This window comes from Butyrivibrio sp. VCB2001, assembly GCF_000423965.1.
GTDB lineage: Bacteria > Bacillota > Clostridia > Lachnospirales > Lachnospiraceae > Butyrivibrio.
Window position 1 is genome coordinate 1 of the sequence record NZ_AUIZ01000002.1, and the last position, 57671, is coordinate 57671.

Here is a 57671-nt window from a genome sequence, read left to right on the forward strand (position 1 = left end):
CAAACTTTACAGTAGCAGTCCATATGTGCAGACTATATTACCGCAGAAAAACAACGCTACAAGTTTTGGAAGCCGTTATTTCGAAGAACCTCTTGCCAATTCGGCCAGATAGGAACTGGGAGCGAAATTTCGCGCCAAGAGTTTTCCGTGGCTTCTTATATAGAGTAGCATAACTGTGCTTGAATTCATAATTATGATTAGGCAGATTAGCGTCTGCCTATTAGGCATACCATAAAAAGCAAAAGAGAGACTGAAATAATGCTATCAGTCTCTCTTTATTATATCTTTGATTGATTCGCGACCCTTAACTTAATGACATTGCCATCAGGCCAGACCCAAAATAATCATGAATTTGTATTTACTTATCTTCTCTTTCTGAGAGATGTAAGTGCTCCAAGAGCTACTGTAGCAGCACTTAAGATTATCATAGAAGCTACAAGCGGATTCTGAGCCATATCGCCGGTTCTTGCTCTTCTTGCTCCAAGAACCTGTGGCAGATCTCTTGTTGCTCCAAGTACCTGAGGATCTTCCGCGCGTACAATTACGGTGTTATCTACAGGAGAATCAACAGGTGGATTTTCTTCAAGTGTTGGAGGTGTAGGAGGAGTGGGTGGAACCACGATTACTGATGGTGGAGTATCAGGAATATCCACGGTCTTTGTCTCTGTCCAGGTTCCTTTTCTGCTCTCCTTGGTGTACTTACTGAATTTAACCTCATAAAGGCTGTCAATCATAGTAAGACTTCTTGTATACTCCGTCTTATCAAGAAGTACGGAATCAGTCTTAATTCCGGAAACAACGTAATTCTTAACCTGCTTATTACCGGCAAGTGTGTAATATTTTCTGCCGGCTGCTCCGACAACCTTGCTATCTACAAGGAAGCCCTTAGATCCAAATGTACTCCAGTGTCCTTCTGCTGCACCATTAATCTCATTGCAGATAATTGTTCCACTGAAGTTTCCGCTGTTAAGAGTAACTTTAGAGTTAGGAGCCAGGATATTTCCTACGTTATTCTCGCACTGAACGTTGATCTCTTTTGCCCCTGTCACAAATGTAATGTCAGGGCTGATACCACCAAAATCATTCTGATGATTGCCGGTCTGGTTGGACTGGTAGTTTGACTTAGTGGTCACGATAGGCATTGTAACCTTATCACCGGTAAGAATAACTGTTACCTTCTCCGATGTTGCAATGCGAATAAAAGTATCACCTACTGTTCCGTCAACGTAGTAGGTTCCGCCTTTTGTGATGTCAATCTTATTCTTCTCTGATCTCTCACCGACGCCCGTGTACCAGTTCAATGTATTGTCAGCTGTCTTTTTAGTTGAGAGAATCTTGTTCATCTCGTTAACATAGGTTGATGTATCAATTCCATAAGAAGTACTGGACCTGATATTATTATGCTCGTCGTAGTAATAGTATCTTCCGCCTACGATGTAGCTGCACTCCTGATGCTGAGTCATTGTGCCGTTAACCGCAAGAATGGTAAAAGACTCCTCGACTGAATTTACTTTATAGTAAACAGTAGTGCCGTCAGACTTGGTCTCTTTATAGATTGTCTCGCCGTCCACAACCTCTTTATCATTAAGAGCAATGATCCTGTTATATTCAGCTTCAGATGTAACCTTATAGCCGCTGAAGTTAGTGATGATGCCGGTTTCCTTCTCTTCAGGTAAAGGATGGGTTACTATTACAATATTATAACCGTCTGCTTCAAGGGCTGCTTTTGCTGCCTTTGCTTCATCCCATGTTTCATAGATTATATCGCTGGCATAAGCTTCACTGTGGGTTTCGGTTCCATATCCGACAGTAACCAGAGCGTAGCCGTTCTTTCTTGCCTCTTCCATTTCTGATTCTGCTGCTTCTGCTGTCACATACTCTTTCTGAGGCTCGTATTTCTTTACCTTCTCTTCGATGTTTTCTATAGAGCCAAGGATAAGCTCTTTTAACTCTTTATCAGTTACTGTCTTTGTGATGCCATCTTCAACATAGGTAACATCGTACATTTCTCCGCATGAAACAGATGGAGCTATGATAAATGTTGTGTCTTTGGCAATAGAATTCTTTGTTAAAAGACCTGACTGCTCGCTTGTAAGTGTTGTACCGCCAAGAGAATACTCGATCCTGTTATCCAAAGCATAACTTGTATTCTTGTTTTCAAGCGCTTTCTTTATCTCATCAGGCGCATCAATAAGAGGAACTTCCTCATCTCCTATCACAGCTATCACCTTTGACTCAGAAGAACCTTCTTTTGTCTCAAGAATGAACTTATCAGCGCCGCCAAGTGCCTCAGGATCCTCAATTTCTGATACACGATTTCCCTGATTATCAGTGATGTAGTATTTCTTTGTTATGCTGTCAAACTCAATACCACTGTTTTCTGTATTACTCTTTGACTGCTCTTCAACCTGGCTCTTTATCTCTTCCGCGAGCTTCTCATCAGGTGTCGTAACAACGGTAGTTGATGTAGTCTCTTTAGTATAAACGTCCTCTACGTATTCACCGGTCGTTGTAACTGTGTTTCCTTCTTCAACGACTGTTACGTTCTCTGTATCTTTTGTCAGCTCCTCAGGGCTCTTTGTAGTCTCGACAACCTTCACTTCAGTCTTTACGTTCTCAAGACTATCATCAGTGTTTTCTATAATTGCAGCAGCCTGATCCGCAACAGAATTCTGAACAGCTTCAGCTGCATTGTTTTCTGATGAATCATCTTCAGGAATTCCATCACTTGCTTCTGCAGTAATTCCGTTTGCTGCAAAGACCAGAGTTCCGGTCATCAAGCAAAAGATTCCTTCCCTTATAGCCTGAGGAACATTGTTGTACAGTTTCATTTTAACGCCTCCATACCACACACATTATTTGCTAAACAACACGTTTCGAAATACATCCTAGGACATATACTATCATAAAAATAATCATATTTAGCATATATTTTGTTGTTTATGATTCTTTTAAGTTTTACTTTATTTTTTATTTATTTTTTAATATTTATTCGTAAATAATAAGAGCGGATCTTTCGATCCGCCCTTACCATTTTGGTGTTTGATTAAATATGTTTAGAAGTGGTAATATCTGTTTCTTATTGATTATCCCTGAGCATTTGCTTTTGCATTTCTTCTTCTTACGTATTCTTCAATTGAGATTGCTGTAATAGCTGCGAGGATAATAAGTACCCACCAAGGGAATGGAGTCTTTGTAGAAATAGGAGCTGCTGCCCTTGCTGTATCTTCATCTTTGATTACTACTGCAGGCTTTGTCTCTTCTTTCTTCTCTTCCGGCTTCTTCTCTACTGCAGGAGCTGCCTTGATCTCTTCTTCACCTTCTCCAGCTTCTACTGCTGCTTCAGCTGCGCCTGATCTTGTTCTTGTTGCTCCAAGAACTGCCTGCTGAGGTGCAGGTGCTGCAGGAGCCGGTGTTACTGCTACAGGTGCTACAGGAATGTAATCTGTTGTGTCGCTAGGTGTTGTATCGCCTGTAGGCTCGCCTGAAGGTCCGGGTGTCGGTGTAGGAGTAGGAATACGATAATCGAATCCCTCATCAAGTGCTGCAAGAGCTCTGTCTGCCTCATACTGTGCTATGCCTGCATTGAATGCTGCCCATCTGTATGCGAATTCTGCTCCCTCGAGCTGTAATACTGCGTTGTAATAATTCTTTTTAACTTCTGTAAGCGCTACGTAAGATGCCTTCTCAATTGCCTCGAGATTCTTAAGTGCCTTAGCTGCTACTATAACTGCTTTATGAGCTTCCTTAACAGCATCAAGCTTATTTGCTGCATTTGTATATGCGCTCTCAGCAGCTTCTGCATCCTGGAATTTCTGCGCCAGATCATCTTCAAGTTTTCCGGGCTTATCGATTGCCTCATTGAGTCCGTTTACAACAGTCTGTGCAGCATCTTTTGAAATAAAGCCCTTTGTATCAAGATAATATGTACGCTCTTTGTAATAATCAGCTGTCTTTGTTACCAGTCTTGTTGCTTCATATTCCACTCTAGTCTTTGTTGCATATACATAAACCCATTGGTTGCCTTGGCGAACTATCTTGTAATAGGTATTTCCATACCATTTTTTATATCCGGTACCGTCTACCTCTTCTCCGGTATTTGCATCATGGAACACATCTTTGTAAGCTGTATAAGACTCTTCCTTCAACTCATTTATAGCAAGCCAGTGTACTGAATCATGTTCATTCCAGCCGTGTCCAACTGTATATGTTTCCGGATCAATTGAGTAGCCAAAGAACTTAGTTACTGTCTCACCGTTTAGTTCGTAAGTTACCTTGTATCCACCCTCTACTGCCTCAAGAGCATAATTCTTAATACCTTCATCAAAAAGCTTATATCCTATGAGTGACTGTGCAAGCTGATCATCAGCTGCATTGATCAAATTCTGGTGATAGTCATCGTGATGGCCATTATTATCGTTAAATGTAGTAATTTCTACAGCTCTTACGGCATTTACTGCCTCAATAAGTCCTGCCCTATCGAGATCTGCAATAGCATCATCGAGTTTTTTCTCTGCTTCTTCTTTATCTGTTACTGCCTGATCATAAATGTCCTTTGCATCATCATATTCTTTTTTCTTGCCGTCGTAGTCGTCCTTAGCATCTTCTTCTGCATCTTTTGCACTTTCAAGAGCTGCCTTAGCTTCTACTATAGCTGTTCTTACATCGCTCTTTCCATAACTGCCCCAGAGTTCAAATGGCATATCCGGATTATAAAACCAGCTATCAAGTCCATACTTTCTTACGATCCTGTCGTACTCTTCCTCAGCTTCCTGTCTGGCCTGTACTGCATCTGCATAAGCTTCTGCTGCTGCCTGGAAGTCTGCATCAGCCTGATCCTTAGCATCTTCTGCTGCTTCTACTTTTCCTTTAAGCTCTTCTACAACTGCTGCTGCATCATCTGCTGCTGCCTGAGCCTGTGCTGCAATACCGGTTGCCTGCGCCTTAGCCTGCTCAGCCTCTGCCTGAGTCTCGTAAGGCTCTTCTGACATCTGCACAACCTGGTTTGCATCCTGATGTGCTTCGTATGCATCCATTCCGGTTTCAATTATTGCCGGTAATGAATCTGCTGCTGCATCTGCTGCTGCCTGCTCGAAAGCTCCTTCGCTTTCCTTAGCTGTCTCAACTGCAGCCTTATAATTTGCATCTGCTTCTGCAATAGCAGGGTCGTTTAATGTTTCATTATAAGCAGTTATTGTATCGTCAATCTTTTCAAGTGCTTTTTCTGTATTCTCAAGATGTGTATCTGTAGGCTCCTGAGCTATAATAACAGGCTCATCTGCTACAGGTTCTTCAGAAGGTAATGCGGCTTCAACCTTCTCTTCTGCATTTTCAACTGCTGCAACAACCGGTTCATTGTAATTATCTTCAGCAAAAACTGCTATTGGCTGAAGTAATAATGTTGCGCTTACACCAAGTGCTAATAATTTTACCATCCTTGTGTTCTTCATATGCATCCCTCACTTTTCATTCAAACCAAACACCGCTACCTCTAAATTGTGTTCATTCTGTGAACTCTGTATGCATATAATATCAAGGTGGTAATCATAGCACTTATCATAAACTGCCTGAATTTTGTTGTTTAAGTCTTTGTTTATGAGTTGTTTATATTCAGTTTATATTTATACATTTCCTCCCGCATAAAACATAACTTTCATTATCCAGACAAGTAAAACAAACACAAGCACAGGAACAATGCAGGCTGTGACGATCATAACCGCCAAAGACTCCGTCAGATCACTGATAAAGTTTGTCACCTTGTCGATGGTGTTAGTCGTAATGGTTGTTATCTCTCCGATGATTCCACTGTCTGAATCCCCCGAAATATCCAGGTTGTTATACTCCTCGATAGTCTGAGCCACAGTATCCTCCTGGGTCTGATAAATCTTGTCAGAGAGCATCGTGCTGGCCGGAACAATGAGGTAAATTATAACCCCGATAATGGCAAGCTTACCTGCCAGGGATAAGAATCTCTTATTGCCACTTATGATCACCGCCGCAACAATGATAAGTGCCAGAGGTATCAGCACCGAGAACGTGATATAACCGGAGATGGTAATAAGAAACTTCTCCAGATACAGTGCACTTAGTATTATAAGAAAATACTTGGCAAGCTCTGCCAGCTCAGTTGCAAGAGGCGTACATAAATCTCCGGGCAGTACCGAAAGCGTAGCTGATGCGCCTGCTGCTCCGCCTGAAAGAGTCATTACCGCGCTGATCTTATTCTCTGTCTTTTCTATAGAAGAGACATGATTTACAGGATCAGCTGCCCAGGGTGCTATTATGGTAAAAGAAATTACGGCTGCCAAAAGAACTACTGCCACAAGCGCTATTTTTTTAAGACTCATAGGGGTTACTCCTTTGCTCAAACTCTATAGTATAGTTTTCAGTCCCGGGCATATTTACGATGAAATTCCTTATCAGCTCTTTTGCCTGTTCATTGGATCTCTCAAGTATTCCGCTATCTAAGGCTTTTCTCTCTGCAGTCTCTTCAAACTCTGCCATAGACATATTGTAATCTTCTAAATTAAGTGGATTCCATAAAGACTCTTTTTCCGAGTATATCCTGAAGCTGTCCATATCAATATCGGTTGACTCAAGCTCTGAATAGGGAATCTCGACAGTGAGTGTCTTAGTCTCTTCGTCCTTGGAGACGGTGACCTTTCCAAAATCGATTCCCGCTGTAACCTTGCCGTCATAGCTATAGGTAAATCCGGATTCAGAATTGATGAAATTAAGAATTTTCTTTTCCTTGGTGTAGGTTTCAACCTGAGTAAAATAATACTCCTGTGTAACCAGAACACCCATGTTCTCAAGACCATCTTCAATGGTCTCTACGTTTACGGTAACAATGACCTTCTCCTCTTTGGGAGCAAGAGCCGGAGTCTTATAGTCGACTGACTGTTTGCCCGCCATATCGCTTCTAAACTTAATGCAGAGGATGATGGCTGCGATAAATGCAAGTGCAATAACTGAAATATAAAACATATCTTTTGGATTCTTTATATTTTTCATGATCATGCTCCCGTATATTTAAATATATCCCCGTAGAGCCAAGCTCTGCGGGGATATTATTATTATATCTCATCCAATATTAAAATGCTGAAATTCTTCCTGTTGCCCTTTAGAAATCTGCATTGCTTCGTCCATGAGCCTTATCAGTTCGAGTGTACTTCTGAATTTCTCTTTTCTGTTCTCCTCAGCCCATACAACCTCTCCCTGCCAGGTCTCGTTACAACAGTGCTCTATTTTAACTACAAAGGTTCCATTACTGTAGCCATTATTTTGTGATTTCGGATTCATAAACCCCCCTCGCATAGTTATACTATCATCTCTTATTGTATGAATCTTCCCATCATAAGAACCATCATAATATTAAGAATTTTTGAAGAATTTTCAAAAAAATTATAAAAAAGCAAAAATTATAGAGCTTTTATAGCCTTCTTTGGACATTTTTCCACACATGTTCCGCAATGTGTACACTTCTCCTGATCTATATGAGCTACATTGTTCTCAACAGTGATAGCTCCTGCAGGACAGTTCTTTTCACAGATGTGACATGCGATACATCCGATACCACAATACTGGTTAACCAGCTTGCCCATGTCCTGAGATTTGCAGGATACAGCGCAGGTAGCATCATACGGAATAAGATCAATAAGGTGACGAGGGCAAATATCAATACACTTGCCACAAGCCTTACATTCATCCTTATCAACAACTGCTACACCGTTTACTACATGGATGGCATCAAACTGACATACAGATACGCAGCTTCCGCCACCAAGGCATCCATAGGTACAAGTCTTGGATCCGCCACCTGGAAGCTGGGTCTGAAGTCTGCAATCAGCTTCTCCGTTGTACTCGTACTGGCTCTTTGCCTTTTCACAGTCACCCTGACAGTGAACATACGCAACCATCTTAGTGGAATCTCCGGCCTCAACGCCCATAATTCCTGAAATTATCTCAGCAACCGGAGCGCCACCAACCGGACACTGATTAACTGCTGCTTCTCCCTTGGCTATTGCTGCTGCACATCCGGAACATCCCGGAAATCCACAGCCACCACAGTTATTACCCGGAAGTGCTTCAAGTATTGCAGCTTCTTTTTCATCTACATCAACATGCAGCTTAAGGTCTGCCACGCCCAGGATCAATCCGATTATGATTCCGGCACCGGCAACTACCAAAGTTGCTATGATTATTCCTGTTACCATAGTCTCATCTCCTTGTTTTATTTAAGAGCACTGAATCCTGTAAACGCTATTGCCATAAGTCCTGATGTAAGAAGAACAAGGGGCATTCCCTTGAAAGGAGCAGGAATGTCGTTGTACTCCATCTTCTCACGAAGGCCTGCAAGAATAACGATTGCGATCGTGAATCCTACTGCAGTTGCAAAACCGCAAACCACACTCTGAAGGATTGTGTATCCATCAGTTACGTTATTGAGTGCCACACCGAGAACTGCGCAGTTGGTTGTAATAAGAGGAAGGTATACACCAAGTGCCTGATACAAAGAAACTACGTATTTCTTGAGGATCATCTCAACAAACTGAACGAGCATCGCAATAACAAGGATGAATACGATGGTCTTAAGGTATGAAATATCCAGTGGTGCAAGTATGAACTTATAGATAATGCTGCAAACCAGTGAAGCCATGGTGATTACGAAAATACACGCTGCTCCCATTCCAAGAGCTGTGTCTGTTTTCTTGGAAACACCAAGGAAAGGACAAAGTCCGAGGAACTGGCTAAGTACTACGTTATTAACAAGTGAAGCTGTGATCATGAGCCCCACAAGACTTAAGATAGATTCTGCCATTATCCTTTAGCCTCCTTTCCAGCTGACTTTTCGGCCATTATCTTGTCTGCTGCAGCTTCTTCAGCTGATGAGCAGCACCCCTGGCCAAACTTCGATGTGTCTTTTCCCTTAGCAGCCATATTCATCTTGATCTTGTTCATAATAGCAATGAGGAATGCAAGAACAAAGAATGCTCCGGCCTGCTGGATAAAGATACTTACAGGCTGATACTGTGAAAGGAAAGCTCCTACTGCTCCGGGAACCACTGTTCCCTCGCCAAGGATCTGAACATCAAATGCTGTTCCGGCACCGATGAACTCTCTCACAAGACCGATACAGGTGATGGCACAGGTAAATCCGATACCCATACCGATTCCATCAAAGAATGCAGGAATAATACCGTTCTTGCTGGCGTATGCTTCCGCTCTACCAAAGATGATACAGTTAACAACGATAAGAGGGATATAAACTCCAAGCGCTGCGTTAAGAGCAGGAACATAAGCTTTCATAAGAAGCTCAACCAGTGTTACGAAGGAAGCTATAACAACGATGAAGGAAGGAATTCTTACTGTTGAAGGAATTGTCTTCCTCAGTGCTGAAATAACCGCGTTACTGAGTGCAAGTACAAAAGTAGTTGCAAGTCCCATACCAATACCGTTTATGGCTGATGATGTAACAGCCAGTGTGGGACACATACCAATCATAAGGACCAGTGTAGGGTTCTCGACAACAAGTCCGTTAAAAAATCTCTCGGCAGGAGTGTTCTGTTTAAAGCCTAAAGCGCCTTTTTTTGCTTCCATGCTTATCACTGTCCTCCTTTCAATACATTTTCAAAATATGAAACTGCCGCATTTACACCGTTTGTAACAGCTCTTGATGTAATTGTGGCACCTGAGATAGCCTCAATCTGCGAATTTGCATCAGTTACCTGACCATTCTTGGCAACTGTAAGAGCACTTGCTGCCTTGTCTACAAACTGCGGAACAAGAACTTTCTCAGCATTCATTCCAAGTCCGGGTGTCTCAGCGATCTTGATAATAGAGATACCGTTTATAGAGGACTCATTTGTAATACCAACTGTATAGGTGATGAAATCACCATAGCCCTTTGACTTAACCTGGATAACATATCCAAGACCGTTTCCGGAAGCATCCTTAGCCTCTTTTACACTCTCAATTGTTACTCCCGCAAAGTCTGTAGCAACCCGCGCTGCTGCAGCTTCATCAAGAGCTACATCCTCGAAGGTCTGAGCAGAAGCAAATACCGACTGATTAGCCTTATCCTGCGCAAGCTTCTCCTGGTAAGCGATAGGGTCTTTTGTAACCTGATATACAAGGCCAAGAAGAACGCCGGCAACTAATGTGATAGCAAAAAGGATAAGCGCATTTTTGATCATTGATTTTGTATCATTCATGCTTTTTTCGCCTCCTTCTTTGCTGTTTTCTTAATACCGAAGGCTCTCGGAATTGTGTACTTCTCGATAAGCGGAACTAAGAGGTTAGAGATAACGATTGCAAAAGAAACGCCCTCTGCGTTAGCTCCGAGTATACGGAATATACCTGTAAGAAGTCCTAAGATCACACCGTAGATAACCTTTCCCTTAGGAGTGATAGGACATGTTACATAGTCGGTTGCCATGAAGAATGCACCGAGCATAAGACCGCCACCTGCAAGGTGTGCAGCCAGATATGAGAAGTTAAAGCCATATCCGCCAAAAAGAACTACGAACAGTGAAAATGTAATGATATAGGTAAATGGAATCACATAATCAATGACACCGACTGCAAAAAGGATCATGGCACCGATCACGATGCAGAGCATTGATGTCTCGCCGATGGTTCCTGCTGTCTTACCGATGATCATATCCATAACAACGGGCTCAACACCGTTCTTAAGATTCTGAAGAGGTGTTGCTCCTGTGTATGTATCTGTGATGAAATTGGTCATTATAGCCGGGAAGGATATAACAAGGAAGCACCTTCCGCCAAGAGCCGGGTTCATGAAGTTCTGTCCGAGTCCGCCGAAGATCTGCTTAACCATAATGATGGCAAAAGCACTTCCGAGGATTGGGATCCACCACGGCACAGTGGATGGAAGATTAAGGCCCAGCAAAAGACCTGTTACAACAGCTGAAAAGTCTCCGACAGTGATGGGCTTTTTCAGCGCTTTCTCATATAGGAATTCCGCAAGTACAGCGGATCCAACCGATAACAAAATGATAATAAGTGCATTCAGTCCGAAGTTATAAATACCAAAGCCGGTAGTAGGAAGAAGTGCTATAACTACCCACATCATGATATTGGATGTGGTTGTCTTACTTCTAACATGCGGATTGGATGACACTCTTCTTAAATCGCTCATTCAAATGTCCCCCTTACTTCTTTCTCTTGCCGAGCTGGATCTTTCTCATACCCTTGATCAGCTGAGTGAGCTGACGTCTAGCAGGACAGATATATGAGCAGCATCCGCACTCGCAGCATTCCATTCCGTACATATCAAGGAATGCCTTCTCATTGTTATGTTCTACCGCATCCGCAAGATTCTTGGGAACAAGACGCTCAGGACATACTTCTACGCAGCGTGCGCAGTTGATACATGCTGAAGGCTCCATTGCTGCGACCTCATCCTTGGTAAGGCAGGTCAGAGCTGAAGCTGTCTTGGTGGTAGGAACATCAAGATCAAAGATGGCAAATCCCATCATGGGACCACCGGAGATGATCTTGGCAGGCTCAGTCTTAAAGCCGCCTGCGTCCTCTAAGAGTTCGCGATAGTTTGTTCCAATCCTTACTTTATAGTTCTGGGGCTCTGCAACAGCATCACCTGTGATGGTTACAATCCTCTCCATGAGAGGTCTGCCCTCTTTAACCGCTCTGCATACTGCGCAGAGAGTATCAACGTTATCAACGATACATCCGGCATCGGCGGGAAGCATCGAAGAATTGATCTCTCTTCCTGTGCAGGCATAAATAAGCATACGTTCAGCACCTTCAGGATACTTGGTCCTGACAGCCTTAACGCTTATCTTATCCTCATCTTTAGTTAATTCTTTGAATTTGGCGATTGCATCGGGTTTGTTATCCTCAATTGCAAGAATACCTCTTGCATTAGGGAAGATACTTACAGCAATCTTAAGACCCTCTAAAAGAAGCTCGGGCTCCTCGATCATCCTTCTGTAGTCAGATGTAAGATAAGGCTCACACTCTGAACAGTTAGCGATGACATAGTCGATCTTGTCCGGCTCTTTTGGAGCAAATTTGACAGCAGTTGGGAATCCGGCTCCTCCCATTCCGACAACGCCTGCTGCTCTAACAGCATCGATCTTGTCCTGGGGAGTCATCTCCTCGTAGGGTTTTGCCGGTTTAAACTCCACTTCTTCGTATTTACCATCGTTCTCGACGATGATACTGTTGCACATAGCACCGGTTGCCAGTCTTCTTGGTTCGATTGCCTTAACAGTTCCGGATACGGTTGCAAAGATCGGTGCAGAAACAAAACCACCGGCCTCGGCAATCATCTGACCTGTAAGGACATGGTCGCCAACAGCAACAACGGGCTTAGCAGGTGCGCCAATGTGCTGGGATACAGGATATACCAGATCCCCTTTTGGCATTACTGATTTGATGGGTTTGTCCTTAGAAAGCTCTTTACCTTCATAAGGGTGGATTCCCCCCGTAAAAGTACCTCTTGCCATTTCCTACCTTCCTCCGATTTTAGAAATCTTATCTCAAAGAATTTGAGATGATATACACTTATTTATTATACTCGCTTTTGTCTAAAAAATTATGATTAATCTCAACTTTTTTAGTTATTCTTTTGTCAATAAATGCCCAATATATAAGCAATTACATGGCATGCGTAAAGACTCATCGCGAATCTGCTCTTCTTCATATTTTCATTCAGATCAAAGAAAAAACTCTTATCCTCATAGTCCCTCTTAAAGAACGGGGCAAAGACAAGATCCCACTCCATAAGATACTGTCCCTGTTTTTTGGTGTAGCAGTTTTCAGGCTTTGCCTTTTCCCTGAAATCCTTATCAACAAAGGTTGCCAGACTCTTATGGATTGCCATGTCCTCCTGTGGCAGATAATAGTAATCCTTGTAATTCGAATAGAAGTACTTAAGCTCCATCTCATAAAGAGGGACTCTTAAAGTCGCTTCTCTCCCCGATGTCTTAAAAAAGCAGCCTTCCACATTTCCGGAAATGGATGTCGGAAGTTCAATCGGAAGCACAAGCTTCATAAATACTTCCATCTTCTCCGTTCTGTCCAGATCTTTGTACTTATTGGCCTGGACCTTAACAGCCTTAACAGGAAGCTCTTCAGTTATGTAGTCCTGCTCATTTATCTCCTCGTCGGTCCTTACCGATACCTTGGGAAGATTATCAAACATCTTGAAGAACCTGCCATATAGAAGGATGGGCGCCATCCTCATCATTCCCTTTACGTCTTCAAAATTATGGAGAAGAAGGAGCTGCAGAAGCTCAGAGTTCTTACTCTCCTCATAGTCCTTGTATACTGCGATGAGTTTTCCTCCGTCGAACTCATCCTCTCTTTCAATCTTAAGGAACCTCTCAATTGTCTTTTGCTTGCAATCGGGAAGTCCAAGCTGCTTTTTATAGGGCTTTACCCATTTGTACAGATCAAAGGATTCAAGCCGCCCAAAGGGATCCGTCAGCTTATGTTCCTCGTACTTGCTCTGCAGGAACGGAATATCAAATCTGTCTCCGTTGAAGTGCACTACTTTGGTAAAAGACCTTGAGAAGTCCGAAAACTCTGATAAGACCTTTTCTTCCTCCTGTGCATTCTCGCCAAAGAACTGCCTTATTACCCACTTTCCGTTTTCCCAAAAACCGGTACCTATCATGTAAAGATCCGAATTTCTTGGTGAAAGACCTGTCGTCTCAATGTCAATAAAAAGAATGCCCTCTTTGCTGCATCCTACAATTTCAGGCAGCATCTCAAGAGCATCACTACTTATTCCCTCAATTATTTCACTGGTTTTCTTCATATACTCTCCCGCTTTCTAAATCCCCTACAGTATCTATGATACCACAAAAAAGACACCTCTTTGTGCTAAAAGAGGTGTCTAAGTATCATGTTTTCTTAACTTATGTCATTGGTTTCTCGTAGTAGAAGGAGTTCTTCCTTACAAATCCGATATCCTTGTAGTTAACGATCTGCTCGGTGCTTCCGATAAAGAGAATTCCACCGGGCTTAAGGTTTGCAAAGTACTTTCTGAAGATATCATCCTTAGCTTCCTCAGTGAAGTAGATAAGAACGTTTCTGCAAACGATCAGGTGGCAGTCCTTCGGATAAGGATCACGGAGAAGGTCAGCCTGTTTAAAGGTTACCCTTGATGTGATCTCACTTGAAACCTTCATCTTGCCATCAGGTGTCTCTGTGAAGTATTTCTTTTTAAACTCCTCAGGAACTCCCGCAATTTCTTTCTTGTCATAGATGGCTGCCTTAGCCTTGGCAAGTACTACTGCATCAAGATCAGTTGCATATACATTGATCTGATTAAGTGGTAAGTGCTTAGAGAGCATCATAACGATGGTGTAAGGCTCATCACCTGTTGAGCATGCAGCACTCCAGATCTTTAAGTTCTTACCGAACTTCTTCATAAGCTCGGGAACCATTTCCTTGTCCATAAGCTCCCACTGCTCTTTGTTTCTGAAGAACTCAGATACATTGATGGTCAGATAAGTAACAAAGGAATCCAGTGCTTCTCTATCTTTCTTGATCAGATTAAAAAATCCTTCATAACCATTAACTTCATACTTACCGATCAGAGTATCAATTCTTCTCTTCATCTGCTTCTCTTTGTAAGCGTTGAGGTCAATCTTGGTCAGATCGTAAACATTTTTCTTGAACCACTCGTAATCAGCTGCCATAAAGCTCAATACCCTCCTAAACAAAAATTTAGTAGTTGTCACTACTTCAATTTTATATTAGTTCGAATTGTATGTAAAATTAAATAAGTATAAATAAAATTTCGTCAATTTTTGCATAAAAATAAGGAGTGGAATAATATTCCACTCCTTAAAAATTTCAGTATGATCAGTTCTCTTCGTTCTGCTCTGCGATAACCTTGTCGATGTCAACTGATACTACATCGCCCTCTTCCTCAGCAGGAGCTTCCTCTTCCTTCTCAGGAGCGAACATAGCCTTGATTGAAAGGCTGATCTTCTTGTCTGCTTCGTTGAAGTCTACGATCTTAGCTTCTACTTCCTGACCTACCTTGAGGACATCTGCAGGCTTCTCAACATGCTCTTTTGCAATCTGAGATACATGAAGGAGTGCGTCGATACCGGGCTCAAGCTCTACGAATGCACCAAAGTCTGTCATTCTGGCAACCTTACCCTTAACGATGTTTCCAACTGCATACTTCTCAGTAGCATCCTTCCAAGGGTTCTCATTATCGAACTTTCTTGAAAGAGCGATCTTGCTTCCGTCGATTGACTTAACAAGAACCTTAACTGTATCGCCAATCTTGAATGCCTTCTTAGGAGACTCTACACGGCCCCAGCTCATCTCGGAGATGTGGAGAAGACCATCTGCTCCGCCGAGATCAATGAATGCACCAAAGTCTGTAACGTTCTTAACTACACCGTCAACGATGTCGCCAGCGTGGATTGTATCGAAGAGCTTCTTAGCTGCTTCTGCCTTCTCAGCTGTTACGAGCATTCTTCTGTTACCGATGTATCTTCTTCTCTTAGGATTGTACTCAGTTACAACGAACTGGATCTCCTGATCCTGATACTTGGAAAGATCTTTCTCATAGCTGTCTGATACAAGGCTTGCAGGGATGAAGATTCTAACTTCATCAACTACTACTGTAAGTCCACCCTCAAGTACCTGTACAACCTTAGCTGTAAGAACTTCCTTGTTGTTGAATGCTTCCTCAATTCTCTTGTTGCCTCTGTCAAGGGCAAGTCTCTTGTATGAAAGAATAACCTGGCCGTCAGCATCGTTGGTCTTAAGGACCTTAACGTCCATTGTGTCGCCAACCTTAACGGCTGTTGTAAGGTCAATACTGTTGTCGTTAGAGTATTCGCTCTTTGTTAAAACACCGTCGGACTTGTAACCAATGTTAAGGATTATCTCGTCAGGCTTAACGTCAATAACAGTTCCCTCTACAACCTCCCCTGTGTGAATTGTTTTGAACGATTCGTTAAGCATCTGTTCAAAAGTTTGTTCTGACATGTTTCTGAACCTCCTCAATAATGTTCTTTGGGGTTGAAGCCCCGGCGGTAATCCCAATCAGCTTGGCCGATCTGGGTATCTCCAGATGAAGATCATCTAAAGTCTGAATAAAATATGTATTTGTGCATTTATTTGCACAAATCTCGTACAGTTTCCTTGAATTGGAACTGTGCGTGCCTCCTATGACAATCATGACGTCAGCTCTGGATGCAATTTCCTCAGCTTCTGTCTGCCTTTCATCAGTGGCGTTGCATATTGTATTCACAATATTAATATTGTAACCAACATTTTTAAAGATTTCAATGGTTTCTTGAAATTTGTTTTTGTTAAAGGTAGTCTGGGACACGACTGTGTACTCGAGTTTTTTGTCACCCTCAAATTCCATGGCCTTTTCCGGTGAGTCTATAACGTACACAGGGCCTGTGGCGTAGCTTACAATACCCTCTACTTCCGGATGGCTTTCGCTCCCCACAACTATGATGCTCTTTCCCTTTTTGCTCTCATCCTCCACGATCCTGTGGATCCTCTTAACAAAGGGGCAGGTGGCATCAATTACATTAAGTCCCGACTGCTCAAGCTTTTGATGAACTTCTTTGGTGACTCCGTGGGAACGGATAACAACCGTGCCACTGCCTATGCCTTCAAGCTCATCTACGCTCTCTATCACTTTAACGCCCTTTTTCTCAAGGTCGCTTACAACGGTCTCATTGTGAATGATCGGACCGTATGTATAAATATTCGAATTTTCTTTTTCAATCTGCTCGTATACGGTTTCCACAGCCTTGGTTACTCCAAAGCAAAAACCCGCATGTTCGGCTACGATCACTTCCATATCATCACCCCACAGCTATATGGTACAGCTCAAGTATCCTGTCCTTAACCTCATCGATGGTCATATCGGATGAATCCAAAAGCACCGCATCTTCAGCCTGCTTAAGCGGAGATATCTCCCTGTGCATGTCGCGGTAGTCTCTGTCGATGATGTCCTTCTCGATGGCATCAAAGTCACAGCTTACTCCCTTTTCAGTGAGCTCTTTGTATCTGCGCTCAGCTCTTACCTTGGAGCTTGCTGTGAGATAAATCTTAAGATCTGCTCCCGGAAGAACCACGGTTCCAATGTCTCTTCCATCCATAACAACATCGGTGGTCTGCGCAAGCTTTTGCTGAAGCTCAACGAGCTTTTTCCTCACATCGCCGTTTACGCTGCTGGCTGATGCCATGTTGCCTACTGCCTCTGTTCTTATAAGAGAGTTTACATTCTCGCCGTTAAGATAAACAACCTGAATGCCATTCTCATATTTGATTGTAATGTCTGCGCTCTGGCATGTGGCGCTTATCTTCTCGGACTCACTTGCATCAATTCCGTTATTTATCATATACAGGGCCATTGCTCTGTACATTGCGCCGGTATCCACATAGATAAAACCGAGTTCCTTGGCAACCTTCTTGGCTATGGTGCTCTTTCCTGCTCCGGCAGGTCCGTCTATTGCTATACTTCTGCTCATTGTACTTGATCTCCTGAATTTAATTTACTGCACTGATTCCCGCAAGATGTCCCGTGGACCAGGCAACCTGAAGGTTAAAGCCTCCGGTCACGGTATCGACATCAAGAACTTCTCCTGCAAAGAAAAGTCCCGAAATCAGCTTGGATTCCATGGTGGAAGGATCAACTTCTTTTACACTTACTCCTCCTCTTGTAATTATAGCCTCATTAAAGTCCCTTGTCTTCTTAATCGTCATAGGAAGGTTCTTGATGAGTTTTCCAAAGGAGAGTCTCTCTTCTCTGGTGATGCTGTTTACAGGCTTTTCCGGATCAATTCCGGAGAGTCTTATCATCACAGGTATGAGCTTTGATGGGAAAAGACCTCCCAGCGCATTTTTAAACTGTCTGTTAGGAGCATCATCGAAGTCCCTTAAGATGCGCTTATCAAGCTGAGCTTCATCAAGAGCGGGCTTAAGGTCCAAAAGAAATCTTCCCTTTTTATCCTTGTCATAGTAGCAGCTCGAAGTCAGAACCAGCGGACCACTTATTCCGAAATGCGTAAAGAGCATCTCACCGAAACCGTCATATACGGGCTTAGCTTTCTTGGCAGGAGCTTTGTCTTTTGAAGGGTCCTCTAAAAAGAGCTTAAGGCCAACGTTTTTAAGTGAGAGGCCCTGAAGATCCGTGCACCAGTCTTCCTCTACCTCAAAGGGAACCAGGGACGGTCTTGTGGGAACCACTGTGTGTCCGAGGTCTCTGGCAAATCTGTATCCGTCCCCTGTAGAGCCTGTTGACGGGTAGGAAAGACCACCTGTACATACGATCACGCTGTCAAACTCTTCTCTTGTTATGGGCTCATCCTTTTTGCTGTAGGTTATTGCCTTTACAGCACCTTGCTCAGCTTCTACGGAGAATACCTCTACTTCAAACTTTACATTTACGCCTGCTTTCTTGACGGCATTAAAAAGAGTCTTAATAATGTCCGAGGAATGGTCGGAAACAGGAAATACCCTGTCACCTCTCTCCACCTTCAAATGACACCCGTTATCCTCAAAAAAGTCCATCACGGCCCTGTTATCAAAGCCGTAAACCGCGCTGTACAAAAACCTGGGATTTCTTCTGACATTGTCGAAAAAGTCAGTGACATCGCAGGCATTGGTGACATTGCACCTTCCCTTACCGGTTATGTATATCTTTTTTCCGGGCTTTTCATTTTTTTCAAAAATAGTGACGCTTCCGCCGCTCTCCGCAGCAGATAGCGCCGCCATCATACCGGCTGCTCCGCAGCCGATCACTGCTATTTTTTTCATATTATTCCTTATCTTTACGACCAAGGGGAGTATTTACAAGGTGCATCCCCAGATCGTCAGAAGCAAAGTCTATCTCGTCATTGAGATATACCTGATAATTGTTCCAGGTCTCTTCCAGCATCTTAAGGTCAGCTTGTACCTCGTTGGGTCTTCTCATACAAAGAGCTACAACCAGAGCGTTTATGACACTGAGCGGTGCTACGAGAGAATCAACGATTGAAGCCATCTCGCTCTTTGCCAGGATATTACAGGATGAATACAGGTTCATGGGTGAATGTACAGAATCGGTAATGGTGATGACCTTGGCGTTTCTGTCATTGGCAAACTCCATGCACTTAAGTGTCCTCATGGAATATCTCGGGAAGCTGATTCCTATGATGCAGTCTCTGTCCCCGATCCTGATCATCTGCTCAAACATCTCGCTGACGCTGGTGGTCCTGATCAGAACGTTGTTTCCTCTTATCATATTCAGATAGAAGTGAAGAAAATCAGCGAGAGGCTCGCAGCTGCGAAGGCCTACAATATAGACCGTTCTGGCCTTGAGAATAATATCAACCGCTGTCTTAAAGGCAGCGACATCAATATTATTAATGGTGTGCTGAATATTTGAAATATCAGATGTAAGGATTGCCTGGAGAATCTCGCCTTCACTGCTCTTGCCGAATCTCCTGCCTACCTTCTCTACGGATCCGAATTTATCTCCAACCCATGAAGCAAGTGCCTTCTGAAACTCGGGATATCCTTCATATCCAAGGCTCATGGCAAATCTTACAACGGTGGATTCGCTCATCCCAACGATCTTGCCAAGCTCAGCTGCTGTCATGAATACAGCCTGCTCGTAGTGATCGCAGATATAGCCGGCAATGTTCTTTTTGCCCTTGCTCATTCTGGAGTAGCATTCATTTATTCTGGTAATTACATCTACGTCTGCTTCGAACTTCATAACCCCTCTGAAAACTTACAGCCTGTTACTGCGCAAATGATCTGTATACTGATTCAAGCATGTTTACACTGGTAGCCTCATCGAGGTCATAGTCTCCGGTAACTGCCATGCATCCTGCACCGTGGATGAATATCCACATCTGCATAAAGAGCTGCTGTGCATTCTTTGCACCGGCTGCTGTGGCTCTGTTTATCTCTTTTACCACATTCTCATCGGTCCCGTTTACAAGATCGTACATGCTCTTGCCATCAGGTGTCTGACCTGATACGAAAAGGAGCTTGAAAAGATGCGGATACTTCTGGGCAAAGCCAATGTATGCAAGGCCAAGGTCAACAAAAGGAACCTCATGATTCTTGGCAAACTCTGCATAGTACTCGGAATAGAACTCAGCTGTCTTGGCATAAACGTCCTTCTTCAGCTCGTCCATGGTCTCATAGACCCTGAAGATAGGCTGTGTAGAACAACCTGTTGCAGCAGCAAGCTTTCTGGAAGTAATAGACTCAAAGCCCTCTTTCTTGGTTATTTTAAACGCAGCATTCACTATTTCTTTTTGCGTAATGGTAGCTTTTCTAGACATAAATCTCCTCCTGACAAGACCGCTACTTATGAATTTCAGACTATCTAATTAGTAGCGTGCGTTATTATTCTACCCCAACGCCTGGGCACTGTAAAGAAGATTTAATAAATAATTTGTGATAAAATATAAGGATAAAATGTATTGTATTTCAGGGGGCAAAATATGGGTAAAAAAGAAAACTATTCTCTTCTAAGTCGTAATCTCTACGGTATGGCTGAGTTCTACAGCGGAGGTGCATTCGTCATCATCAACACCTTCTTCACAGCCTTTCTTATCAAGGCACTGGGTATGCCGGCTGCACTTGCAGGTACCATCCCACTTGTGGGAAAGATCTGGGATGCCATAACCGATCCTATCATGGGCAACATCACCGACAGAACAGTTTCAAGATTTGGCCCGAAGAGATTCTATATTCTGGTGGGCGGAATAATATCAGCCCTCACCTTCGTTGTAATGTGGGTCACAATCCCCACTAAATCGGCAGGCGCCATGTACGCATTCTATCTGTTCATGTACTGCCTTTTCTCCACAGGTTTTACCATCATATCGGTTCCTTATAACGGACTTCTTCCGGATATGATCGATGACTACACCATAAGGGCTAAGTTCTCAAACGTCCGCATGATCTGGTCCACAATAGGTTCCGCTGTCTGCGGTCTTGTTCCGACCTTCATCATCAAAGACAACACCAATCCGGCACAGTACTTAACCTGTGCGCTTTTGTTCGGATTCCTGTTCTTCGCAACATCCATGGTGACCTTTGCAGGAACCTGGGAACATCCAAAGCCACCTGTTAAGTCCAGCATTGTAGAGAGCTTTCCTCAGGCTATAAGCGTATTCAAGAGCAGATCCTTCAGGCTCTTTATCGGCATATATCTCTTCGGACAGTGTGGTATGGACATCGTTTCAGGAATGGCACTCATTTACTGTGACGACGTTTTAAACGGTTACAATAACGGATGTTTTATAGCTCTTATGGCTACTCTTTTAGCATCTCAGCTGATTGGAATGCTGATCTGGGGTCCTGTGATGAACGTGACATCCAAGAGAACAACAATCCTGATCGGTGCACCTATGAGGCTTTTCGCAACACTTGGTCTTTTATTCGTTTCCAAGGAAGGTGCATCCCTTGTTCCGATCCTTATACTCACAGCTATCATCGGACTTGGTAACGCTGCAACTCTGACCAGTATCTTCTCGATCATGGCTGACATGGCTGATGTTGATGAGCTTATCACTTCCATCAGAAGACCCGGCATAGTTTCAGGAATGGCAACTTTCGCAAGAAAAATATCAGCCGGTCTGTCAAACGCAACCATAGGCTTTCTGCTTGCAGCTGTAGGCTATGACTCCTATCTTGCCAACAACAAGATAAGACAGAGCCTTGAAACCCAAAGGGGCATCGTATATATCTTTGTATTTGTTCCTGTGGTCCTCATGGCTCTTCTCATTATTGTCGGCTACATCTTCCCTCTTACAGGAAAAGAATTTAAGGTAGTCCAGACAGAAATTTCAAGACGCAAGGGCCAGCTAGATACAGAGGCAAACAGTGCGGAAAAGAAAATCTGCGAAAAGGTAACCGGCATTTCTTATGACAAACTGTGGAACCCTGCAAATACACTTACCAAGGGGACAAACAAATGACAGACATAAAGTTTCTTGGAGAAGATGACTTTCTTTCTTCGATGGAAAATGAAAATAAGACATGGTTTGAAAAAGAAGCTGTATCAGGCACCCATACGAGCTTTGACGGCACCAAGCTTAGGTATTTTGCCATAACACCTGATGATCCAAAGGCATGCATCGTCATCGTTCACGGAATGGCTGAATTTATCGAAAAGTACAGAGAATATCTCTGGTATCTGTACAAGGCAGGCTACAAGGTCTTTTTCATGGAACAGCGAGGACATGGCTATTCAGAGGGTAAGTGCCCCGAGCCGGACGTAATCTATATCGATAGTTATGAAACCTATGTAAAAGACCTGCATCACTTTATTACTGCTGTGGTAGAGCCCGATCTGGGTGGTCTCCCTCTCTTTATGATCGCTCACTCCATGGGCGGATGCACAGGAGCTCTTTATCTTGAAGAGCATCCCGAGACCTTTAAGGCAGCGATCCTCAGTTCTCCCATGATGAAGATGAAAGGCGCAGACTACCCGGCCATCGTTGTTACTCTTATAGGTCTCTATGCAAAGCTTACAGGTAAGAGCAAAAAGCTTGCACCAAATCAGAAGCACTTTGATCCTACGGTAACAGTTACTAACAGCAGCGCCATTTCTGCCCCAAGGTTTGAATTCCAGCTCTCCATGCGAAGAACCGATGAACACTATCAGACCTGCGGAGCTTCATTTGGATGGGCTGTTGCCAGCATGAAGGCATCGAGAAAGGCAGTTAAGAATGCGGGTAAAATAAGGATCCCGTTAACCGTAATGACTGCCGGGTGCGACCATCTCATCGATCCGGCCGGCTACGAGGCTTTTAAGGCAAAAGCCCCTGGCGCTGTTTTTCATCACTATGAAAAGTCAAGGCATGAGATCTTCAACGCAGACGAAGTTACACGCAAACAGTATTTTACCGATGTACTCACCACTTTGGACAAGTATTTGAATAATGCACAATAACAATGACGACAATCTAAGAAACAGCTTTATATCAGGCTCCGGGAGGCGCTTTGTTTCTGATGCAAGGGAAAGCTTTCACTACACCTCCTTTGAAACAAAGAACCTCTTAAAAGCCTACTCTCCCGAGATAAGATCTCCCCTTTTGTACAAGAAGGGATCTTTTGTTGAGCTTGAGCCACACGTAGTCCTTACAAAGGATAAACTTGAGCTTAGCTTCAACATCATCTCCGGCGATACAGGCTATAAGTATGTGCTAAAAGACATCTTAGCGCTCCTGAGTGCCATCCACAACGGCGATACCGTCAGTTATGGAAAACACCTGGAATTTACCCATGACTTGTCGGCCTTCACAGAAAAATCAAGACAGATCATCCGTTTTCTTATCTCCTATTTCAGAGAAAGACAGCTCAAGGATAACCTCATTCCTTCGGGCTCCACTTCCACGATTTCCTATACCTACGCCAAGGGAAGAGGCAAACAGATCGAGCTCTTTGGTCATGAGATCGATGAGCTTTTTGAGATACTGGATGAAGTATACTTCTTAAACTCTGACTTCAGAGCAAGATACAGCGATGAAAGACTCCTTGAGATTGTTCGCGTATTTCCACCCATTGACCTCAATATCGAGACAGATAAAAACGGAATAACCTTTGAGGCCAGCAGGTTTACCATGTTTGAGGGCCACTCAAATATTTATTTCGAAAGACGCCACAAGCTGCACGTTGTGGACAGTGAAATCTCAGAGCCGGTACTGCCCTTCCTTAAGTTTTTGTCAGCAAGAAGAACAGGTAATGAGCTGTTTGTATCAAATAAGGATCTGACGCTGTTTTCGACAGGTCTTTTCCCTGTTATCGAGCAGTACTTCAATGTTAATTACGGAGGCTTTTCTCCGTCCAAATATGCTCCCGACATTCCTAAGTTCAAACTCTACATCGACATGCCCGATGAGAATAAAATAACCTGTGAGATCAAAGCCCTCTACAGGGAAGGCGAGCCCTCGGAAACACTTGTAAACGTCTTTGAAAATGCAGATAAGACAGATGAAGATATCAGGCGAAATCTATTGCAGGAGAGCCGGATAATCAAGGCTGTAGGAAGATTTTTTGATTCCATAGACGAAAGTAAAAATGAACTGGTACTATCTCCCAGGCCCGGAGATGAGGATAATCTTTATACTTTTATATCCGACGACCTCGCTGAGCTGGACAGGCTCGGGGATGTATATCTCTCAGATAATATTAAGGCCATCAACATCAGAAAGGCTCCCAGAATAAGTCTTGGCGTATCCGTCGTTTCAGACCTTCTTGAGCTCACAATGGTGCCGGAGGACCTTACGCTAAAAGAACTTGATGACATCCTTAACAGATATGACAGAAAGAGAAAATACTACCGCCTCAAAAACGGAGATATTCTAAAGCTCACCAGCGAGGACATGGAGCTTATGTACTCTGTAAAGGACGGTCTTGGCCTTACCTCCAAAAGCATTTTGGAAGGTCATGCCTCTGTGCCTATGTACAGAGCTCTTTTCCTGAATGAACTGTCCGAGAAATCATCGGACTACGAATTTACTAAGCTATCAAGGGCAGGCACCTTCAAAAACCTGATCAGTTCCTTCAAGGATCCCGGAAGTTCTGATTATGAAGTCCCGGGGGACCTTGATGGTGTTCTTCGCGACTACCAGAAAAAAGGTTATAAGTGGCTAAGAACTCTTAAGGCCAACTGCTTTGGCGGAATACTGGCAGACGATATGGGCCTTGGAAAAACGCTCCAGGTCCTTACTCTCCTTCTTTCCTTAAAGGAAGAAGCTATAAAGGAAGGCAAAAAACTTGGCTGCTCTCTTATCGTGTGCCCTGCTTCTCTGGTCTACAACTGGCAACACGAGATAAAGAAATTTACTCCGGAACTTAAGTGCGAACTGGCTGTCGGCATAAAGCCTGACAGAGTCAGGGTGACATCTGAAATTGATGAAGAAGAAACAGACGTTTTAATAACCTCCTATGACCTTCTGCGCAGGGATATTGAGCTGTACAAGTACTTATCCTTTGAGTGCATGATAATAGATGAGGCTCAGTTCATAAAAAATCCCACAACCCAGGTTGCAAGAGCCGTAAAGTCAGTAAGCGCCTCTTTCAAGGTCGCGCTTACCGGAACTCCCATTGAGAACAGACTCAGCGAGCTCTGGAGCATATTTGATTTCTGTATGCCGGGATATCTTTTTAGCTACAAGGCATTTAAAGAAATTCTCGAAATACCCGCAATCGCTGAGGGAGATGAAGGCGCAATGCTGCGTCTTAAGAAGATGATCGCGCCTTTTGTACTAAGACGCCTTAAAAAGGATGTCCTTACGGACCTTCCGGATAAGCTTGAAGAAAACATCGTGACCCAGATGACCAAGGGTCAGCAGGAACTCTATAAAGCTCATCTTCAGCAGGTCAAGATGATGGTTTCCACAAAGAGCGATACGGAGATCAAAAATGACAGGATCATGATCCTCTCAGAGCTTACAAGGCTTCGCCAGCTCTGCTGCGATCCCGGCCTTATCTATGATCATTATGACGGAGGTTCTGCCAAGGCTGAGCTCTGCGTAGAGATGATAAAGAGCGCCGCCGAGAGCGGACACAAAGTACTGCTCTTCTCTCAGTTCACTTCTATGCTGGAGAGACTGGTTGCGCTGTTCGAAAAAGAAGGTATAACCCACTATCTCCTTACGGGCTCTACCAAGAAGGAAGACCGTATAAAACTGGTGGATGCCTTCCAGGAGGATGACACCACAGTATTTTGCATATCATTAAAGGCCGGCGGAACAGGTCTTAACCTGACTGCTGCCGATATTGTGCTTCATTACGACCATTGGTGGAATGTTGCCGTAGAGAATCAGGCCACCGACAGAGCCCACAGAATAGGGCAAAAGAATGTGGTGACCGTCTACAGACTCATCATGAAAGATACCATTGAAGAGAGAATAATCGAACTTCAGAACAAGAAAAAAGAGCTGGCTGACCAGCTCCTTAATACAGGTTCACTTAGTGCTCCAAGCCTCACAAAGGAAGAGCTTTTAGAGCTTCTAGGGTGATATCGATGACTTCTTCCATCGCATAGTCTTTTTCTTCGATTGTGATATCAGCATACTTCTCATACAGAGCGCTTCGCTCATTGTAGAGGGATACAAGGGACTGACCCTCTCTCATGACAACGCCCCTCTGCTTTGCATTGTGCAGGCGCTTTGTAAGAGTATCCATGTCGACCTTCAGATAGACCACCTTACCGATGTTCTTGTAGTGGTCCATGGCTTCTTTTCCGTAAACCACGCTTCCTCCGGTGGCAATAACGGTTTTCTCTGTCTCGATCCCGGCATTTATCCTGTTTTCAATCTCAATAAATCCGTCCACTCCCTCTTCTTCAATGATCTTTGAGAGCTTTTTGCCCTCTTTTTCCTGGATCACGATATCCGCATCCAGAAATCTGTAGCCAAGGATCTTGGCAAGGATTACTCCCATGGTACTCTTGCCTGATGTTGGCATACCGATTAAAACTACATTATCCTTTTTCATAATTCTCCTCAAAATTTATATAATAATTCCGCCGCCAAGGACAATCTCCCCATCGTACAAAACTGCACTCTGTCCCGGTGTTATGGCGCGCTGCGGCTCATCAAAGACTATCCTTGCCTTTCCATCTGCAAAGATAGTGGCTGTTGCCGGCTGCTCTTTATGTCTGTAACGGATCTTGGCCTGGCATCTTATGGGCCCACTTGGCGCATCCCCTGTTATCCAGTTAAATTCCCTGACCATAACTTCCTTGTCGAACAGATCCTCATCATCAGCAAGGATGACACGATTGTTCTCAGTATCAAGACGCTTTACATAGAGCCTTCTGTCCGCAGGAATTCCAAGACCTCTTCTCTGACCTATGGTGTAATTTATGATTCCCTCATGAGTTCCCAGAACATTTCCCTGAAGGTCGACAAAATCGCCCTTTGGATATTCTTTATTCCTGTATCTCTTGATCATGGCTGCATAATCGCCGTCAGGAACAAAGCAGATGTCCTGAGAGTCCTTTTTATCCTTGTTTACAAAACCATACTCGGCAGCAATCTCTCTGGCCTCATCCTTGGTCATCTCCCCGAGAGGAAAGTACGTATGTGAGAGCTGCTCTTCTGTAAGGTCATATAAAACGTAGCTCTGATCCTTCCCCGGGTCTACTGCCTTTAGCAGATAAAAATGTCCGTTCCTCTCCTCAATCCTTGCATAATGCCCTGTTACGATGTTGTCGTATCCAAGAGCCTTAGCCTTCTCATAGAGGATGTCGAACTTAAGGTATTTATTGCATCTTATGCAGGGGTTTGGTGTCTCGCCCCTCTCATAACTGCACACAAAGGGCTCGATGACATTCTTTGTAAACTCTGCCTCATAGTGATATATATTGTACTCTATACCAAGCTTCTCGCAGACTGCCCTTGCATCCTGGGTGTCCTTTAAGCTGCAGCAGGTTCCAAAGAGGTCCTCGCCTATCATGTCGTTCTCATAAAGGCGCATGGTACAACCCATGCAATCAAACCCTTTTTTTAACATAAGAGCAGCGGCTACGGAAGAATCCACGCCGCCACTCATAGCTATTAAAGCTTTTTTATTCTCGTTACTCATCATGCGTTAATTTTCTTAATAATCTCCGGCAGTACCTGGTCTATCTTGTCATTGTCTATCTGGCAGGTTCCGGCATTTGCATGTCCTCCTCCGCCATACTCAAGACAAAGATCTCCGATGTTGAAGTTCGATGCCTTATTGATAATAGACTTACCTATCATAACAGCTGTGTTCTGTTTTTTAAAGCCCCATGCTACATGAACTGAAATTTCTGCCTCAGGATACAGAGCATAGATCATAAATCTGTTTCCGGCGTAGATCACATCGCCTGCTGCCTTCTGATCTACCACAACAACCTTTCCCTCCATGTGAGAAATCTCTTTTAGCTGCTGCTTAAAGAGCTCTGACTGCTCATTGTAAAGGTCTACTCTCTCCTTGACATCAGGAAGCTCCAAAACGTCCTTGATATCATGATTTACACAGTAGCTGATGAGCTCCATCATAAGGTCATAGTTGGAAATCCTGAAGTCATGGAATCTTCCGAGACCTGTCCTTGCATCCATAAGGAAGTTCATAAGAACCCAGTCCTTGGGATTTAGGATCTCATCTTCCGTAAAGTCTGCAGAATCACCCTTATCCACTGCAGTCATGATCTCATCGGATATTCTGTCAAGTGCGTATCCTGCTTTCTTGTAATAATTGTAAACCACCCTGGCTGCCGACTTAGCCTGGCCTTCTATGAACCAGTTGTCGTTATCCTTCATGGATGCATTTCTGATAAGCTCAGACTCATGGTGGTCAAAGCACATAAAAACTCTTGAATCATAAGGCAGATTGGTTGTGATATCGTTACCCGAAAGCTCAATCTTGCCGTCCTGAACATCCTTGGGGTGCACAAACTTGATATCCTCTATCAGGTCACACTCCCTTAAGATCATCGCACAAACCAAACCATCAAAATCACTTCGTGTCACAAGTCTCTTTTTGTCGCTCATATTGCCCCCGATCCTTATGCGTAGCGGTATACAAACAGGTCGTATACCAAGTGAAAAGTGTCCTTATTCAGTATATCACTTTTGATGTAGTTTACGAAATAACAGAAAGCTGTTTTTAATAATAAGTTAATATAGTCCTGCTCCATCGTCGTGTAAAAGAAACTCCGGATCCTGATCAGCTGCCGTAGTAGCCAGTGCGTCACACCTTTCATTCTCGGGATGTCCGTTGTGTCCCTTTACCCAGTTCCATCTTACCTTGTGTGGCTCTACAGCCTTTAAAAGTCTCTGCCAGAGCTCTACGTTCTTAACAGGCTTTTTCCCTGCTGTCTTCCAGCCGTTTTTGACCCAGCTCTTTAACCAACCTTCGTTAAAGCCGCTGATGACGTACTTTGAGTCTGAATACATCTCTACTTCACAGGGCCTGTTAAGACTCTCAAGCCCCACTATAGCGCCCATCAGCTCCATTCGGTTGTTGGTGGTCTTGTCATATCCGGCGCTTATCTCTTTTTCATGTACTTCACCCTTGGGGTCTATATAGCGCAAAACTACGCCGTAACCTCCGGGTCCGTCCGGGTTTCCCCTGGCAGATCCGTCAGAATATATGCTAACTTTCATAAATCACCTCTGTTTATCCCCAGCTGCCTGTCTTTAAGAATCCGTCCGCCATCTTCTGCGCATTTTCTACGATGTTTTCATCATAGCCCAAAACCTTGAGAAGCATGATGGCGTTTCTCGTTGTTGCCGGGCCTTCCTTGAGCTTATAGTCAAATTTGACGTCATTATCCGTCACATCACCCTCAAAGTGATATATCTCATAGATGTCTTTTAAAAGAGCTGTCAGCTCGATATCATGAGTTGCAGCAAAGCACTGAACTCCATTTTCCGCAAGACTCTTAAGAATCTGCGTTGAAGCTGCAATTCTCTCGACAGTGTTGGTTCCGCGAAGGACCTCATCCACAAAACACAGAACCTTGTTGCCTGAAGTCTTGGATTTATCTACTATCCTCTTAATGGACTTGATTTCAACGATGTAGTAACTCTCTCCCATTGAGATATCATCCTTAAGTGCCATGGACGAATAAATCCTGTAAAACGGAGCACAGTACCTTGTACCAAGAACCGTATGGATTGACTGAGCAAGAATAGTGTTTATGGCACATGTCTTAAGGAATGTTGACTTACCGGAAGCATTGGATCCTGTTAAAAGAACTCCTTCCTTTGCCTCGATGGTGTTGGCTACTGCCCCATCTATAAGAGGATGGATCAGGTCTTTTGCCACGTAAGAATCACCTGTAAATTCAGGAATAGAATATCCGTTTTCAAAAGAAGCCCTAAAGCAGGCAACGGATACTTCCGCCTCTATCCTTCCTGTGATCTCCAGGATCTTATCAAGCCTGTCCCTCTTTGCCATGAGCTGTTTGTACATCTGATTGAACTTGATCAGATCTATATGAGTTACCATGCGGATGTAGTCCAGGAGGAGATCAACCGGGTTACCACTGGAATTGGTCTGCGCTGATGTAAGAAGAATGGAGGAACCGGCCCTGAATGAAGAAAACTCCTTTGAGATAGCGTTAAGTTCCCTGATATCCTCTGAGAAAACCTCAGCCCTTATCCCCGAAAACTTATCAATGGATTTGATCACTCTCATGACATATCCGTAAGTTACAAGGTAAGGAGTTATATCACTCTTTATTCTAAAATAAGATACAATCTGTACCAGCATCAGAATAGCAAGTGCTATAAATCCAAGCGCGAAGTTTACAAAGCAAAAGCCGATTGCTGCCAGGATCAGAGCAATCATAACAAAGTGCCTGGTGTTGCTTGCACTTGATATGTTTTCCAGATAGTCGATGTAGTCATATATCGAGTATCTGCTGTTATTGCCGATCTCCCAGAAGATAGTCTGTATCTTTCTTCTGTCCTCATCATTCTCCTGAAGGAAGCTAACCTGATCTTCAAAGGACTTAAAGTCATCTGCCTGTCTCGGGGACCTTAAGAGATAATAAAGATACTCCTCTCCCGCAGCGGAAAGACAGTAATTAAGCCTCTTATAAACCCCGTCCATTCCAAGATCATTCCAGGTGATATCGTCAATCTGCGCATCTTCCGGATGATTCTTAAAAAAGCCCGCGACATGGTCAAGGTCATCTGCCTTATATTCCCTGGCAGGAGGATTTCCGTAATTCTTTATCAGCTTACTTATCAGGTATTTCCTGGCATTGTACTTATCCCTGAGCCCCAGCACAAATGCGATGACTATAAAGCAAACAACCAGGAATATTATCATGTATCCTTCCATATCAGCTGTATAACCTCTTTCCGATTTCTTCTGCTTTGGCGTAGATGTCTGCAGGCTCTGCGCCAATATTGAAGTTTCCGTTTTCATAGCGGATGATACCGCCGATCATTGTAAGCTTAACGTTTGACTTACTTCCGCTGTAAACAATATTCTTGACGATATTGTTGATTGGCTGCATGTTAGGCTGATAAAGGTCCAGCATGATGATGTCAGCCTTCTTGCCCTCTGCAAGGTAGTCAGAATCTGTAAGTCCCATAGCGTGAGCGCCGTTGACAGTTGCCATCTTAAGGACTTCGGATGCGTCAACGCTGGAAGCATCCATGTTTTTAAGCTTGGCTAGTCCTGTTGTTAAGAACATCTCTCTGAACATATCAAGGCAGTTGTTGCTGGCAGGGCCGTCTGTTCCGATTGCTACCGGAATGCCCTTTTCAAGGTATTTGGAAATAGGCGCAATTCCGCTGGCCAGCTTGGTGTTGGAGCCCGGATTGGTCACAGCATAAAGACCTCTCTTCTTCATGATCTCCATATCCTCGTCATTGGTCCAGACAACATGATATCCGCCTCCGCCGTAATCAAACAGTCCCAGAGAATCAAAGAATTTAATGGGAGTCATACCGTATCTCTCGATACACTCTTTTGTCTCTGACTCTGTCTCCTGAATATGTGCCCAGAAAGGAGCTTTGTACTTGTGAACCAGCTCTGCTGTCTTCTCCAGAAGCTCTTTTGAACAGGTATACTCAGCATGAAGGCCAAGGATAAATGAGTTGTATTCATCCCTTCCGTTTAAGTCGTTGTAATACCCCTCGAGCATCTCCACCGACTGGCTGAAGTTATTGACGCAGCTGGTCTGAACGCAGCGCATTCCGCAGTCCCTGAAGGCATCTGCCACTGAATAAGGTGTCAGATACATCTCAAAAACAGCTGTGATTCCGCTGGTCAGATACTCCATGATAGCGATCTTGGACAGATGATAAATATCTTCTGCTGTCATCTTGGCTTCTATGGGGAATATCTGTGTATTCAGCCAGTCTGAAAGCGGAAGATCATCAGCCTTGGATCTCATCAAAGTCATGGCTGAGTGAGTGTGTGCATTCTTAAAGCCGGGCATAAGGAGATTCTTTTTGCAGTCAATCTCTCTGTCCCATATAAGTATTGAGTCCTTATGCTCCTCACAGTAGCTAAGAGCCTCATCTTCTGTTCCCACGAACTGTATAGTATCGCCGTTTACCCAGACTTCGCCGATAAAGATCTCTTTTCCCGGCTCCATTGTCAGAATTCTTGCGTTATAGAATCTTGTTCTCATACTTCAAACCTCTTGATAGACTCAGATACAAGCTTGGTGAAAAGAGGTGCTGCCTTATCTGCAGCCTCCTGAACTTCCTCGTGTGAAAGAGGCTCACCTGAAATGCCTGCTGCCAAGTTAGAAATGCATGATACTCCGCAAATGCGCATGCCCATGTGGTTTGCTGCGATTGCCTCGTTTACGGTACTCATTCCTACTGCTGAAACGCCGAGCTTAGCCAGCATTTTGATCTCAGCAGGTGACTCAAATGAAGGGCCTGTGCACTGGCAGTACACGCCTTCTTTGAGATCTATTCCGTTCTCTTTTGCAACGGCTCTTATAACGTCCTGAAGGTCTTTCTTGTAGACATTGGACATATCGGGGAATCTTGGTCCGAGCTCATCGAGATTTGGTCCGATAAGAGGATTTGGTGCAAATACTGAGATGTGATCTGTAATAAGCATAAGATCACCAGCGCCAAAGCCTTCGCCAAGTCCGCCTGCTGCGTTTGTAAGGAAAAGGATCTTAGCTCCCAGCATCTTCATAAGCCTTGCGGGAAGAACTACATCGCTGATATTGTAGCCCTCGTAAAAGTGGATCCTTCCCTTCATGCATACAATCTTTTTATCTCCAAGGTATCCGAAAATAAACTTTCCTGCATGACCCGGAACGGTTGATACCGGAAATCCGGGTATATCACTGTATGAAATCTCTGTCTCTATCTTGATATTCTCTGCAAAGCCGCCAAGGCCAGAGCCCAAAACCAGTGCTACATCAGGCTCAAAATCAGTCACCTTTCTTACTGCCTCTTTGCATTTAAGTAGTTTTTCATATACTGCGTTTCCCATAATCATTACCCCTTTCTGTTGGTTTCATCTAATGATATAACATCTGTGTCTTCATCTGCAAATTCTGCTGTATCTTCATTTACAGCTTCTTCCAGATATGGTGGAAGGTCCGGATTAAAGAGCCTTCCCTTTATGACAGGTTCAATGGTGTTGTTCACCGCATGAATTACAGCTTCCTTCATACCGCCCTTTACAAATCTTGAAATAATGGCGCTCTCAAAGCCTGTGCCTTCGATGGAGAAGTTCTTTAGCGTGTCATGGAGCATGTCTGCTCCGGGAGATTCCTGCATTCTTATCTCGACTCTGCCGGGAACTGCCGGATAGATGAAGGTAGACTTTCTGTCCACCCTGTCTACCGCATCATCCTCAAAGTAGATATTAAATGTGCGCTTGCTGGCTTCCTCCAGAAAATACACTTCATTTCTGATGGTCAGCCTGTTGTACTCATCCCTGGTGCATACCGAGTCCAGTGAAACCTTGTAATTCTCGCAGTGAATGTTGATGTCACTGGTATATCTTTTGCCTCCAAAGCCGCATCGAAGCTTGTAAATAACCTCTCCTTCATAGATGTCTATGTAAAAAGCGTTATCCTCTGTTAACCTGAATCCGATCTTCTTCATGCCGTCGGTGAAATTGTTGTGCACTATCTGCATCATCACCGGCATAAAGCCTATTCCCGTGGTCTCAAGGTCGTAAATCTTGCCGTCCAGCTTTTTAAGCCAGGTAAGGATCAGCTGGTTCTCATTTCTGATATTGTAGGAGTTTACTGCCGATTTGAAGTCAGTTCTTTTTCCTGAAAAGCTTATGCTCCTGTTTCTGGGAGAGCCTGTGGTCATGCGCACCGTTCTGTTCTTCCAGCCTCCTGAACTGATAACCGGGAAATCTGCTGTTCTGCCGCTCACGGACTTACAGATTGCCTTAAGCTCCGTCATAGCCCGGAAATCCTCAGGAAGGGGCGTATCAGACACCTCTATGACATTCTTCATCCTGTCACGGATCTTGATGGCCATACTACTGGTCTGGAAGACATCGCTGTTACCGGCATTGGTCACTATGACCATATCAAGGTCGGGATAGACAAAGACATTCTGGCCCATCATACCGTTGTAGGCAAAGCAGCCTTCTCTGTCATCATTGATCCAGAGCTGGTAGCCGTAATAGGGGTTATCTTCTCTACCTGTCTCTATCTGCTTGGTAGTGGACTCAATCACCCACTCCTCGGGGATCAGCTGCTGCCCGTTCCATACACCTTTCTGGAGATAGAGCTGGCCGAGCTTGGCCATATCCTCAATTCGCATAAAAGCTCCCCAGCCACCCTTGGTGATGCTCTGTGGACAGCTCTCCCAAAAGACTCTCTTGATTCCCATGGGGTTAAACAATCTATCTTTGCAGAAGTCAAAGAGGGACTGTCCCGTGATCTCTGTGACTATGGCAGAGAGCATGTAAGTGTTCATGCTGTTGTATTCAAATTTCGTTCCGGGATCGAATTTAAAAGACGCATCCAAAAAGCCTTTTCGCCAGTCATTGCCACTGATGGCTCCTATCTCGTTAAAGTCAACGCCTGAAGACATATTGAGAAGGTTTCTGACTGTCATGGTCTTTCTGAAGATGCTGAAAGGCCCAAGTCTTGGACTGAATATATCGCTGAGCCTATCGTCGAGGGTGAGCTTACCATCGCCCATAAGTATGCCTATGGCCATTCCCGTGATTGACTTACACATGGAATACGTAACGTGCCACATATCCATATCAAAGGGTTCAAAGGCGCACTCAGCGATGACCTTGCCATGGCGCAGGGCCATAAACTTGTGCATCCTGCACTCCCTGTCCGCCTGAAGGTCCCTGATCAGCTCAGTAAAAAAAGCAGAGCTTACGCCCTGAGCTTCCGGAGAAGTTCTCTCCAGAAACTGTTCATCAGGGAAGGAGAAGCTTGAAAATGCTTTCTTCTGAGGATTAAAATCCACCTTGCTGATCTCGCCGGTCTGCCTGGCGACCATCTTCATTAGAAGCTCTCCAACGTAAAGTTCTGCTCTTGGCATTTATGTTTACCTCCATGAAGGATTCATTTTGTAAAAGTCAGTCCTTAAGTGCCCTCATAGAGTTAAGTATTGCTATTACCGCTACTCCTACATCTCCGAATACTGCAAGCCACATGGTTGTAAGACCAAGTGCTCCCAGGATCAGGATGATCAGTTTAACCGCGAGTGCAAAGACTATGTTTTCTTTTACAATCCTTATGGTCTTGCGCGCGATCTTCATAACAGCTGAGATCTTGCTGATATCATCATCCATGATGACTATGTCTGCTGCCTCTATGGCAGCATCAGATCCCATGGATCCCATGGCGATTCCAACGTCTGCTCTCATAAGTACAGGAGCGTCGTTGATTCCGTCGCCTACAAACGCAAGCCTGTTACCATTATCGCCTTTTGAGAGCATTTTTTCAACTGCGCTGACCTTGTCTGCAGGAAGAAGTCCTGCCCTGACATCATTTATGCCAACCTGATCAGCTACATGTCTTGCTATAGCCTCATTGTCGCCGGTGAGCATGACTGCTCTCTTAACTCCAAGGTCGTACAGGGCTGAAATTCCCTCTTTTACCCCTTCCTTGATAGCGTCGGCGATCACGATACTTCCGGCATAGACACCGTCGTAAGATACGTAAACAACTGTGCCTGCTGCCTCATCCAAAAGACCTATGGAAGCCGGAATTTTGATGAGCTTATCATTACCCACCAAAAGCTCTTTTCCATCAAGGACGGTCCTGATACCGTTGCCTGCGATCTCCTTGGTCTGGGACTCATCTATGTATGAGCTGTCAGGCTTAGCGCCTCCGTTTCTCTCCATGTAGCAGGAGAGGATCGATCTTGCGATGGGATGATTTGAATACATCTCACCGTAAGCTGCCAGGGACAAAAGCTGGTCTTCTGATATATCACCTGAAGTTGAAGGAACTATCTCAGATACCTTAAACTCGCCCTTTGTTATGGTTCCTGTCTTATCAAATACAACTGTGTCAACCTTCGATGCCGCCTCAAGGAAGTTGCTGCCCTTAACAAGGACACCCTTCTTGGAAGATGCTCCGATTCCTCCGAAGAATCCAAGAGGAACTGAGATAACAAGAGCGCAGGGGCATGAAACAATAAGAAAAATGCATGCTCTTCTGATACTGTCAGAAAGGGGGAGCTGTCCGATGATCGGAGGGATCACTGCAAGAAGCACTGCTCCGATGGTAACAACAGGAGTGTAATATCTTGCAAACCTTGTGATGAAGTTCTCCATTCTGGACTTCTTGTTGCTGGCATTCTCAACCAGGTCAAGGATCCTTGCAACGGTTGAATCCTCGTAGGCCTTATCTACTCTTACCTTAAGGATTCCCTCGCCGTTTACGCATCCGCTTATGACTGCGTCGCCTTCTGCTGCCCTTCTGGGAACAGACTCACCTGTAAGAGCTGCTGTATCAAGGAAGGACTCTCCCTCTACAACGGTTCCGTCTACCGGGATCTTCTCTCCTGCTCTTACCAGGATGATGTCGCCTACACTTACTTCCTCGGGATCAACCTCAGTTGTTGAGCCGTCCTCATTAACTATGTTTGCATACTCGGGAGCAATGCTCATAAGGTCTGTGATCGACTGTCTGGATTTACCTACAGCGTAGCTCTGGAAGAGCTCACCTACCTGGTAAAAGAGCATTACTGCCAGCGCCTCGGAATACTCTCCGATTCCGAATGCGCCGAAGGTAGCTATCATCATCAGGAAGTTCTCGTCAAAAACCTGTCCGTGGCTGATATTGATAATAGCCTTTCTCACTACATCGTAGCCGATGATTCCATAAGGAACGAGATAGATTATCAGCTTGACGAACCAGGGGAGCGGATCCATGATACCGAGCTTGTCCAGTACCAGAAGGATCACGAACATAGCGAGTACTGCCAGTATTCTGTTACGGGTCTTTTTTTGTTTCTTGGTCATAAATTACCTCTATACTCCGTGATATACGCCTTGCTTCACCATGTTCTCGCAAGGCTACACACATTCGGAATCCGGCATATCTGCCTACTTCCTCATGTATGTTCGGTCTTCAAGGTCAAATAATGTTTTGTGCAAGCACAATATTATTTGACTTTGAATCCCTATATCACTCAATTTCGCAGTCAGGCTCAACCTTTTTGCATGCCTTAACAGCAGCATCAAATACCTTGTCAAAAACGTCATCAGCAGCCTCTAATGTAAACTTCTGAGTCATGAAATTTACTCTTGCGCTTACAACGCCCTCGATCTTCTTAACTGCATCCTCCATCTTGGCTGCACAGTTTGCACAGTCTACCTCACACTTAAATGTTTTCTTCATAATATCCACCTTTCTGCCCTCTTTGAGCTCATAATTTACTCTTCAATATGATTGATACCCTGGTCTATGATGGTCCTTACATGGTCATCTGCCAGGAAATATATTATCTGTTTGCCTTCTCTTCTGCTTCCGACGAGCTTGCTCTGCTTAAGGATCTTGAGCTGATGGGATATGGCCGACTGGGTCATATTAAGGCTCTCAGCTATATCGCAGACACACATCTCCTCTTCAAACAAGGCAAAGAGAATTCGAATCCTTGTGGAGTCTCCGAAGACCTTGAACAGTTCTGCCAGATCGTAAAGCTCGTCATCATCGGGCATCTCTCTGTGGACCTTCAGCACCACGTCTGCGTGCTTGTGCACTACATCGCAATGTTCTACATCACTGATTGACATATCGATTTCCTTTCATTTCATTTAAACATATGAATAATTGTTCATATGTTGAATATAAAACAAGTGAATGCATATGTCAATACACATTCACTTATTTTTTTAATTATATAACTGTGATCACTGTTTGCTGCCGGCTTCTGCAGCTTCTACAGTCTTTCTCATGTATCTGATAACGTCTGCCGGATACTCACCCACTGCAGTTTCTCCGGTCACCATGACAGAGGCTGCTCCGTCCAGTACTGCGTTGTAGATATCACTTACTTCTGCTCTGGTCGGAACCTTGCTGTGCTCCATGGATGATAGCATCTGAGTCACAACCATGAATGGCTTGCACTCTTTATTGCATCTTGCTGCTATGTCCTTCTGAACTCCCGGAAGGGTCCAAAGCGGAACAGCATTTCCAAGGTCTCCCCTTGCTATGATTATCTCGTCGGCTACTTCAAAAAAGCTCTCGAGGTTATCTACGCCTTTGGTATTCTCAATCTTGGCATATATCTTTATGTCTTTTCCGCCGTTATCATCAAGGACGCTTCGCAGCATCTTAAGGTCGTCTGCGCTTCTTACGAAGGGCTGCATTACTCCGTAGATACCTGACTTGCATGCAAGCCTTATGTTCTCGATATCACTGTCTGTCAGCGCCGGCATATCAACGGATTTACCTACAATTGCTATGCTCTTTTTGCCATTTAGGATTCCGCCTCTGGTGATACGGGCTTTGGCGAAGCTGTCTCCTGCTTCAATTATGGTTGCTGCGATCTTGCCGTCGTCAAGAAGGATTTCATCAGTAACTTCAAGGGCTTCAAGGATTCTTTTATCAAGTATTATTGTGTTATCGCCTGGATGCGCATCCGTTTTGCCCGGATGTGCATCCGTCTTGCCCGGATACGTGTCCGTTTTGTCCGGAACTGCAGGCTCAAGTACAAGCTCATCGCCCTCATTGAGGCTTATTGGCGCATCCAGCTTCCCGATCCTAAGTTCAGGCCCCTGCATATCTATCAGGATCTTGGGAACAATTTTATTATCTGCTGCAGCTCTTTTAACCTTATCCAGGTCCTCAAGGCAGTCCTGAAGCATGACATGAGAAAGATTGATTCTTATTCCTGTCATCCCTTCAACAAACATCGAAGATAGCACTTGCTCATCTCTGCAACTTGGTCCCAGTGTTCCAAACACATCTATCATATTTAGAATCCTTTCATCAGGTCAAAGAGGCTTATCTGGTTGGAATCCGGGATATCACCGAGAAGTCCCATGTCTGACATCTTGTCGATTACGGTCTGAGGGCACTTGGTTCTCTGACGGAAGTCGTCCTTGGAAAGGAACGGACCGTCCTTAGCTGCCTCAACGATCTGGTCGGCAGCCTTCTCACCCATACCGTCGATACTGGTGAGAGCTGGCATGATCTTATCGCCGATAACCTGGAATTCTCTGGACTTAACCCTGAAGATGTCGATCGGCATAAATTCGATGCCTCTTTCGTACATCTCCTCGACAAGTCTCATATCTCCGTACTCAGCCTGCTGTGCGTTAGTAAGCTCATCCTTACGGCTCAGGTAATCCTTCATAATACTGTGAAGATGGTTCTCGCCCTGGCACATGTGCTCATAGTTAAAGGCTTTGGCTCTTATGGAAAACCACGCTGCATAGAAGGCCTGTGGCATATAAACTTTGAAGTACGCGATCCTCCAGGCCATCATAACGTAAGCTGCCGCATGGGCCTTGGGGAACATGTACTTGATCTTCTCGCAGGACCAGATATACCAGTCCGGAACGCCGTGGTCTATCATGTCCTTCTTCCAATCAGGCCAGTTCTTCTCCTTGCCGCCGGCTACCTTACCTTTACGAACAGCCTCCATGATCTTGAAGGATTCAGACTTATCAAGTCCCTTCTGGATCAGGTAGATCATGATATCGTCACGACAGCAGATACAGGTATCGATGGTTGCCTTGCCCTCCTGGATAAGGGTCTGGGCGTTACCGAGCCAAACGTCGGTACCGTGGGAAAGACCCGAAATCCTAATAAGGTGGGACAAAGACTTGGGCTGAGCATCGATAACCATCTGCATAGCGAAGTCCGTACCAAACTCGGGAAGTCCAAGGCATCCGAGCTTGGTTCCGCCGATCTGCTCCGGTTCAATGCCCAGGGCAGTTGTATTCATGAAAAGACTCATTACCTTCTTGTCATCCAGTGGCACAGTCTTGGGATCCATACCCGTGCAGTCCTGCAAGAACCTTATCATGGTAGGATCATCGTGTCCAAGAATATCGAGCTTTAGAAGGTTGTGGTCGATGGAGTGGTAATCGTAATGTGTTGTAATTGTAGCTGTGGTCATATCGTTGGCAGGGTGCTGAACAGGACAGAATGAGTTGATGTCCTCTCCAACAGGAAGAACTATGATTCCTCCCGGGTGCTGACCTGTACCACGTCTTATACCGGTACAGCCCTGAACGATTCTGTTTATCTCACTCTTTCTCTTACTTACTCCGATTCCGTCATAGTACTTCTTAACAAAACCGTAAGCCGTCTTATCCGCAAGAGAAGCTATGGTTCCGGCTCTGAACGTCTGTCCGTAACCAAAGATAACCTCTGTATATTTGTGAGCCTTGGACTGATACTCTCCCGAGAAGTTAAGGTCGATATCGGGCTCCTTGTCACCCTTAAATCCAAGGAAGGTCTCGAAAGGAATATCAAAGCCGTCCTTGTTCATCTTGGCACCACACTTAGGGCACATCTTGTCAGGCATATCACAGCCCGAGTTTCCGCCGTAAGCCTTAACCTCCTCGGAATCAAAGTCGGAGTACTTACAGTTAGGACATACATAGTGTGGGCTAAGTGAGTTAACCTCCGTGATTCCCGAAGTAAAGGCAACGAATGACGATCCTACGGATCCTCTTGAACCTACCAGGTATCCGTCCTCGTTGGACTTCCAAACCAGCTTTTGGGCGATGATATACATAACCGCGAAACCGTTCTTGATGATGGAGTTAAGCTCCCTCTCAAGTCTCTCCTTAACAATCTCCGGAAGCTCTTCTCCGTAGATCTCATGAGCCTTGTCATAGCAGATCTTGGTCAGGATCTCATCACTGTTTGCAATGACAGGCGCACACTTATCGGGACGAACCGGTGATATTGAATCACACATATCCAGGATCTTTCTGGTGTTGTCGATGACGATCTCTTTTGCTTTCTCTCCACCAAGATAATCAAATTCTGCCATCATCTCATCTGTGGTCCTCAGGAAAAGAGGTGCCGGCTCCTCATCATTCATACCCTTTCCGGACATGATGATGGTCCTGTAAATCTCATCCTCAGGATTTAAGAAGTGCGCATCACAGGTTGCGACAACAGGCTTATTCCACTGCTCTCCCAGCCTTACGATCTCCTTGTTGATCTCTCTGATATCATCGTCGCTGTTGATATCTTCATACCTTTCGGACTCAACCATGAAATGATTGTTGCCCACAGGCTGAATCTCCAGGTAATCGTAGAAGCTCACAAGTCTTGCAATCTCCTCAGGTGGTCTTCCCTCCACAACAGCTCCGTAGAGTTCTCCCGCACAGCAGGCACTTCCGATAATAAGTCCCTCTCTGTACTTGATGAGCTCGCTCTTTGGGATAAGCGGGAATCTTCTGAAATAATCTACATGTGATTTGCTGACAAGGGTATAGAGATTGACCCTGCCCAGCGTATTCTTGGCAAGAATAATGCAGTGATTGGGGCGAAGGTGCCTTATCATCTCAGGTGTTGGCTTTCCGAGGATATTGACCTGAGTAAGGTCCTCTGCTCCCTGCTCCTTGAGCATTGGTACAAACTTATTGAAAATAAGCGCAGTACACTCAGCATCATCGACAGCTCTGTGATGATGCCCAAGTACAATGTTCAGGGTCTTGGCAACCGCATCCAGCGTATGCTTGGCCTGCAGCGGGAAGAAATATCTTGAGAGCCACAGCGTATCGACGGTGGTGTAATCCGCATCGATACCAAGCTCCTCGCAGTTCTGATTTATAAAGCTTATGTCAAAAGAGACATTGTGTCCTACCAGTACCGCTCCCTCGCAGAACTCTACGAACTTCGGGATGATAACTTCCCTCGTTGGCGCACCTATTACCATGTCGTCGGTGATGCTGGTGAGCTTCTCGATCCTGTAAGGAATAGGAACCTGTGGATTGATAAACTCCGAAAATCTGTCTATTATCTCGCCGTTTTTGATCTTAACGGCACCGATCTCAATGATCTTGTTCTTGATGGGTGAAAAGCCCGTTGTCTCAATATCAAATACAACAAAGGTGGTATCATCGAGCTTCTGTCCCTTGTCATTGACAACTATTTCCTTTAAGTCATCAACAACGTAGGCCTCAACGCCCAGTACCAGTTTAAAGAAATCCTGCCTGTCGATAGGGGGCTCTCCGGCCTCTTTTCTGCGGGACTTCTCATCCTTATAAAGATCCTCCCACACGTGGTTGGCATCGGTAAGAGCCTGAACAACGCCGTGGTCTGTGATGGCAATACCCGGCATTCCCCACTTGTAGGCCTGCTTTACAATGTCTTTTACCTCGGAAACTCCGTCCATATCACTCATCTTGGTATGGCAGTGGAGCTCTACTCTCTTCACATCAGCGTTGTCAACTCTCTTGACTGTAAAGTCAGGAATCTTCTTGACGCCGACAACGGACTGAATAGAGAGTTCGTGATCAAATCTGTCAATTGCAGCAATTCCCTTGATCTTAACAAAAGCCCCCATCTTGATGCTCTTTGTTATATCAGGTACATCTGCAGTATTTACGAACATCTTGACTGCGATGGAATCTGTAAAGTCAGTCACCGCAAAGATGAGAATGGTCTTGTCATTTCTGATGTCTCTCTGATCCCACTCGATGATCTTACCGTGAATGGTGACTTCACCCAGCTCGCCCATAAGATCAACAAGCTTCATAGCTTCATCATCGAAATCTCTTCCAAAGAGAACATCAGGATTATCGGACCTCTTGTAGCTTCCGCCGAAATCTCTTTTGCCAAAGGATTTCTTCTCGCCCTCTTTGGGTGCAAATGAGGATGCCTTGCCCTCGACCTTGGAAGGGCTACTCTGCTTGGCTGTTTCAGAAGCTTTTGCTTCCTTGGCCGCTTCTTTGGCAGCTTCCTTCTCTGCCTCCTTCTCCTCCATAGCCTCAAGCTTTTTGACCATCTTGGCTGACTCTTCGGAGTAATCGGGTTCTTTATCGTCTTTTTCAATTTCTACAAATTCAGGTGAAAGAACTACAGAAAGGCCGCACCTTTCGTTGAATATCTTGGACAGTACACGGATCAGGTCAGGGGCCTTCTTCTTGCCGACAACGCTGTCCTCAAGCTGCATGATGACATTGTCCTGATCGGGGTACAAAAAAGAAGCCGAGCGAAACAGACTATACTCCATATGGTCATAGTCTTTAAGCTCGAGCTCAATGCTCTCTCTGTATATATCAAGAAGATTCTCCGGCGTGTACTGGGCCGAAAGAGAAAACTTCTCATAGATCTTGATGGTTATATCCTGATTGCCAAACAACTGCTTCTTGATGCTGTTCTCGGTCTTTATGATATCTGCCTTGTCAATGAGCTTGTTGCTGGCTATATAAATCCTGATAAAATCCTGTTTCCTGGTGGTGGAAACCTTTACAACTTCAGTCTGCCCCATGATATCGCCGGTGTGTTCATCCAGCTTGAGGGCAGGAAATACTTCAAAAAAACTCTTCCCCATAAAAACCTTTACCTGGGCCAGTTATCAAGCTCCTCTTTAAGGGTAGCCAATAGCTGGTCTTCCTTAACCTTCTTAACTACTTCTCCGTTCTTGATAAGCAGGCCTTCTCCCACGCCGCCTGCTATTCCGATGTCTGCCTCCTTGGCTTCTCCGGGGCCGTTTACTGCACAGCCCATAACTGCAACCTTGATATCAAGGTCATACTTCTGAACCATGGTCTCAACTGCGTTTGCAAGGCCTATGAGGTCAATCTTGGTTCTGCCACAGGTAGGACATGATACAACCTCGATTCCTCCGCTTCTCATTCCGAGAGTCTTAAGGATCATCTTGGCTGTCTTGATCTCCTCAACAGGGTCACCTGAGAGCGAAACTCTTATGGTATCTCCGATGCCCTTATTTAAGATGATGCCAAGTCCGATTGATGATTTGATGTTTCCGCCATAGACGGTTCCTGCCTCAGTGATGCCCACATGGAGCGGATACTGACATTTTTCTGCCAGAAGCTCATGAGCCTTAACACAGAGCATTACGTTTGAGGACTTGATGCTGACTACCATGTTGTCATATCCAAGATCCTCGATGATGCCGATCTTATCAAGGGCTGATTCAACAAGGCCCTCTGCTGTAACACCGCCGTATTTCTCCACAAGGTCTTTTTCCAAAGAGCCGCTGTTAACGCCGACTCTGATCGGAATATTCCTCTCCTTGGCGCAGGATACAACTGATGCGATCCTGTCTCTGCTTCCGATGTTACCGGGGTTGATCCTGATCTTGTCAGCGCCGTTCTCCATGGCAGCAATGGCCATCTTATAGTCAAAATGAATATCTGCAACAATAGGAATATGGATCTGCTTCTTGATCTCCGAAAGAGCCTTGGCAGCCTCCATTGTAGGCACGGTGCTTCTTATGATCTCGCATCCTGCCTCCTCGAGTCTCTTTATCTGAGCAACTGTCGCCTCCACGTCCTCTGTCCTTGTGTTGGTCATGGACTGGATGAGGATGGGATTACCACCGCCTATTACTCTGTCGCCAATATGAATAACCTTAGTATTATCTCTATATGCCATGGAAATTACCTCGTAAACTTTGTAATGTCATTGAACAGTACAAATACCATAAGTGCCAAAAGCGCCACCATTCCTATCATGTGAACGAAGCCTTCCTTCTCAGGAGGAACGGGCTTACCCACAATGACTTCGATGAACTGGAATACCAGTCTTCCTCCGTCAAGAGCAGGGATCGGCAAAAGATTCATAACTCCCAGGTTCACCGACAAAAGCACCGTCAGGGACAGCATTGTAAGGATGACTGCCGAGATTCCGTAGGGCTTAACCTCTTCGTAGGTATCATCAACCATCTTCACCATGCCCACAGGCCCCGAAACATCGTCCTTGGAAAGCTTGCCCTTTACAAGAAGCGCAAGGCTCCTGTAGGTGGTCTTGAAGTAGTATCTCACCTCGTACCAGGCGTACTTAAGAGCAGCCGGTCCCTCTATCTTGCCATACTCACCAAGATAGATTCCCATGTAATAGCGACCCTCATCTTCACTGTACTTGGGTAAAAGAGTGGTCTCGTATCTCTGACCGTCTCTCTCATACACGATGTCCATCGGACTTCCTTCAGCGAACTGTGAGATCATGGTCACTTCACCTGACATGTAAACCTTCTCACCATCTACGCTAATGATCTTATCTCCCGGGAGCATTCCTGCCTCAGCTGCAGCGGACTCATCAGTCATCTTGTTGATAACCGGGAAGTTCCAGGCTGAAAAGCTTACAAGAACCACTGCCAGGATATATGCGATTATAAAGTTTGCAAAAGGTCCTGCGAAAAGAGTTGCTATTCTCCTCCACACAGGCGCATTCAAAAAGGAATGCTCGTCATACCCTTCCTTCTCCTCAGCCACGGGATCCATGCCGTCAAATACGCATGCACCTCCGATTGGAAGGAGCTTGATACTGTAGAGAGTCTCTCCTTTTTGCTTTTTCCAGATAGTCGGTCCCATTCCGATAAAGAACTCGTTGACCCTTATACCGCCTGACTTAGCGATGATAAAGTGCCCGAATTCATGGGATGTTACCAGTACACCGAATATGATAAAGAAAATTATTACACTTACTAACATCAGATGTTGTACTTCTTTCCGAGGAAGTCGTAGGTCTCCTGCTCAGCTGCAAGAATAGCAGCAACATCAGGATTGTCCACCTTGTTATGGTGGCTCATGGCCTCCTCTATCATGCTGTAGATCTCAAGATATTTAATATCACCCTTTAAGAATCTCTTAACCGCCATCTCGTTGGCAGCATTGAAAACTGTGGGCATGCTTCCGCCGATACGGGCAGAATCATAGGCAAGCTTAAGTCCTCTGAAGGTGTCTGTATCAGGCTTTTCAAAGGTCAGGGAATAGAGTTCAAACAGATCCAGCCTCTTTTCCTGCATAGGTCTTCTGTCCGGGTAGAAAAGTGCATACTGAATAGGCAGCTTCATATCCGGAACGCCAAGCTGTGCTATGACTGCACCGTCCACAAACTGAACCGCGCTGTGAACAATGCTCTGCGGATGAACAACTACCTGAATATCATCGAGTGATACTCCAAAGAGCCACTTTGCTTCCATAACTTCAAGGCCCTTATTTACAAGGGATGAAGAGTCGATGGTAACCTTTGGTCCCATGTCCCAGTTGGGGTGCTTAAGAGCATCTGCTGCTGTCATGTTCTCAAGCTCCTGCCTTTTCTTACCCCTGAAAGGTCCGCCGCTGGCTGTCAAAAGAATCTTTTCAACCTTGTCCCTGGGCTCGCCGTTTAAGGACTGGAAAATAGCGCTGTGCTCTGAGTCCACAGGCAATATCTGTACATTCTTTTCCTTAGCCAGAGGCATGATGATGTGTCCTGCGCATACAAGGGTCTCCTTGTTGGCAAGAGCAATGTCTTTTCCGCACTCGATTGCCTTAATGGTAGGTCTGATTCCGATCATACCTACAACTGCAGTAAGTACTGTATCTGCCTCGGGAACTGAAACTATATCAAGAAGTCCATCCATACCGGCCATTACCTTGATGCCGGTATCTGAAAGCTTATCCTGAAGCTCTTTAGCCGCTGTTTCATCAAACATGCAGACGTACTTGGGCTTAAACTCGCGGACCTGTTTCTCTACTTCGGCTACACTTCTGTTAGCTGCAATTCCTACAACTTCGAGCTCTGAAGGGTTGTTTCTTACAACGTCCAGAGTCTGTGTTCCAATGGATCCTGTTGATCCCAGTAAAACTATCTTTCTCATATCTTCTTCCTTAACCTTGGGTTACCCCAGTACAGGCAGCATAACTGCCGCCAAAAAATAAATACATGGAATGACAAAAATAACGCTGTCAAATCTGTCCATTATTCCGCCATGTCCCGGAATAAGCGTTCCGTAGTCCTTGATATTGTGATCGCGCTTAATTCCTGATGCAAGAAGGTCTCCTATCTGGGAGATGATGCTTCCTGCAAAGCAGATGATCATAAGCCCCCAAACGGTAGATGGACTGTGAGTCTCATTCACATAGAGGATATATCCTATGATACCTCCGACGATCACAGAACCCAGGATTCCTCCGATCGCGCCCTCGATGGTCTTCTTAGGTGATAATACCGGTGCCATCTTGTGCTTTCCAAAGGCTCTTCCTGCAAAGTATGCGCAGGTATCGCACACCCAGGCAATAAACGGAACCCAAGCAAAGTATATGCCCAAATGCCTGATCCTGAGCAGATAGACAAAAGACATATTGACCGGCGCATAGATAAAGCAGAAGAAGCAAAAGATTGCCTGAGAGGCCTTATATTTCGGGAATGAAATCACATAGCAGACCATGATCAGGAAAAAGGCAAACATTATTGAGAAAATGTAATACCTGTAGTCCTTGACCAGCATCATCTGGATATAGTGAACCAGAATTGATGCATATCCGCAGGCTTCAAGCATATTGATCTTCTGTCCGTCCTTGTGAACTCCAAGTGCTCTTGTGAGCTCAAAAAACGCTATAAGTGACACTATCAAAAGTGCTGCCGAGAGTACGTACCCTCCCGGGATAAGTACTGCCGCCAGCACAATACCAATTACAATTCCACTGATAACTCTAGTCTTCAAGATTCCTTCAGTCCTCCAAACTTACGGTTTCTGCCGGCATAGGCTTCCACCGCCTTTTCAAGCTCAGCCTTATCAAAATCAGGCCATGCTACGGGAGTAAAGTAGAACTCCGTATAAGCACACTGCCAGAGCAGGTAATTGGAAATTCTCTGCTCATTGCAGGTCCTGATAAGAAGGTCCGGATCCGGAAGGAAGTTGGTATCTAAATTGTCTGCAATATCCTTCTCTGTAATATCCTCAGCACGCAACTCTCCGGTCTCTACTTTCGCAGCAACCTTTCTGACTGCCCTTGTGATCTCATCCCTGCTGCCATAATTGATGGCAATGGTAAAGGTCAGTCCGGTGTTGCCTGCAGTGGTATCCTCAAGCTCTTTTATAGCCTTTTGGATATCCTCTGAAAGCAGAGAGCGCTCACCGATAACACGGCAGCGCACATTGTTCTTCATGGATTTCTTTATACTGGTTTTTAAATAATTACGCAAAATCGTCATGAGGGCAGATACCTCTGCCTCAGGACGACTCCAATTCTCAGTTGAGAATGCGTAGACTGTAAGATATTTAATTCCCATGTCTCTTGCGACTACGAGAATGTCTTCAACAGCTTTTGCTCCCTGCATATGGCCGTAGTTTCTGGGCATGCCCTTAGCCTTGGCCCATCTTCCGTTGCCATCGAGTATGATGGCTACATGTGCAGGAATATTTGTATTTGCTTCCATAGATTATACCGTCATGATTTCCTTATTCTTCTCTTCTACAGCTGCATCGATATCCTTGATGAACTTGTCGGTTATCTTCTGGAGCTCATCGTTAAGATCCTCGATCTCATCCTCTGAAACCTCGGTTCCTTTGAGCTTCTTGAGGGCATCGTTGCCGTCACGTCTTACGTTTCTTACTGCAACCTTAGCGTCCTCACCCTTTTTGCGGATATCCTTGGTGAGCTGTTTTCTGCGCTCCTCTGTGAGCTCAGGGAAAACGAGTCTTATTACAGCACCGTCGTTGCTTGGTGTGATACCGAGGTCTGATGCCATAAGAGCCTTCTCAATATCCTTGATAAGTGTCTTGTCCCAAGGAGCGATCTGAATGATCCTGGCCTCAGGAATAGATACGTTTCCAACCTGCTGAATAGGAGTAGGTGTTCCGTAGTAATCAACCTTAATCTTATCGAGAACATGTGGATTAGCTCTACCTGCTCTTATTGATGCAAGATCATCCTTGAGATAATCAAATGACTTCTGCATTTTGTCGTTAAAGGTCTTAAGTCTCTCGTTCATACACATAACCTCCCCTGGTTAATTTGTTGTAACGGTTGTTCCGTTAAAATCGCCTGTTGATGCCTTAACAATGCTGTTCTCCTCCTGGAGAGCGAATACTCTCATAGGCATGTGATTGTCCCTGGCGAGTATTGATGCTGTCATATCTACAACCTGAAGGTTCTGCTCTATAACCTCATCGATTGAGATAGTGTCATATCTCTTTGCATCAGGGTTCTTGGCAGGATCTGAATCATATACTCCGTCAATAGCCTTGGCAAGAAGTATATAGTCAGCCTCAACCTCGATGGCCCTTAAAACAACTCCTGTATCTGTTGAGAAATACGGATGACCTGTACCACCTGCAAAGAACACTACCATATTCCTTGCAAAGTACTTGTTTGCTCTGTCCTTGGAAAAGAGCTTTGTGAAGGATCCGCACTCGAATGGAGTAAGTATATTGGTCATCATGCCTACACTTCTGAATATCTCGGATACATAGATGCAGTTCATGATTGTGGCAAGCATTCCGATCTGGTCAGCCTTGGTGCGATCGATGTTCTCACTGCTGCGACCTCTCCAGAAATTGCCTCCTCCGATAACGATACCTACCTGAGTTCCGTTATCTACAAGCTGCTTAACCTGAAGTGCAACCTTTCTGACGGTCTCCTCATCGAAGCCTGTCTTCTTATCACCTGCAAGTGCCTCACCACTGAGCTTTAATAAAATTCTCATATCTTCTCCATTATCAAATTATTTATTCTTAAGTCCCTCGAAGAACTCTGAAGGATTAACATCAGCGTAAGCCTGTGAGCACATACCCTCGATAACAGCACCATTGTTGATCTGTACTGACTGAGACTTGATATTGCCCATTACGATAGCTGTTGTATCAAGAACTACAGGACCGTGAACATCGATGTCACCCTTTACAGCGCCTGCGATAACTGCGCTTGATCCAAAGATGTTACCTACGATAACAGTGCTCTGGCCAACCTTAACGCTGCCCTTACTCTTAATCTCACCGGTGATCCTTGCTGACTCTGCATAAACTTCTGCTGCGTCTGAATCTCCGTTGATCTCGCCTGTAATGTTGAGCTTGCCGAGACACTTGATATTACCTGTGATCTTACCGATGAGCTCAAGTGAACCTGTTGTGGCAATGTCGCCTTTGACGATCATACCTTCGGTAATGCTGGCAACTTCATCTGTAGGTGTCTGCTGTTCGAAATCCATAGTTTCAATTCCCCCGTTTCTTGTTATCATTTCTGTTTCTGCATTTTTATCTGCAACATACTTGCCAATATGTGCAGGATTTATAGCCTCAAGTGCGTTCTTGGGCTCCTCGACCTTGATCTCTTCCTGAGTCTGCTCTTCGATTTTCTCTTCAAGCTCACGAACTTCATCCACGGTCTCAGAAACTTCTTCGATCTCCTCTTTTAACTCATCTATAGTCTCGACTGCATCTTCTGCAACCTCGTCTAAAGTCTCTGCTACATTCTCAGCAGCTTCAGTCTCCTCCACAGCATCCTCTTTTCTCTCTGCTGCCTCATCAAGCTTAATGTCGTCAAGGCGATTAAGCATGCTGTCAAGGTCTACAGGCTTGGGAGCTTCTACAGGTCCATTGCTGCCCTTGTTTTCAGCTTCAGGCTTGTCCTCAGGCATAAGAGTGTTTACAGCCTGTGAGAGGTCGCTTTTCAGCTCAGAAAAAAATCCCATCTAGATATCCTCCATTCAATCTTTTTTCGTTTAATTGATATGTTGAACCGGTAACGTATCCTCGGTTATCGGTACTATCACTGTGTCATCCATCGCCTGGATCGCTTCGATTATCTCAGGCAGTGCTTCTACCGTACTCTTTTTATCTGCTGCGTCGTGCATAAGTACTACGCAGTGTTTAAATCTGGGTACGTTGTTAACTATGTTGGCGTAGATCGTGTCTTTGTTGGCACCGGCCTTGTCATCACCCGCTGAAACGTTCCAATCAAAGAAGGTGACATCACTGCTCTCCAGATAATCAATCAGCTCATGCATATCCGCCTTGCTGACCGTGTTGGAGCTCCCACCGGGGAAGCGGTAAAAACCGGACCACACGCCCGTTGTCTCGTATAAGAAAATTCTTAATTTATCCGTATCTTCCTTGAACGAATCAAGAGAAGCATATAATTCGCTGTACTTGTGACTGTACGAGTGCATCCCAAGAGTATGCCCATCATTAACTATTCTCTTGTAAAGATCTGTATACTTGGCATTTGGTTTGCCACAGACAAAGAAGGTAGCCTTTACATTGTGCTGCTCTAATATATCGAGTATCTCGTCTGTGTACGTACTTGGTCCGTCGTCAAAGGTCAGATAAACATATCTGGTACCTTCTATATCCTCAGGATTCTGAGCGCCACTGACATCCACCGTGGCGTAGTCAACATCCATCCCTTCCGAAGTAGTCTCTACAATATTCGAATCTTCCCCATCCGGCTTTGCTTCTGTAGCCAGAATATCTCTCTCGCTGCCGAACTGCTCTCTGTACCACTCAAGATCCGCCATGCTCTTCTCATATTCAGTGTGAAGGCGGTCGTATCTGATGGCCAGAATAACGCATATACAAGTGGGAATAAGGCAGGCAGCTGCCACTGTAGTAATGATGAGTCTGCGCAAATATCGGATCCTTTTACTGTACTGCTTAGACTCCATTATTCCATCTCTTTCTTACTAATATGTAACCAAGGTATAGTATAGCATAGAATACCAAACACAAAAAGGTCTTTTGTTTAGATAACACGTGTGATTTCTTCTGCAATAGCGCCTGCTACAAAGAGCTTGTATTCGTATCTGCTATCCTGAACAGGCACGGAAATATGGAAGCTCTCAGTGCCCTCTTTATGAGCTATGGCAAAAAACACTTCGCCGGGAGTCGAGTCGTTGTTGGCAGGATCTACGTTGCCCATAGTTCCGGTAACTCCGATCGCTATATCTGCACCATAAGCTCTTTTGGCTGCAAGTGCCATCTCACGGGCAGTCTCCTCGGAGTACACTCCGAATCTCCCTATCACATCCGCAGGTACATTCTGCTTTATCTTGGCCTCGTTTGAATAGGTTACAAAGGCTCCCTTTAAAACCGCCGATGCACCTTCGGTGTCTGTCAAAAGAGATGCCACAAGACCAGAAGTGCAGCTCTCCATTGTCGTTATGGTGAGCTGCTCTTTTATTAAAGTATTCGTTATATAGCGGAACTTCTCCCGCACATTCTTTTCAAGATCAGTCATATCACATTCCCATTGCTATAAAAACAAACCTTAGGATAAATGCAACAAGCCAAGCAATAGCGCACTGCCATAAAACTACCGCAAGAGCATATAGTCCGCCAAGTTCTCTTTTTATGGCTGCAATTGCTGCTACGCAGGGTGAATAAAGGAGTGAGAACACAAGCAGTGTTGCTGCTGTAACAGCTGTAAGTGCATTCTCCACACCGCCACTAAAGAGAATATTCATGGTTGAAACAACGCTCTCCTTGGCGATAAATCCTGTGATAAGGGATGTCACAACCCTCCAGTCCCCAAGACCGAGAGGAGTAAACAAAGGAACCAGCACACTTGAAAGCGCAGCCATTATACTGGTTGAAGAATCTTCCACCAGATTAAAGCGAAGATCAAAGCTCTGTAAAAACCAGACTACAATTGTTGCAACCAGGATAACGCTGAAGGCCCTTGTGAAGAAGTCTTTTGCCTTATCCCATAGAAGCCTTGCTACATTCTTTGCTCCCGGCATACGGTAATTCGGAAGCTCCATTACAAAGGGAACTGCTTCGCCTCTGAAGATTGTGTTCTTGTAAGCAAGAGAAGCCAGGATTCCGACTGCTATTCCGAGAAGATATAAGAGCACCATTACAAGTGCTGCTTTGTCCGGGAAGAAAGCAGCTACAAAGAATGCATAGATAGGCACCTTGGCTGAACAGCTCATAAACGGTGTAAGGAGTATGGTCATCCTCCTGTCTCTTCTTGAAGGAAGGGTTCTGGTTGCCATTACTGCAGGAACCGTACATCCAAAGCCGATAAGAAGAGGCACGATACTTCTTCCCGAAAGACCGATTCGCCTAAGGAGCTTGTCCATAAAGAAGGCTACTCTTGCGATATAACCGCTGTCCTCCATAAGTGAAAGGAAGAAGAACAATGTAACAACAATGGGCATGAAGCTAAGAACACTTCCGACACCGTCAAATATTCCGTCAAGCACAAGTCCCTGTATAGTTGCATTGACATGAGCTGCACCCATTCCGGCTTCCGCAAGGCCCTTAAGGTAGTCAACTCCCATCTCCAAAACGTCCTGTAAAAAAGCGCCGATGACATTGAAAGTCAGATGGCATACCAGGAGCATTATCAGGATAAAGCATGGAATTGCTGTCCATTTTCCCGTAAGTATCTTATCTATCTTCTCTGAGCGTATTCTCTCCTTGCTCTCCATGGGTTTGACCACAGTCTGCTCGCAGACACGCTCAATAAAGTCATATCTCATATCGGCGATGGCAGAGCTTCTGTCCATTCCGCTCTCATCTTCCATCTTCTTTATGATCTGACGGATCATTTCTTTTTCATTCTCATCAACAGCGAGCTTCTCCATTACGATTTCATCGCCCTCGATGACCTTGGTGGTGGCAAACCTCAAGGGAAGTCCAGCCTTTTCTGCATGATCCTCAAGTATAGCCTCCACTGCATGGATTGCTCTGTGGATTGCTCCGCCGTGATCGGTCTTAGAGCAAAAATCCTGCTCCATAGGCTTTTCCTGATACTGAGCAAGGTGCACGGCATGACGCACAAGCTCTGCCACACCCTCATTTTTGGAAGCGGAAATAGGAACCACAGGTACGCCAAGAAGCGCCTCCATTTTGTTGATATCAATGGAGCCGTTATTGCCTTTCACCTCGTCCATCATGTTAAGAGCAACTACCATGGGTACTCCCATCTCGAGAAGCTGCATGGTAAGATACATGTTTCTCTCAATGTTCATGGCATCTACGATGTTGATGATGGCCTTTGGTTTTTCTTCAATTACAAAGTTTCTGGATACCAGTTCCTCTGCACTATAAGGAGACATGGAATAGATTCCGGGAAGATCCGTAACAAGAGTATTCGGAAAGTCTCTGATGGGTCCGTCCTTGCGATCTACGGTAACGCCCGGGAAATTTCCAACGTGCTGATTGGCACCTGTAAGTTGGTTGAAAAGAGTGGTCTTGCCACAATTCTGATTTCCCACAAGAGCAAAGGTCAAAAGAGTACCGTCAGGAAGCTTGTCCTTATCGCCCTCTACGTGATATTTGCCGTCCTCGCCAAGTCCGGGGTGCTCTGAACTTACTATCTCTTTTATTCTCTCATGCTTGTTGGTGCGCTCTATTATCGGCTCAATCTCGATCTTCTCTGCATCAGCAAGACGAAGAGTAAGCTCATAACCGTGTATCTGAAGTTCTACAGGATCGCCAAGAGGCGCATACTTAATAACAGTCACCTCTGTTCCGGGAATAACTCCCATGTCCAAAAAGTGCTGTCTAAGCGCGCCTTCTCCGCCGACGGCCTTAATGACCGCCGACTGACCAATCTTCAGTTCTTTTAAATTCATTATTAATCCATCTCCTTAAGAAGTCTCTCAGCTGCTGTGAGTTTTACGCAAACTGTGAAGATGAGCATAGCAAGCTTAAGATCCGGCAAGCTTGGAAGTGTCGGAGCAATACGGATATTGGAATCATGAGGATCCTTGTGATATGGATATGTGGCACCGGCTCCGGTCATGGTAACACCGGCCTTCTTAGCTCTGTCAACAGCAGCCTTGGCACATCCTTCAGGTGCATCAAAGCTGATGAAATATCCTCCCTTTGGCCTTGTCCAGCTTCCTACTCCGTAAGGAGCAAGTTCAGTATCAAGGATCTCCAAAACAGCCTCGAACTTAGGTCTTATGATTGCTGCATGCTTTCTCATGTGTTCCTTGAGATTGTTGATATCTCCGTTAAAGAATCTTACATGACGAAGCTGGTTAACCTTGTCATGTCCGATGGTCTGATATGTAAGCTGAGCCTTGATCTCCTCCAAGTTGTTAAGAGATGTGGCAATGGCAGCAATTCCGCTACCGGGGAAGGTGATCTTGGAAGTTGATGAGAACTTGTAGACCATATCCGGGCTTCCTGCTCTCTTACACTCCTCTAAGATTTCTATAAGGTAATCCTGATCGTCATCATAAAGGTGGTGAACTCCGTATGCATTGTCCCAGAAGATACGGAAGTCTCTTGCTGCGGGACGAAGACGTGCAAAACGTCTTACAGTCTCATCAGAATAGGAATAGCCCTGAGGATTTGAATACTTAGGTGTGCACCAGATTCCCTTGATGGACTCATCAGATGAAACGAGTCTCTCTACCTCATCCATGTCAGGACCTGTAGGTGTCATCTGTACCGGGATCATCTCGATTCCGAAGTATTCAGTAATTGCAAAGTGTCTGTCATATCCCGGAACAGGGCAAAGGAATTTAACCTTATCAAGCTTGCACCATGGAGTATTTCCCATAACACCGTGTGTATAAGCCCTTGATACGGTATCATACATAACGTTAAGTGAAGAGTTACCATATATAATGATATTCTCCGGCTTGTTCTCCATCATTGCACCGATGAGAACCTTGGCCTCATGAATACCATCCAAAACGCCGTAGTTACGGCAATCTGTTCCATCCTCGCATGAAAGATCCGCCTCTGAATTGAGGGCATCCATCATACCCATAGAAAGATCAAGCTGTTCTCTGCATGGCTTACCTCTTGCCATGTTCAGATTCAGATCCATCTCCTGATACTTCTTGTACTCGGCCTTGAGCTTAACAATTTCCTGCTCAAGTTCCTGCTTGTTCATCTCAACATACTTCTTTGTACTGCCTTGAACCTGGGACATCTTTTTCTCCTCTCAAATTCACCACGTTAAATCGCTGATTTCTTCAATAAAATATAACGCAGACTTGAAAAAGAATCAAGGTATACAATTATACAAAATTAAATGAAATTAAGTTTTAAACGAAATAAAAATCATTGAAATAATTTTGCTATTGTGTTAAATTTTTAACTCGGTTGTATTTAAGGAGGAGAAATAATGTACAAAAAGAATCTAATCAACTTGTGCGCTGTTACAATCGCCATGTCTATGGCATTTGCTCCTGCTGTAACAGTATGCGCAGAGGATACTCAGTATCCCACAACAACAGAAACCTGGCAGGAAAACACAGGTGAAACCACCATTCACAACGGTGATGTCATCAACGATGGAAGCCAGAACTCAACAGTTTACGCAGAGGGTGAGGGGACCCTTGTCGTAGAAAACGGTAATTCTTTAAATGTCAATGATAGCTGGCGCACCATCTCAAGCCACACAAACGGAACAGCTGTCCTTAACGGAAACGGCGAAGGTGCAAGCGGTGCCGGAGCATTCGTAAACGGTACCACTGTTGTAAGTGGAGACATTACAGCCAGAACCGGAGCAGGTCTTAATGCCACAGGTGATAGCTACCTTATAGATGGCGGCAATGTATCAGCAAATGCTTCAGGTATAACAACAGATGGAACATCTACCATTATTGTTAATGGGGATGTAAACGCCAATACTACCGGTATCAAAGTAACTGTCACACAGAACACACAGGCCGGCAAGACACACATCTGCGGATGCGGGGATAACTGCGGAGCCGGTGATAACTGCTCATGTCCTGACAGAGTTGATGTGACAAGCGATGGAAACAACAAAAATCTCATCGTAGTTGAAGGCACAGTAGATGCTCCTGTTGGAGTAAGTGTTGAGCTGAATTCTGCAAAAGATGATCAGGGTAATGCATTATATCAGTTATCAACTGATGATCTTCCTACCATCGTTGTTTACGAACTTGCAAATGATACCATCGTTGCAAAGACAGCCGATGAAAACGGCCAGATAGTTGAGGATCCTTCACTTGAGGAATATCTCAGAAACAATATCCAGTATATTGTAAAGAACAACTCTACAGGTATCATCACCGTAAACGATGGTCTTAAGCAGACAACAGTAACCAAGATTTCTTACGATAAGAACGCAAATAAGTCAACTGCACAGGAGGCACTTCTGACAACAACACTTCAGAATGCTTTCACAGTAGCTGTTAATGCCGGTTATGAGCTTACAGCAGGTAGCAATGTAGAGATCACTCCTAACGGCGACGGTACATACACAATCAGACTTACAAACGGCAAGGGTGGAATCACTCTTTCAGCAAGACTTATAAATGTATCATCTCCCGCTGCTTCTTATGAAGAACATCAGGACTCAGAGGAGACATTTGAGCCATTCATCTTTGCAACATTCACAGTAACAAACAATTCACTTCCTGACGTTCTCGGTGCATCAAGAGACGGTGGCATGGCTACAGAAGTTGTTGATTATGCATCAAGACCTGTTGTAAAGATTGCAGGCGGTCCTCTTACAGCATTTGAGTATAAAGAGGCCTTCATCAGAACAATGAAGGAAGCTCCAAAGAATGCCATCGTAAGACTTGAGACTTCAATCCCAAGCTGCTTTGACAAAATGATGATGGAAGCACTCGCTGAGAGAAGCGACATTCTTCTTGAAGTAGTATTCCCTGTAAACGGTGAGAAGGTCACAGCAACTGTTCCTGCCGGATACGATGTAATGAGCCTTCTTGACGAGAACGGATATTGCGGTTTCTTAAACCTTCTTGCAGTATTCGGAAACAGCGCTCAGTAATACGAAATCAATAAACAAACTATAAAGAGGTAGCAGCAAAGCGCTGTTACCTCTTTTTTTATGTTATAAATAACGCGCGAGAAAACCCCTTCCGAAGTTCCGAAGAGTCCCGAAGA

At 44.7% G+C, this 57671-nt stretch carries 48 protein-coding genes; 4 read left to right on the forward strand and 44 right to left on the reverse strand.

The genetic code is table 11. The features are described from left to right. Positions 1-362: 362 nt before the first annotated feature. The 19 genes from G589_RS0102795 to G589_RS0102885 all read right to left on the reverse strand — a co-directional run bounded on the left by G589_RS0102795 (position 363) and on the right by G589_RS0102885 (position 20318). Positions 363-2831 (reverse strand): collagen-binding domain-containing protein, encoded by a 2469-nt coding sequence (locus tag G589_RS0102795; protein ID WP_026521029.1) that lies wholly within the window; start codon positions 2829-2831, stop codon positions 363-365. A 255-nt stretch (positions 2832-3086) separates the two neighbouring features. After that, complete coding sequence (locus tag G589_RS0102800) at positions 3087-5450, reverse strand: hypothetical protein (protein WP_026521030.1); 2364 nt, start codon at positions 5448-5450, stop codon at positions 3087-3089. 171 nt (positions 5451-5621) lie between these two features. Continuing rightward, positions 5622-6347: a hypothetical protein gene (locus G589_RS0102805; protein WP_026521031.1), complete on the reverse strand. Its 726-nt coding sequence runs from the start codon at positions 6345-6347 to the stop codon at positions 5622-5624. Next, entirely contained in the window at positions 6337-7014 is a 678-nt protein-coding gene (locus G589_RS0102810) for a DUF4230 domain-containing protein (RefSeq protein WP_026521032.1), read from the reverse strand. The genes G589_RS0102805 and G589_RS0102810 overlap by 11 nt, the downstream gene beginning before the upstream one ends. A 69-nt stretch (positions 7015-7083) precedes the next feature. Beyond that, positions 7084-7302 carry a hypothetical protein gene (locus G589_RS18650; protein WP_051192137.1) on the reverse strand — a complete coding sequence of 73 codons (219 nt, stop codon included), beginning with the start codon at positions 7300-7302 and terminating at the stop codon, positions 7084-7086. A 119-nt stretch (positions 7303-7421) separates the two neighbouring features. After that, a complete protein-coding gene (locus G589_RS0102820; RefSeq protein WP_022768352.1) occupies positions 7422-8216 on the reverse strand; it encodes an RnfABCDGE type electron transport complex subunit B in 795 nt (264 codons plus the stop codon). Positions 8217-8233: 17 nt separating this feature from the next. Then, positions 8234-8821: an electron transport complex subunit RsxA gene (rsxA, locus tag G589_RS0102825; RefSeq protein WP_022768351.1), complete on the reverse strand. Its 588-nt coding sequence runs from the start codon at positions 8819-8821 to the stop codon at positions 8234-8236. After that, positions 8821-9600, reverse strand: coding sequence for an electron transport complex subunit RsxE (rsxE, locus tag G589_RS0102830; RefSeq protein ID WP_026521033.1), 780 nt, complete (start codon positions 9598-9600; stop codon positions 8821-8823). Before rsxE ends, rsxA begins: the two co-directional genes overlap by 1 nt. A gap of 5 nt (positions 9601-9605) precedes the next feature. Continuing rightward, a complete protein-coding gene (locus tag G589_RS0102835) occupies positions 9606-10214 on the reverse strand; it encodes an RnfABCDGE type electron transport complex subunit G (protein ID WP_026521034.1) in 609 nt (202 codons plus the stop codon). Further along, positions 10211-11161: an RnfABCDGE type electron transport complex subunit D gene (locus tag G589_RS0102840; protein ID WP_026521035.1), complete on the reverse strand. Its 951-nt coding sequence runs from the start codon at positions 11159-11161 to the stop codon at positions 10211-10213. Before G589_RS0102840 ends, G589_RS0102835 begins: the two co-directional genes overlap by 4 nt. Before the next feature lie 13 nt (positions 11162-11174). Beyond that, positions 11175-12491, reverse strand: coding sequence for an electron transport complex subunit RsxC (gene rsxC, locus G589_RS0102845; protein ID WP_026521036.1), 1317 nt, complete (start codon positions 12489-12491; stop codon positions 11175-11177). Positions 12492-12616: 125 nt separating this feature from the next. Next, positions 12617-13807, reverse strand: coding sequence for a ribonuclease H-like domain-containing protein (locus G589_RS0102850; RefSeq protein ID WP_026521037.1), 1191 nt, complete (start codon positions 13805-13807; stop codon positions 12617-12619). A gap of 100 nt (positions 13808-13907) precedes the next feature. Further along, complete coding sequence (locus tag G589_RS0102855) at positions 13908-14693, reverse strand: CheR family methyltransferase (protein WP_022768345.1); 786 nt, start codon at positions 14691-14693, stop codon at positions 13908-13910. A 166-nt stretch (positions 14694-14859) separates the two neighbouring features. Continuing rightward, the gene (rpsA, locus tag G589_RS0102860; protein WP_026519589.1) at positions 14860-16005 is read right to left on the reverse strand and encodes a 30S ribosomal protein S1; all 1146 of its coding nucleotides are present in this window, start codon (positions 16003-16005) and stop codon (positions 14860-14862) included. Then, positions 15986-16837, reverse strand: coding sequence for a 4-hydroxy-3-methylbut-2-enyl diphosphate reductase (gene ispH, locus G589_RS0102865; RefSeq protein WP_026521038.1), 852 nt, complete (start codon positions 16835-16837; stop codon positions 15986-15988). Before ispH ends, rpsA begins: the two co-directional genes overlap by 20 nt. Before the next feature lie 4 nt (positions 16838-16841). After that, positions 16842-17510, reverse strand: coding sequence for a (d)CMP kinase (cmk, locus tag G589_RS0102870; RefSeq protein ID WP_026519591.1), 669 nt, complete (start codon positions 17508-17510; stop codon positions 16842-16844). A 19-nt stretch (positions 17511-17529) separates the two neighbouring features. Then, on the reverse strand, positions 17530-18798 hold the full coding sequence (locus G589_RS0102875; protein ID WP_026521039.1) for an NAD(P)/FAD-dependent oxidoreductase: 1269 nt from the start codon (positions 18796-18798) through the stop codon (positions 17530-17532). Position 18799: 1 nt separating this feature from the next. Then, positions 18800-19741, reverse strand: coding sequence for a MurR/RpiR family transcriptional regulator (locus tag G589_RS18655; protein WP_035775234.1), 942 nt, complete (start codon positions 19739-19741; stop codon positions 18800-18802). Between the two features lie 25 nt (positions 19742-19766). Next, positions 19767-20318, reverse strand: a complete 552-nt coding sequence (locus G589_RS0102885) for a TetR/AcrR family transcriptional regulator (protein WP_026519594.1) — start codon at positions 20316-20318, stop codon at positions 19767-19769. Positions 20319-20480: 162 nt separating this feature from the next. Here G589_RS0102885 and G589_RS0102890 point away from each other — a divergent pair, with 162 nt between their 5' ends. From G589_RS0102890 to G589_RS18665, 3 genes are read left to right on the forward strand one after another with little or no spacing between them, the layout of a single operon-like run. Further along, positions 20481-21962: an MFS transporter gene (locus G589_RS0102890; protein ID WP_026521040.1), complete on the forward strand. Its 1482-nt coding sequence runs from the start codon at positions 20481-20483 to the stop codon at positions 21960-21962. After that, positions 21959-22939: an alpha/beta fold hydrolase gene (locus G589_RS18660; protein ID WP_051192138.1), complete on the forward strand. Its 981-nt coding sequence runs from the start codon at positions 21959-21961 to the stop codon at positions 22937-22939. The genes G589_RS0102890 and G589_RS18660 overlap by 4 nt, the downstream gene beginning before the upstream one ends. Beyond that, complete coding sequence (locus G589_RS18665) at positions 22929-26012, forward strand: DEAD/DEAH box helicase (RefSeq protein WP_051192139.1); 3084 nt, start codon at positions 22929-22931, stop codon at positions 26010-26012. Before G589_RS18660 ends, G589_RS18665 begins: the two co-directional genes overlap by 11 nt. Here G589_RS18665 and G589_RS0102905 read toward each other — a convergent pair. The 25 genes from G589_RS0102905 to G589_RS0103025 all read right to left on the reverse strand — a co-directional run bounded on the left by G589_RS0102905 (position 25978) and on the right by G589_RS0103025 (position 55722). After that, complete coding sequence (locus G589_RS0102905) at positions 25978-26490, reverse strand: shikimate kinase (protein ID WP_026521041.1); 513 nt, start codon at positions 26488-26490, stop codon at positions 25978-25980. The genes G589_RS18665 and G589_RS0102905 overlap by 35 nt on opposite strands. 15 nt (positions 26491-26505) lie before the next feature. Beyond that, positions 26506-27585, reverse strand: coding sequence for a tRNA 2-thiouridine(34) synthase MnmA (mnmA, locus tag G589_RS0102910; protein ID WP_026521042.1), 1080 nt, complete (start codon positions 27583-27585; stop codon positions 26506-26508). Next, positions 27582-28517, reverse strand: a complete 936-nt coding sequence (locus G589_RS0102915; RefSeq protein ID WP_022768335.1) for an exopolyphosphatase — start codon at positions 28515-28517, stop codon at positions 27582-27584. The genes mnmA and G589_RS0102915 overlap by 4 nt, the downstream gene beginning before the upstream one ends. 126 nt (positions 28518-28643) lie before the next feature. Beyond that, the gene (gene rnhA, locus G589_RS0102920) at positions 28644-29132 is read right to left on the reverse strand and encodes a ribonuclease HI (protein ID WP_026521043.1); all 489 of its coding nucleotides are present in this window, start codon (positions 29130-29132) and stop codon (positions 28644-28646) included. Positions 29133-29145: 13 nt separating this feature from the next. Further along, a complete protein-coding gene (locus tag G589_RS0102925) occupies positions 29146-30906 on the reverse strand; it encodes a MutS-related protein (RefSeq protein ID WP_081668919.1) in 1761 nt (586 codons plus the stop codon). Next, the gene (locus G589_RS0102930; RefSeq protein WP_026521045.1) at positions 30821-32122 is read right to left on the reverse strand and encodes an amidohydrolase; all 1302 of its coding nucleotides are present in this window, start codon (positions 32120-32122) and stop codon (positions 30821-30823) included. Before G589_RS0102930 ends, G589_RS0102925 begins: the two co-directional genes overlap by 86 nt. Further along, entirely contained in the window at positions 32119-32949 is an 831-nt protein-coding gene (locus tag G589_RS0102935; RefSeq protein WP_022768331.1) for a purine-nucleoside phosphorylase, read from the reverse strand. Before G589_RS0102935 ends, G589_RS0102930 begins: the two co-directional genes overlap by 4 nt. Positions 32950-32954: 5 nt before the next feature. Beyond that, the gene (locus G589_RS18670) at positions 32955-34988 is read right to left on the reverse strand and encodes a serine hydrolase domain-containing protein (protein ID WP_051192140.1); all 2034 of its coding nucleotides are present in this window, start codon (positions 34986-34988) and stop codon (positions 32955-32957) included. Between the two features lie 37 nt (positions 34989-35025). Next, positions 35026-36921 carry a heavy metal translocating P-type ATPase gene (locus G589_RS0102945; protein WP_026521046.1) on the reverse strand — a complete coding sequence of 632 codons (1896 nt, stop codon included), beginning with the start codon at positions 36919-36921 and terminating at the stop codon, positions 35026-35028. Positions 36922-37087: 166 nt separating this feature from the next. Beyond that, positions 37088-37300, reverse strand: a complete 213-nt coding sequence (locus G589_RS0102950) for a cation transporter (protein ID WP_026519603.1) — start codon at positions 37298-37300, stop codon at positions 37088-37090. A 35-nt stretch (positions 37301-37335) separates the two neighbouring features. Further along, positions 37336-37695, reverse strand: coding sequence for an ArsR/SmtB family transcription factor (locus G589_RS0102955; RefSeq protein WP_026521047.1), 360 nt, complete (start codon positions 37693-37695; stop codon positions 37336-37338). 117 nt (positions 37696-37812) lie between these two features. Further along, a complete protein-coding gene (gene pyk, locus G589_RS0102960; RefSeq protein ID WP_035775237.1) occupies positions 37813-38877 on the reverse strand; it encodes a pyruvate kinase in 1065 nt (354 codons plus the stop codon). Positions 38878-38879: 2 nt separating this feature from the next. Continuing rightward, positions 38880-43427, reverse strand: a complete 4548-nt coding sequence (locus G589_RS0102965) for a PolC-type DNA polymerase III (RefSeq protein WP_026521049.1) — start codon at positions 43425-43427, stop codon at positions 38880-38882. A gap of 8 nt (positions 43428-43435) precedes the next feature. After that, the gene (ispG, locus tag G589_RS0102970) at positions 43436-44494 is read right to left on the reverse strand and encodes a flavodoxin-dependent (E)-4-hydroxy-3-methylbut-2-enyl-diphosphate synthase (RefSeq protein WP_026521050.1); all 1059 of its coding nucleotides are present in this window, start codon (positions 44492-44494) and stop codon (positions 43436-43438) included. 5 nt (positions 44495-44499) lie between these two features. Continuing rightward, positions 44500-45552 carry an RIP metalloprotease RseP gene (gene rseP, locus G589_RS0102975; RefSeq protein WP_026521051.1) on the reverse strand — a complete coding sequence of 351 codons (1053 nt, stop codon included), beginning with the start codon at positions 45550-45552 and terminating at the stop codon, positions 44500-44502. After that, on the reverse strand, positions 45552-46703 hold the full coding sequence (locus G589_RS0102980; RefSeq protein WP_026521052.1) for a 1-deoxy-D-xylulose-5-phosphate reductoisomerase: 1152 nt from the start codon (positions 46701-46703) through the stop codon (positions 45552-45554). The genes rseP and G589_RS0102980 overlap by 1 nt, the downstream gene beginning before the upstream one ends. A 21-nt stretch (positions 46704-46724) precedes the next feature. Beyond that, positions 46725-47549, reverse strand: coding sequence for a phosphatidate cytidylyltransferase (locus tag G589_RS0102985; RefSeq protein WP_051192141.1), 825 nt, complete (start codon positions 47547-47549; stop codon positions 46725-46727). Continuing rightward, positions 47546-48265, reverse strand: a complete 720-nt coding sequence (locus G589_RS0102990; protein ID WP_026521054.1) for an isoprenyl transferase — start codon at positions 48263-48265, stop codon at positions 47546-47548. Before G589_RS0102990 ends, G589_RS0102985 begins: the two co-directional genes overlap by 4 nt. 3 nt (positions 48266-48268) lie before the next feature. Then, positions 48269-48820 carry a ribosome recycling factor gene (gene frr / locus G589_RS0102995; RefSeq protein WP_022769557.1) on the reverse strand — a complete coding sequence of 184 codons (552 nt, stop codon included), beginning with the start codon at positions 48818-48820 and terminating at the stop codon, positions 48269-48271. Positions 48821-48838: 18 nt separating this feature from the next. Continuing rightward, a complete protein-coding gene (pyrH, locus tag G589_RS0103000; RefSeq protein ID WP_022769556.1) occupies positions 48839-49534 on the reverse strand; it encodes a UMP kinase in 696 nt (231 codons plus the stop codon). An 18-nt stretch (positions 49535-49552) separates the two neighbouring features. Further along, positions 49553-50518, reverse strand: a complete 966-nt coding sequence (locus G589_RS0103005) for a polymer-forming cytoskeletal protein (protein WP_026521055.1) — start codon at positions 50516-50518, stop codon at positions 49553-49555. 30 nt (positions 50519-50548) lie between these two features. Beyond that, positions 50549-51490 carry a polysaccharide deacetylase family protein gene (locus G589_RS0103010; RefSeq protein ID WP_035775239.1) on the reverse strand — a complete coding sequence of 314 codons (942 nt, stop codon included), beginning with the start codon at positions 51488-51490 and terminating at the stop codon, positions 50549-50551. A 77-nt stretch (positions 51491-51567) separates the two neighbouring features. Beyond that, entirely contained in the window at positions 51568-52062 is a 495-nt protein-coding gene (locus G589_RS0103015; RefSeq protein WP_026521057.1) for a CinA family protein, read from the reverse strand. 1 nt (position 52063) lies between these two features. Continuing rightward, positions 52064-54406 carry a ferrous iron transport protein B gene (gene feoB / locus G589_RS0103020; RefSeq protein ID WP_026521058.1) on the reverse strand — a complete coding sequence of 781 codons (2343 nt, stop codon included), beginning with the start codon at positions 54404-54406 and terminating at the stop codon, positions 52064-52066. Positions 54407-54408: 2 nt separating this feature from the next. Continuing rightward, positions 54409-55722, reverse strand: a complete 1314-nt coding sequence (locus G589_RS0103025) for an aminotransferase (protein WP_026521059.1) — start codon at positions 55720-55722, stop codon at positions 54409-54411. A 195-nt stretch (positions 55723-55917) separates the two neighbouring features. Between G589_RS0103025 and G589_RS0103030 the strand changes: the two genes are divergently transcribed. Beyond that, entirely contained in the window at positions 55918-57555 is a 1638-nt protein-coding gene (locus G589_RS0103030) for a hypothetical protein (protein WP_026521060.1), read from the forward strand. Positions 57556-57671: the final 116 nt, after the last annotated feature.

Coding starts and splice junctions, on each gene's coding strand:
- G589_RS0102795 (WP_026521029.1), bottom strand. CDS start 2,831: ATGAAACTGTACAACAATGTTCCTCAGGCTATAAGGGAAGGAATCTTT.
- G589_RS0102800 (WP_026521030.1), bottom strand. CDS start 5,450: ATGAAGAACACAAGGATGGTAAAATTATTAGCACTTGGTGTAAGCGCA.
- G589_RS0102805 (WP_026521031.1), bottom strand. CDS start 6,347: ATGAGTCTTAAAAAAATAGCGCTTGTGGCAGTAGTTCTTTTGGCAGCC.
- G589_RS0102810 (WP_026521032.1), bottom strand. CDS start 7,014: ATGAAAAATATAAAGAATCCAAAAGATATGTTTTATATTTCAGTTATT.
- G589_RS18650 (WP_051192137.1), bottom strand. CDS start 7,302: ATGAATCCGAAATCACAAAATAATGGCTACAGTAATGGAACCTTTGTA.
- G589_RS0102820 (WP_022768352.1), bottom strand. CDS start 8,216: ATGGTAACAGGAATAATCATAGCAACTTTGGTAGTTGCCGGTGCCGGA.
- rsxA (WP_022768351.1), bottom strand. CDS start 8,821: ATGGCAGAATCTATCTTAAGTCTTGTGGGGCTCATGATCACAGCTTCA.
- rsxE (WP_026521033.1), bottom strand. CDS start 9,600: ATGGAAGCAAAAAAAGGCGCTTTAGGCTTTAAACAGAACACTCCTGCC.
- G589_RS0102835 (WP_026521034.1), bottom strand. CDS start 10,214: ATGAATGATACAAAATCAATGATCAAAAATGCGCTTATCCTTTTTGCT.
- G589_RS0102840 (WP_026521035.1), bottom strand. CDS start 11,161: ATGAGCGATTTAAGAAGAGTGTCATCCAATCCGCATGTTAGAAGTAAG.
- rsxC (WP_026521036.1), bottom strand. CDS start 12,491: ATGGCAAGAGGTACTTTTACGGGGGGAATCCACCCTTATGAAGGTAAA.
- G589_RS0102850 (WP_026521037.1), bottom strand. CDS start 13,807: ATGAAGAAAACCAGTGAAATAATTGAGGGAATAAGTAGTGATGCTCTT.
- G589_RS0102855 (WP_022768345.1), bottom strand. CDS start 14,693: ATGGCAGCTGATTACGAGTGGTTCAAGAAAAATGTTTACGATCTGACC.
- rpsA (WP_026519589.1), bottom strand. CDS start 16,005: ATGTCAGAACAAACTTTTGAACAGATGCTTAACGAATCGTTCAAAACA.
- ispH (WP_026521038.1), bottom strand. CDS start 16,837: ATGGAAGTGATCGTAGCCGAACATGCGGGTTTTTGCTTTGGAGTAACC.
- cmk (WP_026519591.1), bottom strand. CDS start 17,510: ATGAGCAGAAGTATAGCAATAGACGGACCTGCCGGAGCAGGAAAGAGC.
- G589_RS0102875 (WP_026521039.1), bottom strand. CDS start 18,798: ATGAAAAAAATAGCAGTGATCGGCTGCGGAGCAGCCGGTATGATGGCG.
- G589_RS18655 (WP_035775234.1), bottom strand. CDS start 19,741: ATGAAGTTCGAAGCAGACGTAGATGTAATTACCAGAATAAATGAATGC.
- G589_RS0102885 (WP_026519594.1), bottom strand. CDS start 20,318: ATGTCTAGAAAAGCTACCATTACGCAAAAAGAAATAGTGAATGCTGCG.
- G589_RS0102890 (WP_026521040.1), top strand. CDS start 20,481: ATGGGTAAAAAAGAAAACTATTCTCTTCTAAGTCGTAATCTCTACGGT.
- G589_RS18660 (WP_051192138.1), top strand. CDS start 21,959: ATGACAGACATAAAGTTTCTTGGAGAAGATGACTTTCTTTCTTCGATG.
- G589_RS18665 (WP_051192139.1), top strand. CDS start 22,929: ATGCACAATAACAATGACGACAATCTAAGAAACAGCTTTATATCAGGC.
- G589_RS0102905 (WP_026521041.1), bottom strand. CDS start 26,490: ATGAAAAAGGATAATGTAGTTTTAATCGGTATGCCAACATCAGGCAAG.
- mnmA (WP_026521042.1), bottom strand. CDS start 27,585: ATGATGAGTAACGAGAATAAAAAAGCTTTAATAGCTATGAGTGGCGGC.
- G589_RS0102915 (WP_022768335.1), bottom strand. CDS start 28,517: ATGAGCGACAAAAAGAGACTTGTGACACGAAGTGATTTTGATGGTTTG.
- rnhA (WP_026521043.1), bottom strand. CDS start 29,132: ATGAAAGTTAGCATATATTCTGACGGATCTGCCAGGGGAAACCCGGAC.
- G589_RS0102925 (WP_081668919.1), bottom strand. CDS start 30,906: ATGAAAACGGAAACTTCAATATTGGCGCAGAGCCTGCAGACATCTACG.
- G589_RS0102930 (WP_026521045.1), bottom strand. CDS start 32,122: ATGAGAACAAGATTCTATAACGCAAGAATTCTGACAATGGAGCCGGGA.
- G589_RS0102935 (WP_022768331.1), bottom strand. CDS start 32,949: ATGGGAAACGCAGTATATGAAAAACTACTTAAATGCAAAGAGGCAGTA.
- G589_RS18670 (WP_051192140.1), bottom strand. CDS start 34,988: ATGCCAAGAGCAGAACTTTACGTTGGAGAGCTTCTAATGAAGATGGTC.
- G589_RS0102945 (WP_026521046.1), bottom strand. CDS start 36,921: ATGACCAAGAAACAAAAAAAGACCCGTAACAGAATACTGGCAGTACTC.
- G589_RS0102950 (WP_026519603.1), bottom strand. CDS start 37,300: ATGAAGAAAACATTTAAGTGTGAGGTAGACTGTGCAAACTGTGCAGCC.
- G589_RS0102955 (WP_026521047.1), bottom strand. CDS start 37,695: ATGTCAATCAGTGATGTAGAACATTGCGATGTAGTGCACAAGCACGCA.
- pyk (WP_035775237.1), bottom strand. CDS start 38,877: ATGATAGATGTGTTTGGAACACTGGGACCAAGTTGCAGAGATGAGCAA.
- G589_RS0102965 (WP_026521049.1), bottom strand. CDS start 43,427: ATGGGGAAGAGTTTTTTTGAAGTATTTCCTGCCCTCAAGCTGGATGAA.
- ispG (WP_026521050.1), bottom strand. CDS start 44,494: ATGGCATATAGAGATAATACTAAGGTTATTCATATTGGCGACAGAGTA.
- rseP (WP_026521051.1), bottom strand. CDS start 45,552: ATGTTAGTAAGTGTAATAATTTTCTTTATCATATTCGGTGTACTGGTA.
- G589_RS0102980 (WP_026521052.1), bottom strand. CDS start 46,703: ATGAGAAAGATAGTTTTACTGGGATCAACAGGATCCATTGGAACACAG.
- G589_RS0102990 (WP_026521054.1), bottom strand. CDS start 48,265: ATGGAAGCAAATACAAATATTCCTGCACATGTAGCCATCATACTCGAT.
- frr (WP_022769557.1), bottom strand. CDS start 48,820: ATGAACGAGAGACTTAAGACCTTTAACGACAAAATGCAGAAGTCATTT.
- pyrH (WP_022769556.1), bottom strand. CDS start 49,534: ATGAGAATTTTATTAAAGCTCAGTGGTGAGGCACTTGCAGGTGATAAG.
- G589_RS0103005 (WP_026521055.1), bottom strand. CDS start 50,518: ATGGGATTTTTTTCTGAGCTGAAAAGCGACCTCTCACAGGCTGTAAAC.
- G589_RS0103010 (WP_035775239.1), bottom strand. CDS start 51,490: ATGGAGTCTAAGCAGTACAGTAAAAGGATCCGATATTTGCGCAGACTC.
- G589_RS0103015 (WP_026521057.1), bottom strand. CDS start 52,062: ATGACTGATCTTGAAAAGAATGTGCGGGAGAAGTTCCGCTATATAACG.
- feoB (WP_026521058.1), bottom strand. CDS start 54,406: ATGAATTTAAAAGAACTGAAGATTGGTCAGTCGGCGGTCATTAAGGCC.
- G589_RS0103025 (WP_026521059.1), bottom strand. CDS start 55,722: ATGTCCCAGGTTCAAGGCAGTACAAAGAAGTATGTTGAGATGAACAAG.
- G589_RS0103030 (WP_026521060.1), top strand. CDS start 55,918: ATGTACAAAAAGAATCTAATCAACTTGTGCGCTGTTACAATCGCCATG.